The organism is Streptomyces carminius, from assembly GCF_002794255.1.
In the GTDB taxonomy this organism is placed as follows: Bacteria; Actinomycetota; Actinomycetes; order Streptomycetales; family Streptomycetaceae; genus Streptomyces; species Streptomyces carminius.
The window spans coordinates 1-48,318 of the sequence record NZ_PGGW01000033.1; the positions used below are offsets into that span (position 1 = coordinate 1).

Genomic DNA, 48,318 nt, shown 5'->3' on the forward strand with positions numbered 1-48,318 from the left:
TCCCTCGCCAATGCGGCGCGGCTGCGCCGCGCCGTTGCCGGGACTGCGTCCCGGCTGAAAGAAGGCCGGACTGCGTCCGGGGGTTCTGCGCTGCGCGCCGGGGCGCGCCTGATGTGGTGTGAGGTTTCGGGTTGTTGGGCGGGGTTCTCTGGGTGGGGGTTCGCGTCACTGATCGGCAGGCTGGAGGGGTGGGGACGGGTGTGGTTCGGAGGGTGGCGGGGCGTCGGGGGTTGTTCTTGCTGACTGGGTGTCAGCGGCTGTGGTGGGGTGTCGTTTTGGATTTTTTCCTGAGAGTGAGGGGGTAGGCGTTGGGGATCTTGTGGGAGGGGTCGTTCCTCCGAGGCGGGTTGGCGCCTCGGAGCGGAGTGTCGGTCCGCTGAGCCAGCATGGTGGAGGCACCTGTCGGTGTGCGGATGCGGTGGTGGCTGGACTGGTTGGTCAGTTCTCGTCGTCCGCGTACAGAGGGCGGGTGCGGCGGCGTTCGGACCAGTCCCACAGCCAGCCGCTGATCGCCTGGAGCGGGGTGCGGCGGGGCATTCGGTCGTCTGTGGGGTGCAGGACGCGGCGGCTCAGTGCGGTGAAGCGCTCGATGGCCTCCCCGGTGTGCTGCTGGTCATCGAGGGCGTAGCGGTACTGGTCCTCCGCGACGGCGGCCGGGTCGTCGTGGTCGGTCCAGTTCTGAAGGCGTCTGATCCAGTGATGGAGTTCCCTGGCCGCGGTCTCGGCGCTGGCGGCGACGAGACGGGGGCCCTCGACGGTGACGGCGCCGATTTTCTCCATCAGTGCGGTGTGTCCGGCGGTCAGTTCTTGGAGGTGCGAGGCGTAGTCGCCCGCGAAGTAGCGGAGCTCGACCCGGGTGTCCGGGTGGGCCTCGTCGCGGGCGCGGAGGGTGCGCATTAGGGACTCGACGGCGTCGTACCGGGCCATGAGGGCGGAGGCGCACGCGGCGTAGGCCTGGCGGCGGGACTGCTGGTCCTGGGCGTGGTGCTGGGCGTGGTGCTGGGCGTGGTGCTGGGCGTGGTGCTGGGCGTGGTGCTGGGCGTGGTGCTGGGCGTGGTGCTGGGCGTGGTGCTGGGCGTGGTGCTGGGCGTGGTGCTGGGCGTGGTGCTGGGCGTGGTGCTGGGCGTGGTGCTGGGCGTGGTGCTGGGCGTGGTGCTGGGCGCGGGCGTTGATGTTCGCGGCGCGGATCATGTCGGCCATGCCCAGCCCGGCAGCAATGGCGGTACCGGCGATGCCGGCGATCGCCACAATCACTGTGGAGTTCACGGTGGGCATTGTGGCGGGTGCGGCCGGCTGCCGTGGCGTGTTGGTCCGGAGGCATCGCGGCGGTTCCGGGGCTGCGGCAGGGTTGGCGGGTGAGCGGTGCGGTCGGGGGCGGGGGCGCTGCGGGGGTCAGGTCGTGGTGGTGGAGGGCAGGTCCCAGCCGGGCCCGTGGGGGTCGTCCAGCCATGCCCACTGGCGGTGGGGGGTGGCGGTGATGCCGAATTCCTCGCGGGCCGGGGCCGTGCCGGAGAACTGCTCGTGCAGTTCCTCTACCAGGTTCCACAGGCGGCGGGGGCCAGTCTGGCGGACGGTGCCGTCGGCGTGGATGTGGGCGGTCGATCCGTCGGGGGTCCACAGGCCCAGGGCCTTGACCGCCTTGGTGTCGTCGTTGGTCCAGGTGCACCACTGGTGGCCCGGGATGGTCAGAGACAGCGGGAACCGGAGCGTCTGGAGCGCGCCGAGGGGTGCGGTGGAGGGGGTGGGGCGGGGTGCGGTGTGGTGCAGGGCGGCGAAGTCGGGTGGGGTGGAGGGGGTGCGGCGGGGCATGAAGTATGCCTCGCCGGGGAGGAAGCGGCCCTCGGCGCGGTCGTGGTGGACGGTCAGGCGGGCGATGCCCCAGCCGATGGGGGTCACGATGATCGCTTGGTTGGTGGCCTGCTCGATCCAGGCCGGGGGGATGGAGGTCATGGCGCAGGTGGCGATGATGCGGTCGTAGGGGGCCCGGTGGGGGGCGCCGGCTGCGCCGTCGCCGGTGTGTACGGCCGGGAGGTAGCCGGCCTGGGCCAGGCGTGCGGCCGCGGTGCGGGTCAGGTCAGGGTCGACGTCCACGGTGGTCACTCGGTCGTGGCCGAGCCGGCAGGCGAGGAGGGCGGCGTTGTAGCCGGTGCCGGTGCCGATCTCCAGGACCCGGTGCCCGTCGGTGATGTCCAGGGCGTGGAGCATGTCCAGCATCAGGCTCGGCTGGCTGGAGGAGGAGGTGGGGGTGCCGTCGGTGAGCTGGGTGGTCAGTGCCCGGTCGGAGTAGAGGGTCTGCCAGTAGTCGGGGGTGTCGGCGGTGACGGTCCTCCAGCGGTGGTTGTTGTCCTGTTCGAGGAAGGAGGGCACGAACAGGTGGCGGGGCACCTGTTCGAGGGCCGGGCGCCAGGGGTCGGCGGGGTCGGTGAGCTGGTGGGCCAGGGCGGTGCGCATCCCGCGTGCGGGGTCGGTGGCGGTGGGGGCGGGGGTGGTCATGTGGTGGCTCCTTGCAGGAGGTCGGCGTGGGCCTCGGCGATGGGCAGTTTGGTGGTGGCGACGAACTGCCACTGCCCGGCGGGGTTGCATTCGAAGAACACCCAGCGGCCGGCGGGGGTGACGGCGAAGTCGAAGGCGCCGTAGTTCAGGCGGTAGTGGGCCATGAAGCGGCGCACCGCCTGGGCGACGTGGTCGGGGATGGGCACGGGTTCGTAGGTCAGGGCGTCGTAGTCGGCGCGCCAGTCGATGTGGGCGGCGTCGCTGTGGGCGTGGATGGCGACGGGGAACATCGCCTGGCCGACGACGGTCAGGCGGACTTCGTAGGCCTTGGGGATCCATTCTTGGAGCAGGTGCGCGGTGGTCTCCAGGGACTCGTCGAGCTCTGCGGGGTCCACGCGGCGGGTGGGCAGCATCAGCGGGTCCTGGCCGGGGCGGGTAAGGGGGGCGATGGCGATGGGCTTGCACACCAGCGGGCTGCCGGTCCTCTGGGCCCATCGGCGGGCGTGGGCGAGGCGGTTGGTGATCAGGGTGCGGGGCACGGTCAGCCCGGCGTTGGTGGCGGCGGTGAGCTGGGCGGGTTTGTGGGCGGCGGCCCGGTAGATGTCCGGGTGGTGCAGCCAGGTCACCGGCAGGCAGGACAGGAGCTGGGTCATGCCGACCAGGGCCTGGGCTTGTGCCCAGGCCTGGTAGTCCTCGGCGACGTCCGGGGAGATGCGGGGCGGTCCGGGCCGCCGGTAGTAGACGGCCCGGACCGCCTCCAGGCGTGCCGCGCGGGCGCCGGTGTCCAGCTCGCCGCGCCAGCCGGGTGTGCCGTCGTCGTGCTCGGCGGCGAGCGTGATGTGCTGGGGGAAGTCGGCGAGGTCGAACCGCAGTACCGGCACCTTCCGGTCGGTGAGGGCCTGGACGACCAGGTCGGCGCTGGCATCCAGTTCCTCGGCGACCACCAGGACGTGTCCGCGCGGTGCGGGCATCAGGGGGCGGGGATGCGGTCGGCGGGGAAGGCGTAGGGGTCGGAGGTCTCATCCGCCGGCCCGTTGGAGTCGTTGTTGGTGCCGGTGCTGGAGGCGGCCAGGGGGGTGTGGGCCCACAGGCGGCCGTCCGCCATCACGTTGACCTGCCGCTGGGGGTCGTAGGCGAAGTCGGCCGGGTCGATGGCGATGGTGTAGGGGGGTGCCTCTATGTCCTTCGTCAAGCGAGTCGAGGGCTTCTTGGTTCGTAGAAGGTTCCGTCGCGGAGCATGGCGAACAGGACGCTGATGCGGTGGCGGGCGAGGCGGAGGAGGGCCTGGGTGTGGGTTTTACCGCGGGCTCGGCAACGGTCGTAGTAGCCGCGGGAGGCGGGATCGTGGAGGGCCGCGAACGCGGAGAGGAACATCGCCCGTTTGAGTTGCCGGTTCCCGCCTCTGGGGCGTGTTCACCGTGGATCGAGGTTCCCGACTGGCGGGTGGTCGGGGCGAGGCCTGCGTAGGAGGCCAGGTGGGCGGCGGTGGGGAAGCTGCTGCCGTCGCCGACGGTGACCAGGAGGACTGCGGCGGTCCTGACGCCGATGCCGGGCATCGAGGTCAGGACCGGGGAAAGAGGGCGGGCCTCCAGCAGGGCCTCGATCCGGGCCTCCAGTGCCCGGCGTTGTTCGTGGACGGCGGCCAGCGACTTCGCCAGTGAGGGGACGATCACGTCCAAGGTGTTGGTGCCGGGAACCACGACGCTCTGCTCGTCGAGCGCGGCGAAGATGTCATCGACCAGCCGGACGGCCATGCGCGGTGCTCTGGGGCGGACGACCTCGACGAGCCTGCGGTGGCCGGCCTTGCGCAGAGCGGCCGGGGACCCGTAGCGCTCCAGCAACCAGGTCACTGCCGGGTGGTCCAGGCGCGGGCCCAGGACGCGTTCCAGGCTGGGGTGGAACTGGGTGAGCAGGCCGCGGATGCGGTTGGAGGTGCGGTTGGCCTCTGCGGCGAGGTCCTGGCCGAAGCCGACCAGCATGGTGAGCTCCGCGATGACCTCGTCGGCCAGATCGAGGGTGCGCAGGGCGTGGGGCATGGTGCGGGCGGCGTCCGCGATCACGGCCGCGTCCTTCGCGTCGGTCTTGGCCTCGCCAGGGTAGAGGTCGGCGATCCTGCGCATCGCGAGCCCGGGCAGGTAGGCGACCTGGCAGCCGACGTCGCGGGCGACGGTGAGCGGGAGAGCGCCGATGGAGGCGGGCTGGTCCACGACCACCAGGAGAACCATGCCGAACTTGGCCTTGAGCTTGTCGAAGACCTTCTTCCCGGCCGGGGTCAGTCCGTGGCCGTGATGCGTGTGCTTGCCGACGTCCAGGCCCAGGAAGACGCCCACCCCGTCGATGCTGATCACCGTGCCCCCCTGCGTCGATGCGTGCCGGCCTTGAGATCGGGGCCGTTCGCGCGCATCCACGTTATGCAGACCTGCCGCCCGCGAACGGCCGGGCATTGCGCCCGGCCGGGCGGTGGTCGGACCTCTGACCAGCGTCTGTGACGGCACCCCTCGGGCCCGGTGACGCCACCCCCCAGGTCATCGGTTCGACAGGGGGCAACAGTCATGCCGGGCCCGGAGGCCAGCGGCCCTCTTGCAGGACCGCGAAGAAGATAACGCGGCGAACTGCTCGGCCGGGGTCATCCGCTCCAGGGAACGCGGGCGAGGACAAGTCCGCGGATATCGGCGGCACCGGCTGCCCGGAGCCGGAGTGCGACGTGCTGAAGCTGCGATCCGCTGGTGAAGACGTCGTCGACCAGCAAGATGGTGGCACCCGTGATGTCACCGGTGTCCCCTGTCCATCTCAGGACGGCGGCGTGTGCGGCCGCGACGGCGCGTTTGTCCTCCAGGCTCCGGTTGGCGGAGCGGGGTGTCTCGGTCTCCTTGACCAGGCGGTGCGCGCCCGGAGGGCTGAGTGGGAAGGCGCGGGTGACGTCCTCGGTGTAGGCGGCGTCCATAATTGCCTCGATGTGCTGGATCGGCTGCCGCCCCCGGTGGGTGGGGTTGCCGACGACGTGGTCCACTCCGCGCATCTGTTCGGGGTGGCTGTCCATCCAGCCGACGAGGAGCCGGCCGAAGATCATCGCCCAGCCGTACGCGCCGTCGTACTTGAGCTTGTGGATCTTGTCTCGGAGGGCTCCGGAGTACATGGCCACGGCGTCGACGCGGGAGAACCCCCGCTGCGCCACGGGCATGCTGCACAGGCGGTTCGTACAGGTGCGGCCGGGCGCGACGGCCTGGGAGCAGACCGGACAGCGACTGTCGGAGACGGGCTGGAGGGTGCCTCCGGCGCAGTCGGAGCACAGGCGGGCGGTGCCGGTGACGGCGTAGGCGCAAACGGGGCAGTCGGGGAAGCCTGCAGGGTCGGGGAGACCGGTCGTCACAGGCCGGCCAGGGCGAGCTGCTGACGCTGCCGGGCGGCACGCTCGATGTCGGCGGCGCGGCCGAGGCGGTCGGTGATGTCGCTGGAGGCGGTGACCTGGATCGCCCGGTGCTCGTCCAACATCTTCTTGGCCCAGGGCTGGGTGTCGGTGAGGGATTTGATCAGGAAGACGAGCTTGCCGTGTTCGGCGGCCAGGCGGGCCTGCATCTTGGCGCCGGAGGTACTCGAGGCTTCGATGACGACGCTGCCCAGGGTCGTGCCGGAGGTGACGACGTTGCGGCGCGGGAAGGTGTACCTGGCGGGGCCGCTGGTGGGCCAGAACTGGCTCAGCAGCGCGCCGCCGGAGGCAAGGATCGCCTTCGCGAGCGGACGGTTCTCCGCCGGGTAGACGGGAGCGGCGATGCCGGTGCCCATGACGGCGAAGGTCCGGCCACCGGCGGTGAGGGTGGCCTGGTGGGCGGCGGCGTCGATGCCCCTGGCGAGACCGCTGGCGATCACGACATCGTGTTCGACGAGCTCGCGGGCCATCCGGGCGGCCCGCTTCAGGCCGTCCTCGGATGCCTGACGGGTACCGACGACGGCGATGGAACGGGCGTCGCGCTGATCGAGTTGGCCACGGTAGAAGAGAAAAGGCGGCAGGTTGCCGATCACACGCAGGTTCGCCGGGTAGTCCTCGTCGAGGACGGTGACCAGGCGCGCGCCGGCCTTGCCGGCCTCGGCCAGCTCTTTGTCGACGCGGGCGCGGGCGTCGTCCAGACCCGCGGCGAGAGCCTGCTGCAGCAGGGGGCGGTTCTTGGTCGCGGCACGGGAATCCTCGCGCAGCTGTCCGTCCAGGAGGGCGGCCAGGCCCTCGGGGCGCTGGGCGCTGCGGGCGAGCAGGCTCCAGTCGAGGGTGGCGTCGCCGGCGCGCAGCGCGCACAGGGTCAGCAGATCGTGCTGGTCAGCGGTGACGTCGAGGTCCATCGGGTGTGTCCTTCTACTCGTGGCCCCGGGATGTTCGAAGGATGAAGCGGTGCGCTTGGGCCACTTCCATCATGGCGTACGCGGACCCCGTACGGGCAGGAAGGGTCGGCCCGAGCCGGAATACCGGACGAGGGGCAAGCTCAGCCGGTGTTCTGTGCGGCGGTTGCGAAGTGGGCCATGGTGGCCGTCAGGGAATGCTCCGGGCCCGGGCCGTAGGTTCCTGGGAAGACCGCGGACACGAAGTCGGTGGCCGTGAGGTTGCTGACCGTGTACGGGTCGATCGTGATGCTCGGGTGACGGGAGGTACTGTCCCTCCAGGTGCCGAGGCGCAGCCCGTAGTTGGTATGGCGGGAGCCGTACTTGCCTACTGTCAGGGCGATGACCTGCGCTGCTCCGGCTTTGCTCAGGAGGATGCGCGCCCATTCGATGGACGTGCCCTCGGTGGTGAAGTCGTCGAAGACGATCACGGTTTTTCCCGTCAGTCTCCCCCGGTACCTGGGGTTGACCCGGACAGTGCGGGCCTGAGCGGCGATGGAGATGTCCGCCGTGCTCATCTGACCCCTGTTCCTCTTCACTCGCTCCAGGCTGGTGTCCGGGGCCTGGGTGACGCGCTCGAGGAGGTCCTCCCTGTAGTAGGAACCAACCATCACTTTGGCGCCGGTGAGGAACCCGGCGAGCTGTGCGCTGACCCGGCCCGGCGAGCTGCTGGGGTAGACGCAGAAGAGGCTGCGATGGGGCAGCGTGCCGTCGAGGTAGGCGGAGGACAGCAGGCACAGCATGAGGATGTCGCGGGCGTCCTGGTCGCCGACCGGGACAGTCTCGCCCCGGGTAAAGATGTCTTGGAGCGTGAAAGTGCCGTTGTTCCCGGGAAAACGCACGTTGGGGGGCAACAGCGAGCGGATCTTGAAGTCGCGGGCGTCGTCACGGGCGAAGGCCCACCGTGGCTCTTCCAGGAAGAAGTGCTCCAGGAGCTCTCCGACGTGCGCGGGCTCGCCGGCCGACAGGGTGATCATGCCCTTGTTGTTGCGGACATGGTTGGCCCAGCGGGCGTGGATATAGACGACACCGGCGTTGATACCGGTGCGCCAGTCCCACTCCGAGGTGCCGACGAAGACGGTCTGATTGGCGCGCAGCTCGAGGCGGTCGGCGACCTCCTTCAGCCAGGCACCGCTGCCGCGGTTCGGCGTGCCGGGGATGTCGTCGCGGGACAGGTGGAGAGCGGGCGCGGGCAGGCCGGCAGCCGCCAGGGCGGCCTCGGCGTCAACTGGGTCGGTTGTGAGCAGCACGAAGGAGATGTCGCGTTCGTCGAGCCATCGGAGGAAGTCGGCGATCCCGTCATGGGCGTGCCCGGGCGAGCGCAGGACCGCCTTGTGGTCGATCACGACCGCGTGCACCGTCCTGATGTCGTCCATCCCCGTCCCCTTGCCGCGCCCTGAGCTTGCTTCGCTCCTCTTGCCATGATCTCAGCCGTTCTGGTTGCGCACTGGGGTTTCCCGTATCCCTATCCGATCTCCTGCAGTGGGCGAAGTGCGGCAACCGCCCACGTGAGGACGGCCGGGACAGCGCCCTCGGCCGTCCAGTCGCCGTCGAACAGCGCGGCGACCAGGCGTGCGTGGGTCTCGGGGAACTGGCCGGAGCGGTGCTTGATGTGGGCCTTGGGCATGGCCAATACCGTCAAGCCGACGCGTTCGCCCCGGCCGGTCCCGTACGTGATGGACGAGCAGCAGGCCGGGCTGCTCTCCCGGCTGCAGGCCATGCGCACCCACATCCAAGGCACCTTCCCCTGTCGGCATCGCTTTGAGGAGCCCTGGGGGTGCGCTGGGGCGGTGGCGGGGCGCAAGCGGCGGTCGTGCCGGCCCCGGCGAGGCCGGGTCGACCCACAGTCGGCGGGCGGCGCGGGCCGGTGCTGTCGGTGCCAGGTGCGAAGATGGCCGGGCAGTGGGGTGGCGGTGGAGTGGGAGCGGCTCGGGCAGGAGCGGTTCGACCGGGTGGTGGAGGCGCTGGTGGACCGGCTGTACGGTGCCACCGCCACGGTGGAGGTCGTCGACGGGCGCGGCGGGGACGGCGGCATCGACATCAAGGTCACCACTCGTGACGGTCGGGTGCTGATCTTCCAGCTGAAGTACTACTGCGACGGCTTCCCCACCGCCTCCTTCAAGGGGCGGCAGAAGTCGATCCGCAAGTCGTTCGAGCGGGCGATGAAGCACACCCCGCACGAGTGGGTGCTGGTGGTGCCGAGCAAGGTGAGCCCTGGGGAGCGGGCCTTCGTCCAGAAGCTGGCGGCCAGGCGGGCGGTGAGGGTCACGGTCATGGACCGGCCCCGGCTGGACGGCGAGCTGGCCCTCCGCCCGGACCTGGTGGCGTACTTTACCCGTGACGACCAGGTGCTGGAGGCGGCCAAAATTTTCAACCAGGAGAAGGCAGTGCTGCTGGGTGGGGCACGGGATGTGGGTGAGCGGATCGCGGCGCTGGGGTCCCAGGTCGACACCCTCGATCCGCACTGGACGATGGACTTCTCCCGGCGGGGAAATGCGGTGGTGCGTACGCTGCGGGCCAAGCATCCGCGCGCCCAGGAGGCGAGCCCGGTCAGCATCCACCTGGCGGGCCGCGAAGGCGGGTTGGATGCGGCGCTGTCCTCTGCGGTGACCCGCTCGCTGGGGTTCGGCGTCGCTGAGGAGGTCGTGCTGCCGCCGGAGGCGGTGGAGTCGCTGACGATCAGCGGGCCCGACTGGCTGGCCGATCGGCTCACCAACGTCACGGTGGCCTGGCAGCCGGCCGGGCCGGCGCCGGGGGCGGGGGCGGCGGCCGAGGTGGTCTTCTTGAACGAGGAGCGGGAGGTGACGGCCTCCTACGCCGGGCGGCTGGGCGAGTTGGGGGCGGGCAGCATCGGCCGCTCGGTGGAGGTGGACCTGTGCGGGGGCCGGTTGCGGCTGCTGTTGCCCTACGAGGGGGCGGCGATGCAGATGGTCTTCTCCGGTGGTCTGGCCGGAGCCGATCCGGCCGGGGCCCTGAAGCTGCTGGGGCTGTACCGGCGGGTGCTGGCCGGAGGCGCATTCGCCGTCCGGGCCGAGGGGAGGACCGCGGTGTCCGGGTACCTGTCCCCCGGCCAGGACGCCGCCGCGGTGGCGCAGGTGGAGCAGGTGGAGCAGCTGCGGCTGTACGCGCAGGACATGGAGGTGCTCCAGCGGCACTGCGAGCAGTACTTCCCCCTGCCCGAGGAGATATCGGCAGCTGAGCGGGTCACTGTGCGCGCCGCGCGGCTGGTCATCGAGGGGCACTGCGTGGCCCTGCCCTTCGCCCGCACCCTGACCATCACCCTCAGCGGAGAAGACGGCCCTGATCTGCGGTCCCTGCTCGGCGGCGAGCCGCGGTCGATCCGCGTGGTCACCGGCGAGTACCTAGTGGCGGTGGCCGGGCGCGGCCTGGACATCGGCCCCGTGATCGTCTTCCACACCCGCGTCACCGCCGAGGACGGCCACGCTGCCCTGGCCGCGCTCGATGCCGGGTACCACGTGGTGCTCCGCCCGGCCGACGGCGAGCACTACCGCATCTGCCGCCGGGGAGGCAATGACCGGCCGCTGGCCCCGGTGCCGCTCGGCTTGGACGGCTACCCGGAGCCCCCTGACCTGAACCGGATAGCTCCTGCGTGTGTATCGGGGAAGCCTGTCATGCTCTCTTTGGGGTTCCCCGACAGCTTTCAGGCCGGGTGCGTGCTGATGTCCTCGTCGGAGTCGCTCGTATCCAGGAGCGCCACTACCTCCAGTGCTGTGGTCGACCCGGTGGACGACACCTACCAGCGCCAGATGAACCGCCAGCTCACCGTCCAAGAGTCGCGGCACAAGCCTCGCCCGCGACATCTGCCACGGCAAGCGCGGGCAGATCATGCAGGCGTACCTCGCCGGCTAGGAGAACCAGCTTGGCGCGCTCGGCCTGGTGCTGAACGCCGCGGTGCTGTGGAGCACCCTCTACCTGGACGCCGCCGTCGAACAGCTCCGAGCCCTGCCCGCCGACCAGCGCGAGCACGACGTCCTGGACGAGGACATCGCCCGGCTCTCCCCGCTCAAGCACGCCAACCTGAACGTCCTGGGCCGCTACAGCTTCCGTAGCTCCGGCCCGGCCGACGGGGCGAATCGGCCCCTGCGCGACCCGGCGGAGGCTGACCACGACGAAGATCCCGAGGACTGACCAGCCCGATTCCGCGCACCGCGCGGCCCACAGCCGGAGGGGTCCGGCTCTCGAAAAAATATTGGACTGGACGGTAAACGCCGGGGCGCGCACTCGCCACCAACTGGTAGCCGCCAAGGTGCCCCTCCCGGGATCCGCCGAGGGCGGGACGCGCTGGAAGGTACGCCGCCATGATGGACCCCGTGACCCTGATGCTGCTCGGCACCGTGCTTGCGGTGCTGAAGGTCGCCGACGCTCTCGCCCAGAGCCTGCTGCTGCGCGCCCGCGCCGAGCTGGCCCGGGCTCAGGCCGCCGCGCGAGGCCAGGACAACAAGCCCGCCGGCGGCGCGCAGTGACCAAGGAGAATTGCTGCGCCGAGTGCGGCGCCACGGCCACGATGCCGTTCGAAGCGGCCTACGAGCTGTACTACCGTCCGCTGGTTCTGGCGGCCCGTCAGCGGGCCAGGGCTTGGGGGCTGTCCGAGCAGGACGTTGACGTCGAGGCGCTCGTTCAGGACACCTTCGAGCAGGCCCTGTGTGTCTGGGACAGCATCAGGGTTCCCCGTGCCTGGCTCTACACCGTCGCCCGGCGCCGCCTCGCCCGCTGTATCTCCACAGCCGCCCTGCGGGCCGATGGGGATCCGGCGGACCACACCGAGCAGGGGACCGTCGGCTGGAGCACCATCGCTCCGTCTGCCAGCACCGAGGATCTCGTCGCTGCCCGGGAGATCGTCGAACTCATCCAGCTGATGCCACAACAGCGCCGTCAGGAAGTTGCCTATCTGCGCTACATCGAGGAGTGGGGCTTCAACGAGATCGCCGAACAGCTCGGCTGCTGCCCGGCCACCGCTCGTGTCCACGCTCTCAATGCGCGGGGCTACTTCGTCGCCACCGTTAGCTGCGGTGACAGCACCTATCCGGCGGGCCGGGACATGGGCGTCCCGTGCCACGGTTCCGGTTTCGGTTTCGGTTCCGGTTCCGGTTCCGGTTCCGGCTGGCTGGTGGCTCTGCTCGTGCTCGATTGTGTGCTCGCAGCGGGCTTTCTGGTCGGCTGGTCTTGGGTATTGGCCGTGGCTGGGGGTGTTGCCGCCGTCGCCTTGGCGGGCTGGGCATGGAGCGCCTGGCGCGCCAGGCGGTGTGGTTCCCGGCAGGGGCGCCGCCGGTTGCGCTGAATGTCCTGGTGGGGCTGCCTGCCCGGAGGAGGCAGCCCCACCAGGCCGCTCCGACGAAGGGGCCCTTTCAACATTGGGGGCGGCATCGGTCGATTCCGCCCCCGGTCGCAGATCCAATCGGCTCGGCCCGCCGACCTGCGGGAACCGGCCGCCGATCCAATCGAATCCGGTCCGTTGTTCCGCCTCCCCATTCCGCCCCCTCTAGGGTGGTCGGTGGACACCGCCGGGCTTGCCCGGCCCACCCGGGGAAGGCAAAGAGCACATGGCCGACCGGCTCTACCTGGGGCACTCCATCGACAAGCGACCGACGCCCGCCAGCGCCACGCCCTGGCCCCGCTGCTGGCCGCTGGCGCCCCCGTCTACGAGGACCCCGCCACCTCCACCCGGCAGCTCTCGCTCGACCGCGCTGGCTTCACCCGGCCGCTGAACGAGGCCGCCGTCGGCAACACCATCCACATCGCCGACGCCGCCCGGCTCTTCCGCTCCGTGGCGGACAGCCTCGCCCTGCGGCCGGTGCTGATCCGCCGCGGCCTGCACCTGCGGGTCGAGTCCGGGCTGCTGTCCGGCATCGACCTCGCCTCCGACGACCCTGGCACCAAGATGATGGTGAACGTGCTCGCCACCGTGCTGGAGTTCCAGCGCGACATGATCTAGGAGAACACCCGCGAAGGCGCCGCCGCCGAAGCCTCCGGCAAGACGCTCGGCCGCCCCGCCGCGCTGAGCGAGGACCAGGCCGCCGACGTGGTGAAGGCGTTCGGCAAGGGCGCCACCGTCAAGGCCATCGCCCGTCGGCACCAGGCCGACCCGAAGAGGATCCGCCGCGTCCTGGACGCCGCCAGCGACCGCGAGCTGCCCGAGTAAAGGGCTCGGGCCGAGGATCATGCCAGGGCAGCGTGCTCGTCAGCGGTCGGCGTCGACTGTGGGCTGGGGGTGCAGGCCGATGGCGGCCAGCATCTCGCGGCGCTGGATGTCGAGGCCCTGGCCGGGGTTCTTCAGCCAGGTGCGGTAGGCGCGGCCGTCGCCGGGCTGGGCCAGGGGCTGGCCTTGGGTGTGGCGGTGGCGGGCTTGCTGGTAGTAGCGCTGCCAGGCGAAGTCCCAGGGTGGGTTCCAGTAGGGGTCGATGCGGGCCAGTTCGGCGAGGGTGTCGGGGTGGGCTTTGCCGGTGGCGGCGCGGGTGCGCCAATTGGCCAGGGCGCGGCCGAGTTTGTAGCCGTCCTGTGCTTGGTGGCCGGAGGTGACGGCGAGGCCGCCGTGTTGGCGGGCGCATTCCTCGGCGTGGGTGAGGAAGGTGTCGCGGTCGTGGAGGCGGGGGTCCCACTGCATGCCGAGGTTGTCCAGGAGGCTGATCTGCCAGGGGTGGAGTTCGCCGCGGCGGCGGGCGGTGCGCTGGTTGGCGAGCCAGGTGTAGAGGTCGACGCGGTGGGGGTCGGTGGGCAGGGTGGCGGCCTGGGCGCGGGTGACGGCGAGGTGGCCGTGTTCGTCGTGGTAGGTCAGGGCTTGGAGGGCGCTGGTCATCCAGGTGGTGGTGGCGCCTTGGGGGTGGAGGGTGTGGAGGCTGAGGACGGCGGCGACCTGGCGGGGGGTGAGGGTGGTTCCGTCGGGTCCGACGATCTCGGGCGGGCTGGTGTCGGGGGTGGGGGTGAGGGGGGGTGGGGTGGGGGCGGTCGGGTCGAGTTCGACGGTCGGTTCGGCGGCCTGGGCGCTGGTGTCGGGGGGGCTTGTGGTGGCGTTTGCGGGGGCGGTGAGGTCGGTGGCGGGGAGGCGGTCGCTGATGCGCAGGTCGTGGGCGCGCAGGGCCAGGAGGATGTCGTACAGGGGCTGGTAGGCGCTGGTGTTGAGCAGGTCGGCGGGGTCTTCGCCGGGGGCGAGGTAGAGGGGGACGAGCAAGGTGGCCTTGTCGTCGTGGTGGGGGTGCAGGCGCAGGGCGCGGCCGAGGGCTTGGACGATGTCGGTGACGCTTGCTTTGGGGGAGGCGAAGCACAGGGCGTCGACGGTGTCGATGTCCATGCCTTCGGCCAGCAGGCGGACGTTGGACAGGACGGCCAGGTCGGCGGGGTGGCCGTTGTGGTGGGGCTGGGGGGAGCGGAAGGTCTCCAGGCTCTCGTGGCGGTCGGGGCTGTTCTGGTGGATGGTGCGGGCCCACAGGTTGGCCGGGCGCAGGGGGGCGGGGCCGGCGGGGGTGTCGGCGGTTTCGCCGTCGAGGGCTGCGGCGGTGGTGGTGAGGGTGTCGGTGAAGGCCTGGGCGTCGGCGACGGCTCTGTGGAAGGTGAGCATGCGGCGCACGGCGTGGGTGGCGCAGGTTTTGAGGACGGCGGTGGCCAGGCTGGTGAGGGCGACGGTGTCGTGGCGGGTGGCGTTGCGGGTGCGGCGCAGTTGGGTGCGCAGGGTGGGGTGGTCCACGGCGACCAGCACGATGCGGTAGTCGCGGGCGAGGCCTTCGGCGATGGCCTGGCTGAGCTGCATCGAGTACACGGTTTGCCCGAAAGTGTCCTCGTCGTCCATGGAGGCGGCGAGGTAGAGGTCGCCGTCTGCGTCGGTGAGGGTTTCGGCGTAGTGGGGGTCGGTGGTCCAGATGCGGGGGGTGGCGGTGAGGTAGAGGCGGCGGTCAGCGGGGACGGCGTGGTCGTGGTGGACGGCCGTCCAGGCCTTGTTGAGGCTGCCGGAGGTTCGGTGAGCCTCGTCGCAGATGACCAGGTCCCAGGCCGAGATCAGGCCGCGCTGGTGGGCGGTGGTGACCGCGCCGCGGATCTGGTCGCCGGCCGCCAGGGAGGCGTAGGTGGCGAAGACGGTGTAGTGGGTGCGGCCCTCCAGGGCGGCGGCGAGGCCGGTGGCGCTGGTGGTCTGGGGCACGCCGAGGTCGTCCAGGGCCTTCAGCGGGCTGCACACGGCCACCACCGCGCCCAGGTGGTCGCTGTCGGCCTGGAAGGCTGCGGCGGTCTGGGCGAGCAGGTCCAGGGTGGGTACCAGGACCAGGCAGCGGCGGGCGCGGCGGGAGCCGGCCAGGTCCTCGCGGATGCGGGCGGCGATGAGGGTTTTACCGGTGCCGCAGGGCAGCACGACGGTGGCGCGGCCGCCGTTACGCAGGGCGTGGACGCCGGCGGCGGTGGCGGTGCGCTGATGGGGGCGCAGGGTCTTGCGGCGCGGGGCCCGGGCCTGGGGCTGGGGCTGGGTCTGGGTCACGGTGCGGGGATCCTTCCCACAAGGAACGGCGGCCCGAAGGGGGCGGGGCGGCGGCGGGCGGCTACCGCTCGAAGCCGATGTGGACCAGGTCGTTGATGGTGGCGTCCATGGCGCTGTCGCGGAACTGGAAGTAGTCCTCGGCGATGGCGCGGGCGATGACGGCCAGGGCGGCGTCCTCGTCGGCGGCGTCCCGGGCCGCCAGCAGGGCGCGGGTGCCGGCGCTGGTGAGGTCGGCGTGGAGCTGGCGTTCGCGGGGGTCGTCGCTGCTGCCGGTGGGGCCAGCGAAGCCGAAGGTGGCGGTGACGTGGACGCGCAGCCCGGTGGCGGTCATCGCCTCGTCGGCCTGCCGGCGCGTGGTGCGGGGCCGGTAGCGGGCGCGGACCTGCTGCTCCAGGCGGGCGGCGAAGGCGGCGGGCGGGTGCTTGCGCAGGCCTTTGAGGTAGCGGCGCACGGTCTCGGGGTGCACGCCGAGCAGGGCGGCGGCCGCGCGGGTGCTGTGGCCCAGGCGGCGGTGGAGGTAGGCCATCTGGGCGCGGGGGGTGGAAAGGCGCGCGGGCAGGGTGTGCCGGGCCTGGGCGGCCAGGTCGGCGCGGACGGTTTCGGTGAGGGCGTTGAGGGTGTCGAGGGCAGTGGGCACGGGGGTCTACTCGCCTTCGGTGGCGGCGGCGTCGGTGCCGTCGCCCTTGATGTAGCGGCCGGGGTTGGCCTTCCGGGCGGTCAGGTCCAGGTACCAGTCCATCGGGTGGGAGGGTTCGGGCTTGACCAGCCCGGGGTTGGGGCCCAGGCGGAAGCCGCCTTTGTGGCCGGTCAGCCACTGGATGTCGGGGGTGGGTGAGGCGTACAGGACGCAGTCGACGTAGACCGCCAGCGGGTAGGCGCCGGTGGCGGCGGCGGTCGCGGTGATCTTGCGGTGGAGGTTGGTGCGGGAGCGGGCGATGACCGCGGCGCGGATGTCGGGGCGCCAGGTGGGGCGCTGCAGCGCGGGCCAGGGGGCGTGCGGGTCGCCGCGGCGCCCCAAGTCGTGGGGGCGCTCGCGGAGCTTGCCGATGGCGCCCTTGAAGGTGGCCTTGATGGCCTGCAGGACCCTCAGCTCCACCGCGTGCTGGGCACGGAATTTCGCGTCGCCCAGCCGGGCCATCGCCGCCAGGAACTCCTGCGGTTCCAGGCCGGGGGTGATACCGAGGCGGGCGTAGGTGTCCAGGTAGGCGTCGCGCAGGTGCTCGTACCAGTCCGTGAGGTAGGGGCCGTTGCCGAACGGCGGCACGGGGGGCGTCTTGGGCCGGCCCTGGGCGTCGAGGGGGGCGGACAGGTCGGCGGGGGCGATACCGAGGGCGGCGGCCTGCCGGTCGTTGGGCCGCACCCACGCCTCCATCGGTGGTGGGGCAAAGCCCCGTTCGACGGCGTAGGCGAGGGTGGGGGTGGCGTACCAGGCCGGTCCGGCCGGAGGGCGTCCGTCGGGGGTGAAGGGGCTGGGCAGGCGCGGGTCGGTCTCGATGCCGGACAGGTCGCACAGCCAGCTGCCGGGGAGCTTGGCATCGAAGCGGGCGCGGGGCAGGTGGTAGCAGCCGCCGGTGCCCACGGTCAGTTTGTTGGCGGCGGCGCCGAAGGCGCAGTTGACGTCGAAGGCGACGACGTGGGGCCAGGCGCGTTCGGCGTCGGTGGGCATCCGCCACCACTGCAGGGCCTCTTCCATCAGGGTCTGGGCGGGGTCGGTGTGGTCGCGCCCTTTGGCCAGGGGGTGTTCGCGGTTCACCTCGCACGGGGCGGGCTCGACGGGCACGTGCAGGGCGCCGGGCACCCAGGCCGAGCCGGTCTTCTGTGCTCCCGGCTCGCGCCAGGCCCGGGTGGGCGGGCGCAGTGCGACCATCAGCTCCTGGCCGGTGGCCGCGCTGGAGCTGACCGGGGTCATCACCCGCCGGCTGTAGGCGTTCAGGAACGCCACCACCTCGGCGGTGGTGGACAGCGGGCGTTTGGTGTCCTTGTCCACCGGCAGCGGCCAGCCCAGCGACGGGGACAGCGCGCCCCAGGGCAGGACGGCCAGCTGCACCGAGCGGCGCCCACGCTCCACGCGCTGGAAGACGCGCACCCAGGCGCTGAACCAGGGCCGCCCGCCGCGCTGGGGCACCTCCCAGCCGTGCGCGGCCAGGTCGGCCAGCACCGGATGGTCGGCGGGCAGCGCCCGGAAGGCGGGGTCCTCCCTGGCCGGCAGGCCCAGCCGCTCGGCGGCCTCGGGCATCAGCACCACCAGCGGGTCACCGTCGCGGCCGTGGGGCTTGAGGCGGCGGCTGCCCAGCGGCCGGTCGGCCACCCACTGCGCCAGCTCGCGGATGGTGGCGGCCGGGCACGGCATGGTCGCACCGTCGGCCAGGTGAGCGGTGCCGTGCCCGTCCAGGACTGCGAAGGGCCCCCAGGCGAAGGCGTCCTCGCTGCTGTCCTCCTGGCCGATGTCCTCCTCGCCCTGCGGGTGCGGGCCGGTGGCCTCGGCGGCTCGCGCCCCCGGCACAGCGGGCAGGGCGGGAGGCGGCTGTGACCCGGGGGCGGGCCGGCCGGTGCCCGCCGGCCACGCCCCCGGCCGCTCCCTCTCCCTCTCGGCCGGGGCGGTGGCCGGGGCAGTCCGGTCCTCAGGCGCCGCAGCAAAGTCGGGCGCGGCGGGCGGCGCCGGGACCGGCACAGGCACGGCGCCCGGGGCGGTCTCGGCAGTGGTGCGGCAAAAACCCCTCATGTGCGCCGGGCGGCCGCCGATGCGGTAGGGGGTGGGGGCCCCGCAGTCGGCGCACGGAGCGACCGGGCCGCGCGCCACCGCTACAGCGGGCGGCTCCCCCACCGCAGCCGCGGTGGCGCCGGATGCGGGAGCGGTGGGGGTCCCGGGAGGCGTGGCCGGGGCAGTGGGCGCGGCGGTGGAAGGCTCGGCCGCCGGTGCCGGGTGGGCGGGCGCGGACGACACGGGAGACGGGGCGGCGGGCTCGGCGGGGGCGTCCTTGGACGGGGCGGTGAAGCGTGCCCGGGCGAAGTCGGCGCCCAGCCGCACCGACACCAGCGGGCCCAGGTCGCGTTCGCCGACGGTGGCCTGCGCCCGGTCCCCGTCGCGGGTGACCACCATGGTGACGTCCGCGTCCAGGGCGGCGACGGTGGCCGGGTCGTCGGTGTCCACCACGGCCAGGACCGGCACCTGCAGGCGGCGGGCCAGCGCCGCCAGAGTGCGGGCCGCGCCCGGCAGCGCCTGGCCGGACAGCGGCAGGTGCGCCACCGGCTGGTGGTGGAGGCGGTCAACGACCACCAGCGCCAGGTCTTCGACGTCCGGGGCGGTCTCGGCGATCGCCTCGGCGCTCAGGTCCGATCCGTCGTCGATGTGCAGCGGGGCCCGCACCAGGCGCGCGGTCACCTCCTGCACTGCCACCTGCTGGGCGGGGGGCAGCGTCCCGGCGCGCAACCGCTGGTAGTCCACCTGTGTCTCGGCGGCCACCACCCGCGCGGCCACATCCTGGCGGGCCGGTCCGGAGGCGGCGTAGAGGACCGGCCTGCCCTGGCCAAGCGCGGTGGCGCGGGCGGCGGCAACGGCCAGCAGGCTCCCCCCGGCCCCCGGAGCGGCGGCCACGACCGCCAGACATCCGGCGGCAAGGACGCGGGCGGCCTCATCCAGGGGCGGCAGACCAAAGGACAGAGCCTCTGCCCGGGGCGCCAGCTCGCCCAGCGTCTCGCCGAGGGCGGCCAGCCGACGGCGCGCGGATGTCCCCGCCCGCGTGGGCTGCCCGCCGGCCGGACCGGCGACGGCGGGAGCGGGGACGTCGGCCATCAGCACCGCCACGGGAGCGCCGCGCCGGGTCAGCACCTGCGGGGCGCCGCAGGCGGCGGCGGTGACCAGCTCGCCGAGCTTGGCCCGGGCCGCGGTGACCGGGATCTGCGCCAGGGCGGGCACCAGCCGCCGGTGGTCCTCCCCCAGCCAGGACAGCGGCGCCAGGACCGCGCACCGGCCCGGCTCGTCCTTCCCGATCCGTGTGCCTTGGCCCTGCCCGGCTGCCGCCACCAGCGACGCCAGCTCGCCGCGTGCCTGGTGCACCCCCACAAGAGGCCACCGGTTCCGTGTATCTGACGCTCGGCCAGCCGACATACCCATCCCTTCACCGACCTCCGTAACGCAACGGTAGCAGCGATACGTAATGTTTTTCGCCTATGGACCCGTCAAGAACCTTGCTGAGCAGACCTTTTCCCATGCGGAATCTGTAATGTTTTCCGAGGCAGGCAGGCGATCAGATGCCATGAGGCGACCGAAGAGGCGAGTACCACCGGGCGCCAGGAGCCGGAAGGCGGCCGCACCGGCACGCGCGGGGCCCGGGGCGCGCAGCGTGCGGGGCCCGGGGCAGGGGCGGGCAGCCGCCCTACCGGGTCACCACCCTTTCGGCCCACTATGGCAGCCCACCACACCAGGCCGCCCGGAAAACCGGCGACGTTACCCAGCAGGAGTGGATGTGCCCTGCGGCCGGCGCGGCAAAGGGCCCGCCCAGGACGGTGCGGTGCCGTGTGCGCGTTTCCGGCAACGCCGTGAAGTCCCCCCAGCGGGCCAGAAAGACCTGACCGGCGTCGCGTTCAGACAGCGCGCCACCTGGGCGTGGGCCTGGAGTACCGGGCCGTGCTCCAGTTGCGTCTTACGCAGGGCGCCCAGGGCCTGGGTGGGACCGCGCATCGTGGTGCGCATCTCCTCGACGGCCCGATCCCAGGTGACGCGGGCGCGGGTCCGGTTGCCTCCGGGGTGCCAGCGGGTCTCGGTGTGGTGGATGAAGTTCGTTCCGGCGCCCGGACAACAGGCCGGGGCCGGGTTGTGGGCCGTGTCAGCGGCGGGTGACGGTGAAGCCGGTGTCGTTGACGGCGCGGGTCCACACCTGGCGATCGAACCACTTGACGATGTCCGGCTGCATCTCGGCGATGGTGCGCATCCGGGCCTCCCAGCCGCGGCCCGGCCAGGCCGCGGCTGCCGTCGCACCCGGTACAACCGTCCTCGCCGTGGATGTGGCCGGCCATCCAGGCGTTGACGGCCACGTTGACGATGACGCCGTACAGGTCGCCGCCGGTCTGGGCCAGGGAGTCCAGGACACCAGCGAGGATCAGGGCGAGTTCGGGGTTGTCGATCGGCGGCATCGGGGCCTGCCCCACACCTTTGTTGCTGCTGTCCTCGTAGGAGGACAGGCTCTGCGCCAGGTGGTCGGCCGTGATCTTGGCGTCGAAGTAGCGCCAGGCGGAGCGCGTCTGGATGCCGAGCCGCTCGGACACGGTGGTGATCTGCTTCTCGATGGTGTCCTCAACGGTCGCCAGCGCGAGGGTCACCCCCTGGCGGGCCAGCTCCGCGAGTGTCTGGGCAACGGCTTCCCTGAACGCCTTGGTGTTCCGCACGGCCACATCCTAGGAGCCGGGCTCGGCCCGGCGCCCGGCCGTTGCGCGGAGCGGGCGGGGAGCGGGGCCGTGCTGCGGGGTGTCGGTCTCGCCGCCCGGCGTTGAAAGCGGCGGTTGCGGTGACGTCGGAGACCTGCGGGGCAGGGCAGTGGGCACATGGAGGGCATCGTGCCAGGAGGCAGGGGCTCCTGGCACCGGTGTCTTCCCCGAGAGCCCGCCACCGGGCTCGGGGGCGGGGTCGGTGGCGGGCTGGCTGTGGGGCTACCGGGTGGGCAGGTGTCACTGTGGGACCGGGATCCGAGGACGGGACGGCCTGCGGTGCCCGGGCGGGCGCCGCAGACCGTCCTGTTGTGGCCGCCTTGGCCGTGCGCCCCGAGAGAGAAGGGGTCACGGCCTGTCGAGGGTCCGCGGCGGGCGGCATGATGTTCCGGCAGCCGCCAGGCTGGTGGGAACGAGAGGGGGGCACGCCCGCTGTGAGGGATGAGAAGAAGGGCGCGGCGTCGGCCGGGCAGGCCGCGCTCACCACGGACGGCAGGGATCTGGCCGCCGAGGTGCACTACCCGCCGCTGGACAACGGCCTGGACTATCTGGTCAGCGTGGTCGATCACCTGCGCGGTGAGGAGGTCGGCCGCCGGGAGCTGAAGTACGCCGTGGTGCACCTGCAGGCCGCTGTTGAGTGCCTGCTGAAGTACCGGCTGGAGCTGGAGCACTGGAGCTTGGTGTTCAAGAACCCCGGCGATGCCAAGCGCAGCAAGCTGGACGACGGCAGCCTGGACAGCTGCACCGTGGACCAGACGGTCACCCGCCTCGTTAACCTCGCGGGTGTCGCCATCGGTCCGAAGGAGGAGAAGAACCTCAAGGATCTAGCCAAGCTCCGCAACCAGCTCCAGCACTACGGCCGCCCGCACGACGCCAAGGTCAACCGGTACGTGATCGGGGCGAACGCCGTGAACGTGCTGGAGTTCCTGATCCACTTCGTGGACTCGGAGCTGCTGCCCCGTATCGGCCCGCCAGACGGGGATACTGCCGCTTCGCTGGCCCGGATCCGCGAAGGGCTCGACGAGATCCGCGGCTACGTCGCGGCGCGGATGCGGCGGCTGCGTCCCGATCTCGACCCTGTGAAGTCCCGTACCGTCACGTGTTGGGAGTGCGACCAGTTCGCTCTGGCCGTCGGGGCCGGGGAGGGCGGCTACTGCTTCTACTGCCACCAGCGGCGCGGGCCCGAAGACATCGCACTGGCCTACGCGTACGAGGTCCTCGGCCGCACCACGTGGTCGGCGGTTTCCGGCGGGCTGGATCCGGTGTACTGGTGCCCGCTCTGCGACGTCGAGGCCCTGGTGCGTACGGTGCTCACCGCGGCTGACCCCGAGAACCCGGTCGATCTCTGCTTCCACTGCGGCGAGACCGGCTCCGGCATGCGGGAGTGCGCCCGCTGCGGGAAGCCGTTTGCTGCGGCCGACGAGGAATCCGCCTGCGACGACTGCCTGCACGCGGTGATCGCCACTGGGTAGCCAGCGCCCTTCGCCGGAGCCGTATGTGACCGTGAGCGTCCGGTGCCCGGAGGGGCCAGCCCCGCCTTCTCCGCCCGCTACGGACGCTGCCGTAGCGGGCCATGCGGGCGGGGAAGAGGTGTGGAGCCGCAGACGGCAGAGGGTTGCCTCGAAGCGGCCTACCCGAGTGGGCTGTTGCGGAAAGATACGTATAGAACAGTGCGGAAGCCCTGATGATCGCCTTTGACACGAACGCGGTGCACCGGCTGAGTCCACACGGGCCACGAGCCGACCTCATCCGCACGCTGCGGCGGTCGGGACACCACCGGATAGCGGTGCCGTTGATGGTGATGGAGGAGCTGGTTGCCCACCACAGGCCCTTCTGCGGCGGAGAGCACTCTCGGGTCACTCCTCACCGTCCAGCCCGAACCCGACGTTAGTGGTGTGATGAACCGGAACATCGCCGAGCAGCTCATGTCGTCTCCGCCCCGGGCCAAGCTCGCTGACATTCCGGGTCAAGCGTTCCGGAGAGGGTCGCCGAGATCACCGCCTCCCAGCAGAAGTGCGACCTCGGCAGCCTATTTCACTGCGAATGCGGGTGAACAGCCGTCCTCGGGCGCCGGCGGCAAGGGCAGCATGAAGGACTGCGACTGAGCCGCCCCCTGGTCGCTTCTGCGGCCCAGAGGTCCGAGCGGAAGTGTGCTGCCCGGGGCGGTGGGTGGCGGCTCGGTTTCGATTCCACGGGAGAGATGTATGCGGTTCATCGTGCTGGGGGACGGCGAGCGGGTGCAGGACGGTCCGCGCGCCTGTCTCCTGGTGCCGCGGCGGGACGCTGGGGATGACGGCTACATGACGCTGTACCGCCTGTGGTTCCGGGACGGCGGCGGGGTGGTCGCCGAGCTGGGGTCGGTCAAGATCGGCTATGCCGATCTGCTACGGGGGGAATGGCCACTGGAGGCGGGGGAGTTTTCCCGTCTGGAGGGACTGGGGCGCCGGCTGTACTGGTTCTCGGTGGGACAGAACGATCTCTACTACGAGAACATTCGGCGACTCGGCCCCCGGTTGGGCAGGGAGATCCTGGACGGTCTGTGCGACATCGCGCTGAGCCCGGGGCGCTTCGGGCAGGCGGTGCAGTGGGACGTGACTCAGACCTCGTTGCTGCGCAGCATCGAGCCGCAGACAGTAGAGGTGCAGTTCCGGCGGATCGCCCAGGGCGGTACCCGGCTTACCGCGTACCGCTTCGACTACGTCGCCTCCTTCGCGGACACCGGGCAAGAAGACGAAGATAGGTCCGGGCGTTGGCGGCTGTCGTTCTCCGTCACCCCTCATGCGCAGCCCCCCACCAACGTGCATGTGCTGATCGGCCGCAATGGGGTGGGCAAGACCACCCTGCTCGGTGATATCGCCGCAGCGGTGGTCGGCTGGCAGGAGCAGCGGGAGGGAGCCGGGGAGATCGCCTGGCCCGGCGGGGTTGCCGGGGCGTTCACCAACCTGGTCTTTGTGACGTTCAGTGCTTTCGATCCGGCCCGCAAGCAGGACGAGGACGAGGACGGGTTGCCCGGCTGGGACGCGGACAAGGACGTCAGCGGCGGCCAGGAGACGCCGCCAGCCGAGGCCGGTCCTGCATCGGTGTCCTTCACTTACGTGGGCCTGGCCACGGTGGACGAGTTGGGGCGTCCCACGCGGGAGCGCAAGACGCGTAAGGAGTTGAGCGAGGAGTTCAGCCGAAGCGTGGAAGAGGTGGTGGCCGCCGAGCGGGTCGGCCGGTGGATCACCGCACTGGACACGCTCGGCAGCGACCCGTATTTCTGTCACTCCCCCGTCCACGCCTTCGCCCGGAGTCTGGCGACACGCGGGGCGTTCTGTGAGGAAGACCTGACCACTGTGCGGGAGATCTTCTCCGCGCTGAGTTCGGGGCATGCGATCGTGCTGCTGACGCTGACCCGGCTGGTGGAGACCGCCGCCGAGCAGTCGCTGGTGCTCATCGACGAGCCCGAGGCCCATCTGCATCCGCCGCTGCTGGCCTCCTTCGTCAAGGCGCTGTCGGATCTGCTCACCGACCGCAACGCGGTCGCGGTGCTGAGCACCCACTCCCCGGTGGTCCTGCAGGAGGTTCCGCGTTCGTGCGTGTGGAAAGTCGGCCACTGGGACCGCCGCCGGCCTGAGCGGCCCGCGATCGAAACCTATGGGGAGAACGTCGGGGTTCTCACCCACGAGGTGTTCGGGCTGGAAGTCCGGCAGTCCGGCTTCCATGCCGAGATCGAGCGGGCCGTGGGCGAGCTGGACACCTACGAGGAGGTGCTGGCCCGCTTCGGCGGGCAGCTCGGCGGAGAGGCCAAGGGCCTGGTGCGGATCCTGCTGGCGCACCGGGCCGCGCAAGGAGGGGCCTGATGTGGCCGCTGGATCCCCCGGCGATCTCTGCCCGCTTCAGCTACGAAACCTGCGTGGGCAGCACCCGGGATCCCCGCCGGCGCGGGCGGCTGCTGGACGCCGCCGACCACGTCGCCGACGCAGGTGAGCGTTTCCGGGACGCGGCCCGGGACGGCCTGCTGCACGCGTTGTGCGGCGCGGCCTTCGCCGTACCGGGCATCCCGGCTGCCGATGTGGTGGCGTGGGTGTATGAGAACGGCATGGTCGGCGCCAAAGCTGGCCGCGCCTTGTACGAGCGGCTGATGGCGGCTCCGCGGGACGAGCGGTGCCCGCTGTGCGGCCACGGCGTGGTGCGCACTCTCGACCATGTGATGCCCAAGAAGGTGTTTTCCGCGCTGTGTGTCGATCCGCTGAATTTGGTGCCGGCCTGCGCCGACTGCAACCGGGCCAAGGGGGAGGCGGTGCCCTCGAGCGCGGAGGCCACGCCGCTGCACCCCTACCTCGACCGTATCGATCACGATTCCTGGCTCGATGCGCGGGTGGTGCACGGCGATCCTCTCTGGCTGGAGTTCTTCGTCAACCCTCCGCCAACGTGGGACCGGATCCTCATAGGCCGCGCCCGGTACCACTTCGAGCTGTTCGGGCTGGGCCAGCTCTTCGCGACCCAAGCCAACCGCACTCTGAGCGGTATCCGCGGCCAGCTCACCGCCATGCTGGAGGCCGGGGGCGCGCAGGTGGTGCGCGCCTACCTAGCGGGCGAGGCCGCGACCCGTCTGGCCGACCGGCCCAACGGCTGGGAAGGCGTCACCTACCGGGCGCTGGCCGGGGACAGCCGGTTCTGCAGCGGAGCCTTCCGTGTATGAAGCCCCTCGGCTGCCGCCCCGCTCGGCCCCGGCCACGCACAGGTGGTGCATGCCGTGCCGGTCAGTCGGCGGCAGAAAGGCGATTGAGTGCCTCTGTAACAGTGAGGCTCCATCCCACGAGGCGGGGGCCGGACCAGTTGACCCCGATCAGCGGCTCGCCCGGGCAACGGAGGGAAGTTCGCTGTCCCGCCACTGTTCCAAGGGCATCGACGCCACCCACAGCCCACGGCCCCACACGCGTGCCACGCGCGCGGAAGTGGACCAGAACGGCAGGCCCCGCGTGCCGTCGGGATTCCGCGGCGCCGGGCTCCCCCGCCCGTCCCGTACGAACCAGACCGTCCGGCTGCAACGGACGTCCCGACTGTTCCTTCCCCGTCCCCGTCCCCCGTACGGCTTTCCCTTCCGACGTGCGGCCTGAGGCCGAGCGACGCGCCGAGGTCGGCGACCGCGCGATGCGCCTGGCGGCCCCGCGTTGCCGGGCACCGGCTCAACCGGGCGGCGCGGCGGCGAACCAGCCGAGTGCCGCCGCGCACGCCTCGGCGGCGTATCCGCATCCCCACGCCTGCGGCAGGAACAGGTAACCGAGCTCGCCCTCCCCGGCCTCCGCACGGACGTGCCCCGGGCGCTCCGCACCGCGCCGATCGAACGTGACCACGCCGATCATCGTCCCGTCGAGTTCGACCACGAACAGGCCCGGGCACCGCCCGTTCGAGCTCATCACGCGGTCGGGGGTCACCGAGGTAGGCGCCCACCTCCGGCGAGGCGAACACCTCGATGAGCGCCGCACGGTCCCCGGCCCCGGATGCGCGCAGCACCAGCCGCCCGGTCCTGACCGGGGCAGGCGGCCAGGCGGCGGGTCCGGGCTCAGCCATCAGCAGACCCTCCGGTAGTCCGGCCCGCCAACTCCCGGCAGACAGACCCGGACCAGGTCGCCCGAGTCGATGTCGTAGACCCGGCCGCGCAGGAACTCTTGCGCGTTCATGCCTGGCAGCATCCCAGCCACCACCAACGCCCCCGCCTCCGGCATCGAGGCGGGGCGGTGTCGGGTGGAGCAGTCCGGGCAGGGGGCCGGAGCCGGGTCAAGTCAGCATGAGAACGACGGTGTCGCCTGCTGTGGCGGCGGCGCGGAAGAACCGGGTCAGCTCCTGGTAGCGGCGCCGCAGAATGTCCAGGTCCGAGGAGACCTCAGCCTTGGATTCCGGCAGGAGATAGATATCGGCGCGGCGCATGGCCGCCAGATCGTAGTGCCGGGCAAGCTCGCCGAACGGTGTGCTGCCAAGGAAACCGGCAGCCCCGGCAACGTCCTGGGGACTCAGGTAGCGGGCGGGGCCGTAGTCCATCTCCTTCTCCAGCGAAAGCTCGGCCCCTCCGTGGATGATGTCGACCGGCATGCCGCCGTGGGCGGCAAGGAGATGGTGCAGCTTGTGCCAGGTCTTCTCGATGCTGAAGAACGGCGCCTTCTCCGGTGGCAGCGGGTCCTCATCGGCCCAGGCGTCACCAAGCTCGTCGAGGTGCTCCTGCGCCCAGGGCGGATCACCCAACGACCGCCGCAGCTCGGCCGGGGACAGGCGGACGTACTCGCAGTGGATGCCCATGAGCGCGACGCTAACCTCAGGCTCTGACAAGCCACCGACCCCATCCACCGACTTTCCCGATTCGACAACCACCGCCGGGCGGCAGGCAAGCCGGGCCAGGTCTACCCGGGTGTGGCGCGGGCCGGGGGCCTGTTCCGCCCTCCCCGTTGCGAGTCTTGCCGCGTGGCGCCCGGGGAGTCGGCCGACTGTCCGCGCGGCGGCCGGAGAGGGGTCAGTTCTGCCAGTTCACGTAGCGGGCGAAGGCCCGGTCGGGCAGGTGGGAGGCGAGCCGGTCCTGGCCGGTGCGGGACAGGCCCGTGAAGCCGCATACCGTACCGGCCAGGGTGAATATGCCGGTGAGTGTCACCAGCAGCCCTACCTCGTCGGCGCCCTGCTGCTGGTAGCCGTCCGGCGCCACGGTGCGGACCCGTACGCTGTCGCCCGCCTCGCCGCCGTGCCACACCATGCTCGCCTGCGGGTCGGTGGACCGGCCATCGTCGGAGACGAACACCCCGGAGCACACCGTGCTGTGCCCGCCCTTGCCGTTGGACTCCTGACGGCATTCCTGCGCGGTTAGCACCCCCGGTGTTCCGGCCCAGCCGGCGGCCGAGACCGTGAAGGTACCGGTGGCCGCCGCTCCGGCCAGCGTGAACGCGGCCATGCACCACCACAGGGCCCGCTTGATCCGGCCGGGCGGTGCCTGCCGTCCGCGGACCCGGCGCAGTTGGTGCTCCAGATCGGCGCGGCTGCCCGCCGGCGCCTGATATACGGCGGCCGGAGCACGGTGTCCGTCCCTGTGCGCGACCGCGGTCTTTCTGCGCCGGGCAGCCCGCCGCGCCCGCATGCTCTTGCTTCTCGTCTTCGTCATCCGCCCGCCCCGTGCCGCTCCTCGCTGCGGGAGCCTCCCGCTGATGTGGTCGGCTCTCCCCGGGCGGGCCTGATGCTTCCACGCGGCCGGACGGGCGGCACTGCCCGACCCCGGCAACATCACCAGGCCGGTGCCTGCCGGGCCGCGCGTTGAGCGCGGGACCGCACGCTGCGGGGCCCGTCGTGGCCGGCGGTGGACAGCTGCACCTCCCAGCCGATCCGGTGGCCGTCGGCTTCCACCGGGGCGTCGGTGCAGATCCCGCGGGCGGCCACTTCGGTGTCGGCATCTACCCCCGGTACGCACGAACCCTGCGCTGCTGCGGACCAACACCCATCGCTCCACCTCCCACTACATGGTATTGCGGCCGTCAGTTGAATCCACCCTGGGTGCCGTGGTCGGTGTGTACGGCCGCCCCGGCAAGGCTGCCGCGGGTCCGCTCCACGGCGGCCAGCGCCGCGATCAAGGCCGCGCGCCCCTTCGGGCAGTTGTCGGTTACGCGGTGATGTGTTAGACCCGGGCATCCTGGTGGGGCCACGGTGGTCTACAAGCCAAGGCCGTCTCGTGCCAGCAGCTTGTTCTGGATCCGCTACAGCAGGTCGGCGAAGGAAGTGGCGTCCAGCAGGATCCCGTTGTACTCCAGCGGGATCCGCTTGCCGTTGATCACAGCAGTGGGCGTGCCCTGGCCTTCGGGTTCTCCTCGTCTCCGGCGCGTTCATAGGCCTTCTGGGAGGCGGTCACGCAGGCCTGGTACTTCGTGGTCTTCACCGCGGTGTCGAACTTTGGGCCGCGCAGGCCCTCGACCTGGCTGGCGAGTTCCAGCAAGAGGGCGTCGGTGTAGCCGTCGGCGCTCTCCTCGGGCTGGTGGGTGTAGAGCGCCTCGTGGTACTCGGCGAATCTGTCCTCCCCCAGTGCGGCGCGCAGCGCGTTGACCGCCTTCTTCGAGCCGCTTCCGCCCGCCCGGTCGTCCAGGAGCGACGCCAGGGTGTACTCGGTGTTCGCTTCCCGCCGGATCGTCGCCGCCCGCAGTTCGGGGCCACCGCCGAAGACCTCGGACTCCTTGCACTTGCGGTACGGGCACTGCGGATCCTCGTACAGGTGCACCGTGAGTGCGACTCCCGGATCACCCACTGTGATCGTGGTGCCGTCTGCGCCGAGCTTCTCCGGCAAGTCCTTCACCCTCGCGTACGGAGCGTCCGTCTCAGCGGCTGATACCTCGGCAGCGCGGGCTGTACCTCGCCGGGCGCAGAAATATTTTACAGGTCGCACTGACGGGGTGATGCTGGATACAGGGGGGCAGTGAAGAAGTGATCAACATTTCAGAGATCGCGATGAAACCCAAGAATGCCTCTATCGGCGCTGCCGTAGCGGCCCTCTTTCTCGGCAGCGCCGCTGCCTGCGGAAATGCCGATAGCGGCGAGGACACCTCGTCTACGCCACCGCCAAGCACCGCGCCCCAGGAACCGCCACCACGTCAGTTGAAAGCCGGGCAGACCGTTACCGCCACGACCGAGGACGGAGCTGCTGCCATAACCCTGCTGTCCGTGGAGAACACAACTGCTATCGGCGACGCGAAGGCGGACGCCGGTCAGCAGTTCGTCATCTACACCATGCAGGTCAAGAACCTCGGCGACACAGTATGGGACACCTACTGGCTGGGAAGCCCCCGCTGGTCCGGCGCTGACGGAGAAGCCGTCAACCCTGTCTTCGTGGCCGGGCCTGAAGACCCCGACCTGATCCCGTACAGGCCGTTCTCCAGCACGCCCGAGCCGCGTCCCGGCGAGCATGTGAAGGCGACCCAGGTTCTCGGGGTTCCGAACAACCCTGGCACGTTGCAGTTCGAGGACAGCGAAGGAAACACCCAGTTCAACATCGCAATCACACGGTGACAGCACATGCTGCGAGGCGCGGGCGCGCTCACAGTCGGCTACGTGGCTGAGGTACTCGTGGAGCAGGTTGAGGCTGCCTGAGTAGCCGAGTGCACGATTCCCTTCGGACAGATACTTGGCCGGTCTGCCGGACTCGATGGTGCGCTGTCAACGTAGGTGGTCGCAGCGGGGGTGCCCAGGCAGGCGCGGTACTGGGGCGGCTAACGCAGCAGGTCGGGCTCGGGTGTGCGGTGTGCCGCTTAACGATGTTCAGGACCAAGTTCACAGTCTGCGGGCACAGTTCGGCGGGCATGGCCGTTTTCGGGCAGGTCGTGGGCGGCGTGCCAGCGCGCCAGGGCAGTGCGCTCGCGGATGAGTTCCCTGCGGCCTTCGCCCAACACCTGCTGTGGGCCACCGTCGCTTTCTCGGCGCCCGGGTCGGGCTGCGTTTGGGTGCCTCGGTGTGCTGGCAACCCTGCGCGGTAAGTGGGCGATCGGTAGCATACGGTGACTGTTGGACGTAGTCGATCGTGTTGGGGGCTTGGTGTCTAGCCGTATCCAGCCGGTGCAGCCTGACGACCCACATCGTATTGGCCCGTACCGTGTCTCGGGCCGGTTCGGGGTGGGCGGCATGGGCACGGTGTATGCGGCGCTCGATGCTTCGGGGCAGCGCATAGCGGTTAAATCTCTCCATCCCGCTCTGGCAGCCGATGAGGAGTTCCGTTCCCGTTTCCGGCGGGAGGTGCGGATCTCCATGCGGGTGAAGGGTCCCTGTCTGGTGCCGGTGCATGATGCCGACACCGACGGGCCCACTCCATGGCTTGCTACCTGCTTTGTGCCCGGCCCTACTCTCGAGCAGCATCTGGCCGCAAGCGGTGCGTTGGAGGGGGCGCGGCTGTACGCGTTGGCTGCCGGTGTCGCGGCCGCGCTGGCTGCGATTCATGAGGCCGGTGTCGTCCATCGGGATATGAAGCCGCAGAATGTCATCCTCGCCCCGGCCGGTCCCCGGGTACTGGATTTCGGTATCGCTCACGCGCTGGGCGGGACCTCGGTGACACGCACCGGTGTGCTGACGGGAACGCCCGGCTGGATCAGTCCCGAGCATTACCGCACCGGTGAGGTGAGCGCTGCGGGGGACGTCTTCGCGTGGGGTGCCCTGGTCGCCTATGCCGCGACCGGACGTCTTCCTTTCGGTACTGGAGCTCCAGATGCTGTGGCTTTCCGGGTCATCTGCGCTGAGCCAGATCTTGTGGGCGTACCGGATGCTCTGCTGCCCCTGGTGGAGCGGGCGCTGGCCAAAGAGCCCGGTGACCGGCCGTCCGCCGCCGAGCTCAGGGACCGTTGCATAGCCCTGCTTGCTGCGCAGGCCACGTCGGCTGCTGCACGTGGTCAGCAGCCGACGCTGGTTGCGGATCTGGTGAGCGCCCACTGGGACCTGTCTCTTGGGGAGGATGTGGTCTGGGGTTGCGCCGTGCCGCGTCGCGCTCGTCTCAGGGTGTCTCTTGCCATTGCTGCAGCCGCTGCCGTCGCGGGTGCCGTGGGGGGAGTTCTCGCGGCGTCCGGGGACGCGGCGGAGCAGAAACCGCAGGCGGCGCCAGCAGATAACAAGAGGAAGGCTACGACGGGTAGTAGTGCCCCGGCCGAGGTCGGCAGGCAATCGCCCAACTCGTCGGCTTCTCCTCCCTCTACCGCGGCCAGCTCCGCCGCTGAAGCACGCACACCAGCGCCAGCCCCCTCCCTGTCGCTGCGGCCCGCACCGTTCACCTACCTGCCGGACCAGTTGGACTGCACCCCGCCTCGGCAGCCCGAGGTCGAGGGAGCCTGGCAGTACTTCTCCGTAGACGATGTCCGGGCCGGGGATGCGGTGGAACTCGGGATCCGCAATAAGTACGGCAACTTCGACCCCGTACAAGCCGAGATGTCCCTACTGGCCCGCGTCTACATGCCCGATGGCACTTCCCGGCTGGCACGGACGACCATCCGCTCCGACACACCAGCCACCGTGACCTGGCCCGGAGATTTCCCCGGTACCACGGCTCACTACCCACCAGGCACATACACCGTGGTCTGGCTGACAGGCGACGACTCCGACCGCTTCATCACCTGCACAGGATTCACCGCGCAGTAACCGCCCCCCGATACCGCTGGCACACCCGCGTTCTGCCTGGCACCGGCGGGGATTCGCAGCTCTGCTGCGGAAAGTGGTCACTCCGGGTTCACCATGCCGACGGCAGCCTCGGCGCAGGGCGCGGGAGGGACGGGGCGGGGGTGGGTGAGGTCGTAGGCGCGGTGCAGGCGGTTGCGGGGAGCGACCTGTCCGGCCAGGGCTTCCAGGTGCGCCGCGTGGGCTAGGCCCGCAAGGCCGGTGCCGTCGAGTTGGAGGCGCCAGCGGTTGGCGGCGGTGTCCAGGTGGGCTTCGATCAGCGCCTCCCATAGCGTCCCAGCCGCTGCCGGAGCGGCGGCCAGGCCGGGGAGGAGGTGGGTGTAGCGGCGCAGCAGGAGCATCTCGCGGGGTTGGAGAGCGATCTCGCGGTAGGCCGGATCGGCCGCTTTGGCCGTCCAGGCCGGACATGGTGGGGCGGCGTCTGTGCGCCCCTGGTGCCAGGCCAGCGCGTTCAGGCCGTCGGGGGTGATGCGGACCGCCCGTGCTGTGGTTGGGCGGGAGGAGTTTGCGCGGAGCACTTCTTCAGCCGGGACGGTGCGGCACAGCCCTGCCCACTCCAGCGCCCGCACCGCCTCCGCCTCCGTCGTGCCGCCCACCGGCATCCACGTCTGGCGCACCGTCTCTGCGGCCTGTTCCCTCTCCGCCAGGCGCTCGAGCACCGCCCACTGCCCACCGGTGATCTTGCCGACCATCCCGCCGTGCCCCCCTTCTTCTCTGCCGGACTCCCGAAGCCGGTACCGCAAAGGCCAGGGGTGGGATCCTGCCTCACTACACGCTGCCCAGGGGGCGTTTCCGCCCGTACATCACCCGTACAGCCACCTTCTGTTTCTTGGCCGGTGCTGCCGGCGGCCGCAAGATTTTTACCGGGGCTTCTCCCGCCGTATTGCGTACGAGCCGGTCGCCGTCGGTGGGCGGGTATGCCGGTGAGGGTCTGCCGCTGCTGGCGAGCCAGGGCAGCCCTGCCTCCAGCCGACCCGGGCGGGCTTCTTTGAGTCGTCCAGGGTGTTCTGGGCGCGCCGGTCGTGCAAGCCGTGCAGGCACAGCGTCCGCCGCAACCGGTCTGCGGTGGCCTGGTGGAAGAGCCGAACACGGTGAGAATCTCTGTCTCTCGTGCGCCTGGTGGCTTTCATGCCCAGGTGCACCGGTTAGAGGCCAGGGGTTCCGGTTCATTGCGCCGGCTGCGGCTGATTACCTTTGCTTGGGCTCGTACGGACTCCAGCCGTGCAGGTAGGGGCGTAGGTCCTGCGGGGTGATGTCCGGGTCCGGTGGGAGGCCCGGATTATGTGGCAGAGGGTCGATGCTCTTGGCGTAGGCGCGCGCCCAGGCGATCCACTGCGCGACCGTCTCCGGTGTGGCGGTACCGGGCTGGTGCTCTTCCAATGCCTGGCAGTAGTCGCGGATGGCAGTGGCTTCCTGCCAGGCGTGGACTTGTGCGCGCAGGGTCTTCAGGCGGTGGGCTTCGATGAAGTCGGTGCGGGCTTGCTCCATGGCGGCCAGCCAGCGCTGGCGGGTTTCGTTCTCTGCGCGTTGTCGTGCCAGTTGTCGTTCGTGTTCGATGCGGGCGCGGTGGGCGACTTCGCGCAGGACGTCGGGGAGTTTGTCCTCCAGGCGCCAGCGTTGCCGGTCCCCCCAGCGGTAGCGGCGCCCTGGATGCGCGTATGAGTGCTCGAGGCTGAGTTCGAGTTGGTGGGAGGGGTGTGTGGTGCGCGCCGTGACGCGCTGCCAGGAGTACTTGATGCCTTCGGTGTCGGGCACCTCGTGGGAGCCTTCGGTGAAGGAGAGGGGGAAAGTGTGTTCGCCTGCGGTGATGACGAGGCTTGCTGACGAGGTGGAGGCGGGGGCGCCGGCGGTGTGGCCTTGTTGCTGCGCGGCGAGGCAGAGCGCGTGGAGGATCCGGCGGGCGCGGGACCGGCAGTTGGGGCAGACCGGTAGGGGCGTGTCGCGGGCTGCGGGGTGCAGGCGGGTGGTGAGCAGATCGGCGGGGACGGCGATGGGGGCTGTCTGCGGTGTGTCGCGTGCCGGTGTGGGACCTGGTCTCAGGGTGATGATCATGTCGCCCTTGTCACGTCCGGTGTACTGCAGATGGTGGCCGTCTGGGACCAGATGCTCTGCTCTTGCGGCGTGCAGGAGACGGCGTAGCCGGGCGCGTTCGGCTGCGGAGGGGTCGGTGATGTGGAGCGTGCCGTCGGCCTGTCGGATGGTCGTGATCAGGTGGGCGGCGTCGTTCCCGGTGGAGTCGGATGCCCTGGGGCTCGCGGCGCCGGGTGCGGCGGGGTGGGGGTTCGTGGTGTCGTTTTCGGCCAGGTACTGGCGGCCGGCGTCGGTGGCGGCGGCGGTCCAGCGGCCGTTGGCCCAGGTGGTGGTGACCAATTTCCTGTGGCGCAGTGCGTAGACGGTGACGGCCAGGTCGGAGTCGGCGGAGGTGACCTGTGGGCCGTGGCAGATGCGGCGCAGGACGTTGAGTTGGCGTTCGTTGAGCCGGGGGCGGGGCACTGGATGCGGCTCCTTGTCTCCACTCCGTTGTCGTGTCGGCAGCAGGGGGTACACCGGGTGGGGTCAGTCTCGGCCGGAGAGGGTGTGGCGGAGGGTTTCGAGTGGGATGCCGAGTTCGCGTTCGAAGCGGCTGGCTGCTGCGGTCTGTCCGGCCTGCCGGAGGCAGGTGATGGCTGCTTCCATGAGCTTGCCGATGCGTACCACCTCGGTGCGCAGTGCTTGGAGCTCATCGAGGCGCTCTGCGGTCTCGGCGCCGCACCACTGGCGCAGCAGGTCGCGGGCCGGTCGGTAGATGCGGTCGACTTCCGCGCAGGTCTCGGGGCTGATGTGCGTGCCCGGGTTTTTACCACGGCCGGGGTAGTACTGGCCGTAGGTGGCCTCGTGGTGGGCTTGCTGGTCTTTCTCGGCCATGAGGGCAACGAGTTGGTCGGCTCGGGTCTTGGCCAGGAGGCGCGTGACGGCCAGGGTGGTGGGCCACGGCGCGACGACTGCTCCTTCGGCGTCGGTGAAGGCTCGTGCGTCGGCGGAGAAGAAGGTCTCGGGTACGTCAAGAAGTTCGGCCAGGGCCGGTGCGTCGTGGATGTAGAGGATGCCGCATTCCCGGGCGTTGTAGCCGACCGTTGCCAGGTCCGTCCACCACTGCTCGTCGAAGAGGGTGCAGACGGCGAGGAACTCCGGGTCGTGGTCGTCAGGGCTGTCACGTGTCAGATCGTTCCACCGCTGCTGGTCTGCCAGCCACGCGTCCTTTTTATGCCATGGCACTCGTAGCCGGGCCGGAGGCACCCATTCCTCGCGGCCTTCTGCGTCTTCCGCTACGAAACGGACTTTGATCCGCGTCGGACGCTTCGTGCCTTTTTTGAGGACCTCAACCTCGTAGACCGGGCCGTGGTACGGCGCCGCCCGGTACGCCCACCGCTCCCCCGGTTCTCTGCGCTGTTCTTCTGTGCCGACCACGTCACCATGCTGCCCACGTTCTGGGGTGATGCGGGGCGTATTCAGGCAAAAGGGTGACGGGCCGGAAGAGCGTCTTGTGCCTGGGCGGCTTGTGGCCAGCACGGGCCTTTGCCGGCGGTCAGCGGGTGCGCGGCACCCAGAGGGCGGTCCTGCTCTGGGTGTGGCAGCGGTGGTTGGTCATGCGCTGCGCTGGAAGGTGATGGTGCCGAAGACGTCGTCGAAGAGGTGGGCTCGTCGGGTGCTGATGAGGTGGTAGGCGCCGCTGGTGGGGTGGCTGGCGTGGCAGGTGTAGTGGAGGACTTCCGCTGGGGTGAGGACGCGGAGGTCGCCCAGGACGTAGTACAGCGGTACGGGTGCGTTGGCGCCCATGAATTGCAGGCCGGCCAGGGCGCATCTGCGGGAGATCGCGTAGCGGCTGGAGGTGGTGCTGGGCATGCGGGTTTTGGCGTCCACGGTGACAAGGTCGCTGCCGCGGGCGGCGATCAGGTCGGGGAAGTAGCGAAGAGCGGAGTCGGTGTGGCGCAGGGCGTTTTGGATCTGCGCCGGGAAGGTGCCCTGCCCGCAGAGGTGGACGGTCCACCCGCGGGCTTCCAGGGCGTAGGCCACGGCCTGCTCGTGTCGGTCGCCGGTGGTTTTCCGCGCTGGCCAGTCGGCCAGTGTTGCTTCTCTCCTGCCCACACACTCTCCCGTAGTACGAAGCCTCACTATTCCGTACTACGAAGTTAGCGGATACCATGCCACCATGGCAGAGTACGTTGACCCACGTTTTCGTCCCACGCTATGGCCGGGATCGGCGGTCCCGACTCCCCCCGTCGTGCCGCTCAAGGGAGTGGAGACTGACGGAGACTGGATCACCTGGCCTCTTGAGGCATCCCGGGGGCAGTCCGCAGTGCAGCTGCCGGACGACTTCTACCTGCGCGAGCTGATGGAACTGTCCGCGGACGACCTCGAAGGCGTCGCCCGCATCTTCAGCACCTACGGGCCGCTTTTCGACCTGGACGGCCGGGAGCTCGACCAGAGCAGCTGGGACGAGGACGCCATCGCGCAAGTCCGGGCCGCCATCCAGCAGCATCCCCCTAACCAGTCACGTCCCGGTGTTCACCGCGACCTGGTCCGGCTGCACCTGCAAGAAGCCCAGGACGCCGTCGCGACATGGCTGGCCTGCCAGCGTGAAGGAGGGCTGGAACAACTCGTTGCACCGGACGTCACCGAGACCCACCTGGAGCAGCTGCGAGCCCAGGCCCCGCACCAAGAGGAGCCCTGGCCCGCCTCCCTCGAGATGCTGCGGGAGATCCTCATCCAGCTGCGCGTCCAGCAACTAGAGGGTGCGCTGCAAGCCGCACTGCGCAACTTCAGCATCGGTATCGGCACCCTGGCCGACCGGCACCCCACCGTCTACTCCGTCTGCTTCCTGCAGCTATACAACCACCTCGCCGAGGGCGCGTTCGTCCGCCAGTGCGCCAACGAGACCTGCCGCCGGTACTTCGTCCGCCAGCGCGGACGCGCCACATACGGCCAGCACCGCACCACCGGCGTCATCTACTGCTCCCGCGAATGCGCCCGCGCCCAGGCCCAGCGCGCCCTACGCCGGCGCCGCAGGCACCAGACCGCCCCCTGACCTGGGCACGGGCCCCGGCCAGAGCACCATCATGACCTGCCCGCGGACCGGCCGACTCCCCCCGTCAGAGAGGGCCGGGCGCCGGAGAACCTCCCCCGCATACCGCGGTCCGTGGTCGGGTCAGTTGCACTGAAGCTGGCACTATCCGCTGCGCAGCGACGCGGAGCCGCTCAGTGGCTGGGCAGGGCTACTCGCCAGTGCTGGGGCAGATGAGCTTGGTCAGTGCGCTTTCCCATGCGCTGGGGGAACTCGCCGGTGTGATCATGGCCTCCTCGTGCGCCGAGGGCTCGCTGGCGTCGAGGAAGGCGACGGCGTCGTCTCGTGCCATCGACAGCAGCGCGGTGCCCTCGGGGGATCGCAGGCGGATGAAGATCCGCCTGCTCCCGGCAGGGCTCGGCTCTTCAGGCCCGGGCCACACGATCACATCGCCGATACCGACGCTTTGGTACAGGCCGTCGGCCAGCAGTTCACGGGCGAAGACCCAGGTGCGTTCTTCATCGGTGCCGGCGTTGAAGACAGCCGTGATCGCGTACCTGTCCGCGGCGCGGTGGACCAGCCGGGCCGGCAGCCGTTTGCCGTCGTCGTCTTCGCTCTGGTGCAGTCGCATCCATAGCTGTGCGTGGTGCTCGGGCCCGCCGCTGCTCTGCCTGCTCCGCAGTAAAAGCCCGCCGTCCGCACCAGGGCGCGCTGGCGTCTGCGGGGAGCGAGTGGTTCTCGGCGGGGCGTGGACGGCGCCGCCTGCGGCAGCGGGGTGGTCTGCCCTGTGTGCATGCCGACCCGTGGGTGCGGCGGGCACCAGCAGTGTGCTGGGCCGGGGCTCGTAGGCGTCCATGTCCGGCAGCGGGGGCGGCTGGGCAGGGATGGCGCGGCGATGCGCCGGGGCCAGATCCACCGCCTGTTCCACGGCTACCAGCAGGTGAGGCGGAGAAAACACAGAATGCTCCTCCTTAAGGCTCACATCTGGAAGTGTCCCGGAGGCCGCGTTCACATGTCGGTGGTCAAAGTTCCCTCCCGCGCCGGGGGAACATGCCTGACAGGCCAGCTCGCTCATGATGCGGTGCGCTGCCCCGGCCGCCCGCGTGTCTGCTGTGTGCCGCGTGGGGAGATCCTGCGAGCAGGGGTGGTTCCAAAGGGCTGGTTGCACCACTTGCAGAAGGTCGGTCATGCATGCGGCGGACAGCCCGCCGTGCTCGTTTTCCACTGCGAAATCCGGCGACGCAGTGGCGCGCGGAACTTCCTGAAGGGGCTCCCAGCTCCCTTGGCGGGTGATCGACCTCACCAGGAATCGCCACCAGGCCGTGGGGAGTTCCAGCTTCTTGTGCCGTGTTTTCGCCGACCGGCAGAAGTCCAGGTCGGCCCCTCCCACCGTCGCCGTATCGGGCCGCTGCCCGCAGCCGCTGACGATGTAGGCAAAATCGCCTGCAGTCAGACCGGAATTCGAACCACGATCCGCCCGTGCCGAGGAGCACAGTACGAAGTCGCCGCCCATGGCCAGTATTGAACCCCACGTGACCGGCAGCCTGGAGAGGGCGTAGTCGGCGGTCGGCCTGGAGTGAGTCCACCGGCTGCTTGCCAGCAACAGCGCAGTGGCGGCCGGCGCAGTCTTGCCTGTACCCAGTGTGCACCGCAGGTAGGTGTGCTCCCCCCGTGGGAGCATGCCGGCCCGCAGTGCTTCCAGCGCATACTCGAGGGTGGTGCGGTGCAGCCGCGGCGGACTCAGGTACCTCAGGTACACGGGCGGCAGCCAGGACTCCAGCGAGCAGGTGTCGTACGGGGCCGCGACGTGCGTCGGCAGGCGGCTGTTGTCCTCTGCCCAGGAGATGTGCCGCAGAGACGACACGGGAGGGCGTTCTGTCCCTGTCAGGCCGATGAGCGCCTCGGTGAAGATCCCCAGCAGCAGATGACGGGCGCCCTTGCGTACGGTGTGCTTCTGGCCGGTCTCTCCGTCGCCCTCACGTGCGGCTGGGTGTTCTGGGGCTTCTTCGGTCCGGGCTTGGCTGCCGCTGTTGCCGACGGCGTCCGGCTCGGCGGCGGCGTGCAGCCGGCGCCGAGCCTCGTCGGGGATGGCTGTGCCGAGGGCGCGCACGTGGGGTGCGCCCAGGCTGGAGGCGGCCATGAGGGCCGCGAACTCGGCATCGTCAGCGGTGGTGGTGTGCATCGCCTCGTCCTTGTGGACACTCATCGTGCTCCCCCCTCCCCCAGTCGGCTCTGGTCAAAGCCGCTGGCGGAAACCTTGGTGCGGGCGCGGGCCAGGCGCCTCTCGAGTGCCTTGGGTGTCAGGTCGACCTGGTCGGCAGCCTCGGCCTGGGTGTAACCCAGGGCCATCCACACGAGCGCCTCACGCAACTGCTCATCTGGCAGCAGCGGGCGCAGTCGGCGGATGTCGTCGTAGAGGGCGGCAGTGCGGGCGGGGTCGGTGGCGCGCTGGTCGGGGATGTCGCGCCGGGCGTGGAGGAGGTCGTCACTGTCGTCGCCGCGGCGGTCCAGCTCGGCCTGCCCCAGACGGTGGGTTTTGAACCAGCGGGTGTAGACGGCAGAAAAGGCGAGGATGTTGGCGCCCACGAAGTAGGTCGTCAGGCTGGCGCCGCCGTGCGGGGTCCACTTGCCACGAACCAGGCCGTGCTCACGAAACAGGATGCTGCCTTCGATGACGGTGTCGGTAACGACCTGAGTGCGGTCCTCGTACGCCCACGTCCAGGTGGTGGGCAGCATGTCCGGCGATACGGGGCGGCCCATGCCGGCCGTGCGGTCGAATATGTGCCCGCTCGCGCTCCAGGCGCTCAGCGTGCGCCACCCGTACTCCATTAACTCCTCGATGAAGGCCTGGTAGTGGGGGCCGGTGAAACCGCGGCGGCGCAGGAACTCCACCAGGGCGGCGTCGGCCTCCCGGCGCTGGGCGCGCGCCGATGCGTCCTCCGCAGCGTGCCCGCCGGCGAGGGACTCCTCCAAGATGTGCAGGGAGCCGTTCGTCTCGGCGGTCACCTGCTTGCTGTGCGGCGTAGCGCCGCGGGGAGCACGCCCCTCACAGATCCCATCCGGCACACTTCGCTCCCTTGCCCGTCCCCCGGCGGGCCCCGAACCCACCGCTTGCTCAACAAGGTCATAGGCGGGCCGCGCGGTTCTTCCCCCTCCCACCCCCTACACAAGAAATGTGATGTGCATCACAAGGGGGATGGCGGGGGCCGGCCTTCTACACCCGCAACAGGTAGCCACCGCAGCTGCGGTGGCCGACGATCACCTCACCGGAGGACACCATGACCACGCACCCCATCCCGGAGCAGCACCACGACCCCGCCGGCGGTCAGGCCACCGGCCAGCACTGCCCCGCTGACCACCACCTCGGCCACGCCCCGCAGGCCCCGCACCACCAGCATCCGCCCGTCGGCTCACATCCCCCACGGCCCCCCGCCCCCGGCGGAGGGCAGCCCCTCCTGTGCCTGCGCAGCGCCCTCATCCTGCTGCTCGGCACCCTCACCGCCACCGGCGCCGCTGTGCTGACCTACCTCGCTCAGCACAACACCGCCACTGCCTTCCTGGCCGGCGGCGCAGCTTTCGCCGGCGCCGTCCTGTTCTTCCACACCATCATCGCCGCTTGACACCCGGCGGCCGGGCTACGAGCCAGAGCCTGTAGCCCGGCCGCCGTGCTGGGGTCTGTCAAACGTTCGGCTCTGTCTCACATTCGGTGGTAACAGGCAGTTACGGCAATGGTGGACAGGTCATCGCTCATAAACGCAGGTCCGCGCGTCGTGACAGTCGTTCCCGGTTCCGGCCGACAGGTCGGCGCCTGTCCGTGAGAAGTCGGCGCAACAACCTCGGCGCCTCCGATGTGTTGCCGTCTGTTGCGGAGCACCGAGGCCAGAGCATCGTTCGCACTCTCTGTGAGGCCGAGGCGACCAGTTCTCGCGCTCCGTCACCACCGAATGTGAGACAGAGCCGAACGTTTTACAGTCCCCCGTGCTGCTGATCCGGCTCCCTCACTTCGGGCTGAATGAACGAAGTAAGTGCCTGCGGCAGAGCGAGCCTCTTGTTGGAGCAAGGTCAGCCACACCATTCGAGGCCGTCGCCGGTCTGCTGTCCCACCAGCAGACCGCGGATCTGGCGTCGGCACGGCGGAGGTGACCCCGAAGTGCGCCGCCATCCTCGACCTGGCGTCCCCAACAGCGCCGAGCCGCTTTGTGCCGTGGCACGCGCGCCCGGCCCGGCGTGCGGGCACGGTGTGGCCCAGAGGGCGTGTGGGGTCAGGCGGGGTGGGCTTCTTCCCAGGCTTGGAGGATCGGTGCGGGGATGCGTCCGCGGTCGGGGAGGTCGTAGCCGTTGGCGCGGGCCCATGCGCGGACAGCCTGAGAGTCGATGCGCCTCCCGCCGCTGCTGGGGGGCGCTGCCGGTGCGGGGCTGGCGGGGGCGGGGGACGGGGTGAAGGAGGGGCCTGCGTCAAGGAGGCCGTCGGGGAAGACGGGGACCTGTACCTGCCTGCTGAGGGTGGCGGTGAGGAACTCGGTCAGGGTGCCGTCGAAGGTGTACCAGGTGTGGCCGCGGGCCTCGTTGACGGTGAGGCGCCAGGTGTCGGGGTCGGTCTGGGGGGTGGTGATCCAGAACAGGTGGTTGCCGTTGTCGGTCACCCCGATGGCAAACAATGTCTGGGGGTCGTGGGGGACGGGGAATGTGTCCTGGTCGCGGTCCTGGGTGAGCTGGGCGCGCAGGGTGGCCGGCATGGGGCCGGTGAGGTTGACCCACGGGGTGGGTGCGTGGGGGTGGTAGATGCGGAGGAAGTCGCAGAACGCGCCGGGCCCGTAGGTGGCAGCCAGGTGTTTGTAGTCGTCGGGCAGGCGCATGCCCAGGGCGGTCTCGACGGCCGGCCAGTCCACGGCTGGGACGTCGGCGGGTGGGGGGCAGAGCCGGGTCAGGTCGTTGAGGCCGGTCATGGCAGGAGTCCTTGGCGGTGTCGCTGCTGCTGTGCGTGGGCGGGGTTGTCCAGGGTGGTGTCCACGATCGTTTTTCCGTGCTGATCGTAGGCTTCGAGCTGGATGTACTTCGGTACGGAGTCTTTCTGGTCGTCGCTGTACTCCAGGTAGACGTTGTAGGTGACGATCTTTCCGTCTTTTTCGACCGCGTTGTGGATGGCTTGTTCGAAGTCCCGCATCTCGGGGCTGTTCGTCGGGTTCTGCGTGATGGTGAACAGGTTGTCCAGGGTGTCGCCGGAGCCGCCGAGCATCCGGGCGAGCAGGTGGCCTCGTGCCTGGTTGTAGTCGCCGCCGAGGAAGCCGGGCGGTCTGAGGGAGTTGTCGGCGTGGGTGCCCTCGTCCAGCATGTCGCGGGTGATGGTCGCGTTCATCTCGTAGGGGCGGCCGTGCTCGTCGCGGGTGAAGGTGACCCGTCCGCCCCAGGTGGGGTCGGCTTCGCAGCCGGCCAGGCCGAGGGGGTCGGCCAGGGTGAAGGGGTTGGGGACGTAGGCGTAGTGGTTGATGGCGGGTGCGAGGCCGAGCGGGTCGGGGGTGAGGTAGCGGCCGAGGTCGGGGTCGTAGTAGCGGTTGAGGTTGTAGTGGAGGCCGGTTTCGGGGTCGTAGTACTGGCCGGGGTAGCGCAGCGGGGTGTAGGCGGTGGCGTCGCGGTTCCATTGGGTGGCGCCCCAGGTGGTGCTGCGTGTGCGCCAGGCGATGTCGCCGTCGGGGTTGATGAGTTCGCTGGGGCTGCCGTCGAGGTGGGCGACGATCGCGAAGAAGCGCCGGTCAATCTCTTGCTGGGCGGCGTCGGTTTTCGTCTCGCGCTGGGCGAGCGGGTTGAGGCCGGTGTAGTCCCAGGTGAGGGTGGTGTGGTCGGTGGTTTCCTCGGCCAGGTGCGCGCCGTCCCAGCAGTAGGTGGTGGTCTGCTGGGGGTGGCCGTCGGCGTCCAGGCGCTGTTTGGCGGTGCGCCGTCCCAGGGCGTCGTAGCAGTAGCGCCAGTGGGTGCCGTGGGGGGTCTGGGTGTGGGTGAGGCGGTCTTCGGCGTCCCAGCGGAAGTGCCAGGTGAGGGTCTTGCCGGACAGGGTGGTGGTCTGGCGGCGGATCAGGCGGCCGGCGGCGTCGTAGTGGTAGCGGGTGCGCCCGGCAGCGGTGATGCGGGTGCCCTGCTGGGTGCGGGGGCCGGTGGTGTCCTGGCCGGGGGCCTGGGTGGGCAAGGTGGTGTGGGTCTGGTCGCCGGCCGCGTTGTAGGCGTAGGTCTCGCTCCAGTTGCGGGCCTGGACGGCGGTGATGCGGCCGGAGGCGTCCAGGGTGAAGGTACGGCGGCCGGTCAGGCTGTCGTCGATGGCGGTGGGGGCGCCGTCGGGGCGGTAGGTGAAGGTGCGGGTCAGCAGGTCGGTGCCGGGTACGGTCAGGGCCTGGCCGGTGAGGCGGCCGACGGCGTCCCAGGTGTGGTGGAGGGCGAGGCGGCCGTCGAGGTTCCGGGTGGTTTCGCGGCCCAGCGCGTCGCGGTCGAAGCGGAAGGTGTGCTCGCCTGCGGTGTAGGTGGCCAGGCCTTGCGGGGTGTAGGTGAGGGTGCTGGTGGCGCCGGAGGGGGTGCGGCGGTGGGTGCGGCGGCCGGCGGTGTCGTAGGCGAGGGTGAGGGTGCTGCCGTTGACGGTTTCGGCCACCACCCGTCCGGCGGCGTCGTGTGCGATGTCGATGGTGGCGTGGGCGTTGGTCAGGCGTGAGAGGTGGCCGGCCGCGTCGTGGGTGAAGGTGGAGACCGAGCCGTCGTCGTGGCGGAGTTCGGTGACGCGGCCCAGCACGTCGCGTGCGAAGGTCAGGGACTGGCCGGCGGCGTTGGTGCGGCGGGTCAGGCGGCCGGCCGGGTCGTGTTCGTAGGTCACGGTGCGGCCGTCGAAGTCGGTCTCGGCGGTGAGGCGGCCGGCCGCGTCGTAGGTGTAGTGCCAGGTCAGACCCTGGGCGTTGGTGACACCGGTCAGGCGTAGTTCGGTGTCGTGGGTGAAGCGGTACTCGCCGTCGGTGGTGCGGGTGGTGGTGGGCTGGTCGAAGTGGGTGAAGGTGTGGGTGCGGGTGCGGCCCATGCGGTCGGTGTGGCTGAGCAGGTTGCCTTCGCTGTCCCAGGTCCATTCCTCCCGGGTGCCGTCCGGCAGTTCCCGCCAGGCCGGCTTGCCCTGGATGGTCCAGCCTTGGCGCACGGTGTTGCTCAGGGCGTCGGTGGCCGAGGTGACGCGGCCGAAGGTGTCCCGGGTGCAGGTGGCGGTCGCGCCGTCGGGTGCGGTGACCGCCACCGGGAGGCCGGCCGGGTTGGGGGTGACTCTCGTGGTCTGGCCCAGGGCGTCGCGGATGGCGGTCAGGTGGCCGTGGGCGTTGACCGTGTAGTGGGTGGTCGCGCCGGCCGGGTCGGTGGAGGCCAGGAGGTTGCCGCGGTCGTCGTAGGTGTAGCGCACCTGTCGTCCGCCGCGTTCGGTGACCTCAACGGGCAGGTGCAGCTCGTTGTAGGCGGCGGTGGTGCGTACCCCGTCGGGGGCGGTCATCGCCGTGAGGTTGCCGTGGGCATCGCGCTCGAAGCGCGTGGTGTGGCCCAGGGCGTCGGTGACGGTCAGCAGCTGGTCGTGGCGGTCGAAGTCGAAGTGCGTGGTGTGGCCGAGCGGGTCGGTTTCGGCGATGACCTGTTGGAGCTGGTTGATGCGGTAGGTCGTGGTGGCGCCGGTGGAGTCGGTGAAGCGCGTGGTGCGGTGGCCGTCCGCGTCGGCGGGCTCGTAGGCGAAGGTGGAGGACAAAACGCCTGCCGGGCCGATCGTGCGGGTGACTCGTCCTTCGGTGTCGTACACGTAGCGGTAGGTGGAGTCGTTGCGGTCCCTCCAGGAGGTGACCCGGCCGGCGTCGTCGTAGGTGAGCGTCAGCGGCGGGCCGGAGGAGTTCGTCACGGCGGTCAGGTGGCCGGCCTCGTCGTAGCCGAAAGCAGCGACCTGGACGGGGCCGTCGGGGGTGCGCAGGGACAGTGCCGTGACGCGCCCGGGGCCGGCCTCGCAGGTGACCTCGATCCGGTAGCCGCCGTCGTGGAGTACCGCGGTGGGCAGCCCGCCGGCGCCGCGGGTGAGGTGGACGGTGGTGCCGTTGCGGTCTGTGATCTCGCTCAGCCAGTACAGGGTGTCCTGGTACGGGCTGCCGGTGAAGAAACGTGTCAGGCCCGAGCGGTGGTCGGTGATGGTGTAGGTCACCTCGCCCAGCGCGCTGCGCTCGGCGAAGGCCAGGGGGAGCCGGTCGCCTTCGACGGGCCAGACGGGGTCCTTGCCCTCGTCCGGGAGATGGGGGTAGGACAGGACGGCGCCGTCCTCCCGTGCCCACAGTGCTCCCTGGGCGGTCAGCTCCAGGCGTTCGTCCAGGGTGGAGGCCCAGCTGGGGCCGAACCAGCAGCCGTAGCGGTAGCTGGACAGATGGGTGCGGCGCAAGGCCAGCGGCAGTACACCGGGCAGGGCCAGATCGGTCTGGGACAGGACCATCTCGCCGCTGGCCACATCCACCGGGTCGGTCTTGCAGCGGCGCTTGGACAGCGAGACGGCCCTCTCCCGCGGCCGGTCCTGCACCTCCCGCAGGGAACGGGGGCGCTCCGGCCCGCGGCCCGGACCGGGGCCGGGCCGGGCCGCGTCGCCGGGCCCGCGGCCTGGTCCGCGGCCGCCGCGGTCGTCCCCGCTGACGGTGATTTTGTCGAAGTGGTCGCGGGTGGCGCGCTCGTTGGTCTTGTGGGAGTCGGAGATGTTGCGCACGCCCTTGGGCAGGCCGCCGCCCATGTGGTCGCCCAGGTGCTTGGTGGCCTTCTCCAAGGAGCCCATCATCTTGTCGGCGACCGTATCGATGGCCTGGGCGATGTCGTCCTTGCCGCGGGTGCGGTTGTGGTTGCTCTTCGCGCGGGTCAGTTTGCCGGTGGTGCGTCCGTTGAGCGAGACGCTCACCCCGTTGAGCTTCAGGGCGGCCCGGTCGTGCTCGTCGTGGTCGATGTCCAGCTTGCCCAGCATCCCGCCCAGGTGGGGAACGCCGTCGGCAGAAGCCAGGTTCAAGCCGCCGTCCTTGAGGCCTTCCTTGCCCGCCTCGCCGACCTGGTTCATATCCACGCCGTCCTGGATGCCCAGGCCGTTGGAGGCGAGCTGGACGACCAGGTCGGCGGCCATGTTCTCCAGCGCCGCCACCGCCGGCTCGGTCATCGCGGTCACGATCTCCTGGACGGCCAGGTCCAGCATCTCCTTGATCGCCCGCTTGACCGCGATGCGGCAGGCCTGGATCGCGCCCGCCCCGATCAGCGCGGACAGCCCCGCGGTGAAAGGGGCGGCGGCCAGGGAGATACCGGCCGAGGCTGCGCACGCGGTCAGCTCACCGACCGCGACCCATTTGCGGCCCTCGATGATGTCGGCCGCGGCGTCCATGGCGTTGGCGAAGATCCTGGCCGCCTCCGCCAGATCGGCCATGTGCGTGCCCTTGACCTTGCCCCAGTAGCCCGACAGCGCGGTCAGCGCCTCACTCTGGCCCGAGGAGATCAGCCGCTCCATCCCCTTGTGCGCGGCGTGGGCGTCCTCATCCACATCATCGGCGAAGTCCCGCAGGTCCTTGGCCATGTCGCGGTAGGCGTCCTCGTCCACGTTGGGCCAGCCCACCCCGATCAGATCAAGGATGGCATCCACACCGTCCGGCAGCACCACAGCCATGGGCCTGTTCCCCCTGTCGCCCGTCCCAGCCCCCGCGAGTCGGCCAACTACTCTTCCATACACGCCTGTTGAGCACCGACCGGTTTCCGGGCAGGTCACACGAACAGACCAGCAAGACTCCTTGCCAGGCTCTGCCGGGCCGGATACGCCCCACGGCGCCCAGCCCGCAGCAGCGGCCTGCCCCGTTACCTTCTTCGTGGCCCCGAAACGGGGCTCCTGGCCTCCGGGCCCGGCATGACTGTTGCCCCCTGTCGCTCGAATGACCTGGGGGGTGGTGTCACCGGGCCCGAGGGCACCGACTGACCGCTGATGAGAGGCCCGACCGCCATCCGGCCCGGCGCAAGGCCGGGCCACCTGGGGGTGGCAGGTCTGCGTAACGTGGATGCGCGCATACGGTGCCAGCGCCCCGAGGCCGGGACGGACACAAGCCACCCTCGGGGGGTACGGTGCTCGACACCAGCGAGATCGCGGTCTACCTGGGCCTGGACGTCGGCAAGGGCGACCACCACGGCCACGCTCTGACACCGGCGGGAAAGACCGTCTTCGACAAGCGGCTGCCCAACAGCGAACCGAAGCTGCGGGCCGTCTTCGACAAGCTCCGCGGGAAGTTTGGCACCGTCCTGGTCGTCGTCGACCAGCCCGCCTCGATCGGCGCCCTGCCGCTGACCGTGGCCCGGGACACGGGCTGCCACGTCGCCTACCTGCCAGGACTGGCAATGCGGCGGATCGCCGACCTCTACCCCGGCGAGGCCAAGACCGACGCCAAGGACGCGGCCGTGATCGCGGACGCCGCCCGCACCATGCCCCACACCCTGCGCGCCCTCGACCTCGCCGACGAGACTGCCGCCCAGCTGACCATGCTCGTGGGCTTCGACGAGGACCTCACCGGTGAGGCCACCCGCACCTCCAACCGGCTGCGCGGCCTGCTCACCCAATTCCACCCCTCCCTGGAGCGGGTCCTGGGCCCGCGCCTGGACCACCCGGCGGTCACCCACCTGCTGGAGCGCTTCGGATCCCCGCAGGCCCTGCGCAAGGCCGGCCGCCGCCAGCTGGTCAACCTGCTGCGGCCCAAGGCCCCGCGTATGGCCGAACGCCTCGTGGGCGACATCTTCGACGCCCTCGACGAACAGACCGTCGTCGTTCCCGGCACCAGCACCCTGGACGTCATCGTGCCCTCGCTCGCGAGATCCCTGGCCGCCGTCCACCAGCAACGACGGGCCCTGGAAGTCCAGATCAGCGAGCTGTTGGAGGCCCACCCTCTTTCGAAGGTCCTGACCTCGATGCCCGGAGTCGGGGTCAGGACCGCAGCCACCCTGCTGGTGACCGTGGGCGATGGCAGCAGCTTCCCCAGCGCCGCCCACCTGGCCTCCTACGCCGGCCTCGCCCCGGCCACGAAGTCCTCCGGGTCCTCCATCCACGGCGAACACGCCCCACGCACTGGAAACCGGCAGCTCAAACGCGCGATGTTCCTCTCCGCCTTCGCCGCCCTGCACGACCCGGCCTCCCGCACCTACTACGACAGATGCCGGGCCCGCGGCAAGACCCACACCCAAGCCCTCCTCCGCCTCGCCCGCCATCGCATCAGCGTGCTGTTCGCCATGCTCCGCGACGGCACCTTCTACGAACCCCGCACCTCCGAAGCAACCGCCGCATGACCAACACGGGCTTGATGAAAGACATAGAGGCACCCCC

34 protein-coding genes and 3 pseudogenes are annotated in these 48,318 nt (G+C 70.6%); 13 read left to right on the forward strand and 24 right to left on the reverse strand.

Going from position 1 to position 48,318, the window contains the following annotated elements; translation table 11 throughout:
* Positions 1-438: 438 nt before the first annotated feature.
* The 9 genes and pseudogenes from CUT44_RS33005 to CUT44_RS33455 form a co-directional block, all read right to left on the reverse strand.
* Complete coding sequence (locus CUT44_RS33005) at positions 439-1,266, reverse strand: hypothetical protein (RefSeq protein ID WP_158239580.1); 828 nt, start codon at positions 1,264-1,266, stop codon at positions 439-441.
* Positions 1,267-1,392: 126 nt separating this feature from the next.
* Complete coding sequence (locus CUT44_RS08695) at positions 1,393-2,493, reverse strand: methyltransferase domain-containing protein (protein WP_158239581.1); 1,101 nt, start codon at positions 2,491-2,493, stop codon at positions 1,393-1,395.
* On the reverse strand, positions 2,490-3,464 hold the full coding sequence (gene tgmB, locus CUT44_RS08700; RefSeq protein ID WP_100201600.1) for an ATP-grasp ribosomal peptide maturase: 975 nt from the start codon (positions 3,462-3,464) through the stop codon (positions 2,490-2,492). The genes CUT44_RS08695 and tgmB overlap by 4 nt, the downstream gene beginning before the upstream one ends.
* Entirely contained in the window at positions 3,464-3,685 is a 222-nt protein-coding gene (gene tgmA, locus CUT44_RS08705; RefSeq protein WP_100201601.1) for a putative ATP-grasp-modified RiPP, read from the reverse strand. The genes tgmB and tgmA overlap by 1 nt, the downstream gene beginning before the upstream one ends.
* A pseudogene (locus tag CUT44_RS08710) lies at positions 3,682-4,841 on the reverse strand (IS110 family RNA-guided transposase). The gene tgmA and the pseudogene CUT44_RS08710 overlap by 4 nt, the downstream one beginning before the upstream one ends.
* A gap of 278 nt (positions 4,842-5,119) precedes the next feature.
* Positions 5,120-5,674 carry a phosphoribosyltransferase family protein gene (locus CUT44_RS33890; protein ID WP_233221319.1) on the reverse strand — a complete coding sequence of 185 codons (555 nt, stop codon included), beginning with the start codon at positions 5,672-5,674 and terminating at the stop codon, positions 5,120-5,122.
* 185 nt (positions 5,675-5,859) lie between these two features.
* A complete protein-coding gene (locus tag CUT44_RS08725) occupies positions 5,860-6,825 on the reverse strand; it encodes a DNA-processing protein DprA (RefSeq protein WP_100201604.1) in 966 nt (321 codons plus the stop codon).
* A gap of 140 nt (positions 6,826-6,965) precedes the next feature.
* Complete coding sequence (locus CUT44_RS08730) at positions 6,966-8,237, reverse strand: hypothetical protein (protein ID WP_100201605.1); 1,272 nt, start codon at positions 8,235-8,237, stop codon at positions 6,966-6,968.
* An 89-nt stretch (positions 8,238-8,326) separates the two neighbouring features.
* The gene (locus tag CUT44_RS33455; RefSeq protein ID WP_233221320.1) at positions 8,327-8,488 is read right to left on the reverse strand and encodes a hypothetical protein; all 162 of its coding nucleotides are present in this window, start codon (positions 8,486-8,488) and stop codon (positions 8,327-8,329) included.
* A gap of 2,101 nt (positions 8,489-10,589) precedes the next feature.
* Between CUT44_RS33455 and CUT44_RS08740 the strand changes: the two are divergent.
* The 4 genes and pseudogenes from CUT44_RS08740 to CUT44_RS33460 form a co-directional block, all read left to right on the forward strand.
* Positions 10,590-11,010: pseudogene (locus tag CUT44_RS08740) on the forward strand (Tn3 family transposase); the annotation flags it as partial.
* Positions 11,011-11,180: 170 nt separating this feature from the next.
* Positions 11,181-11,345: a hypothetical protein gene (locus CUT44_RS33015; RefSeq protein WP_158239582.1), complete on the forward strand. Its 165-nt coding sequence runs from the start codon at positions 11,181-11,183 to the stop codon at positions 11,343-11,345.
* On the forward strand, positions 11,342-12,160 hold the full coding sequence (locus tag CUT44_RS08745; protein WP_233221321.1) for an RNA polymerase sigma factor: 819 nt from the start codon (positions 11,342-11,344) through the stop codon (positions 12,158-12,160). Before CUT44_RS33015 ends, CUT44_RS08745 begins: the two co-directional genes overlap by 4 nt.
* A 213-nt stretch (positions 12,161-12,373) precedes the next feature.
* Entirely contained in the window at positions 12,374-12,814 is a 441-nt protein-coding gene (locus CUT44_RS33460) for a recombinase family protein (protein WP_199185656.1), read from the forward strand.
* Between the two features lie 246 nt (positions 12,815-13,060).
* Here CUT44_RS33460 and CUT44_RS34470 read toward each other — a convergent pair whose 3' ends face one another.
* The 3 genes from CUT44_RS34470 to CUT44_RS08765 all read right to left on the reverse strand — a co-directional run bounded on the left by CUT44_RS34470 (position 13,061) and on the right by CUT44_RS08765 (position 19,397).
* Positions 13,061-15,340 carry a DEAD/DEAH box helicase gene (locus CUT44_RS34470; RefSeq protein ID WP_100201607.1) on the reverse strand — a complete coding sequence of 760 codons (2,280 nt, stop codon included), beginning with the start codon at positions 15,338-15,340 and terminating at the stop codon, positions 13,061-13,063.
* 61 nt (positions 15,341-15,401) lie between these two features.
* On the reverse strand, positions 15,402-15,977 hold the full coding sequence (gene tpg, locus CUT44_RS08760) for a telomere-protecting terminal protein Tpg (RefSeq protein ID WP_100201608.1): 576 nt from the start codon (positions 15,975-15,977) through the stop codon (positions 15,402-15,404).
* 6 nt (positions 15,978-15,983) lie between these two features.
* Complete coding sequence (locus CUT44_RS08765) at positions 15,984-19,397, reverse strand: type II toxin-antitoxin system prevent-host-death family antitoxin (RefSeq protein WP_158239583.1); 3,414 nt, start codon at positions 19,395-19,397, stop codon at positions 15,984-15,986.
* Between the two features lie 941 nt (positions 19,398-20,338).
* Between CUT44_RS08765 and CUT44_RS33910 the strand changes: the two genes are divergently transcribed.
* The 4 genes from CUT44_RS33910 to CUT44_RS08785 all read left to right on the forward strand — a co-directional run bounded on the left by CUT44_RS33910 (position 20,339) and on the right by CUT44_RS08785 (position 25,448).
* A complete protein-coding gene (locus CUT44_RS33910) occupies positions 20,339-20,830 on the forward strand; it encodes a hypothetical protein (protein ID WP_233221322.1) in 492 nt (163 codons plus the stop codon).
* Between the two features lie 368 nt (positions 20,831-21,198).
* Entirely contained in the window at positions 21,199-22,236 is a 1,038-nt protein-coding gene (locus CUT44_RS08775) for a hypothetical protein (RefSeq protein WP_100201610.1), read from the forward strand.
* Between the two features lie 732 nt (positions 22,237-22,968).
* Complete coding sequence (locus CUT44_RS08780; protein WP_100201611.1) at positions 22,969-24,606, forward strand: AAA family ATPase; 1,638 nt, start codon at positions 22,969-22,971, stop codon at positions 24,604-24,606.
* Positions 24,606-25,448, forward strand: a complete 843-nt coding sequence (locus CUT44_RS08785) for an HNH endonuclease signature motif containing protein (RefSeq protein ID WP_100201612.1) — start codon at positions 24,606-24,608, stop codon at positions 25,446-25,448. The genes CUT44_RS08780 and CUT44_RS08785 overlap by 1 nt, the downstream gene beginning before the upstream one ends.
* 490 nt (positions 25,449-25,938) lie before the next feature.
* Here the strand turns inward: CUT44_RS08785 and CUT44_RS08795 are convergent.
* The 4 genes and pseudogenes from CUT44_RS08795 to CUT44_RS08810 form a co-directional block, all read right to left on the reverse strand.
* Positions 25,939-26,320: pseudogene (locus tag CUT44_RS08795) on the reverse strand (GNAT family N-acetyltransferase); the annotation flags it as partial.
* 207 nt (positions 26,321-26,527) lie between these two features.
* A complete protein-coding gene (locus CUT44_RS08800; RefSeq protein WP_100201624.1) occupies positions 26,528-27,043 on the reverse strand; it encodes a YfbM family protein in 516 nt (171 codons plus the stop codon).
* Between the two features lie 211 nt (positions 27,044-27,254).
* Positions 27,255-27,890, reverse strand: a complete 636-nt coding sequence (locus CUT44_RS08805; protein ID WP_100201613.1) for a hypothetical protein — start codon at positions 27,888-27,890, stop codon at positions 27,255-27,257.
* A gap of 660 nt (positions 27,891-28,550) precedes the next feature.
* Entirely contained in the window at positions 28,551-29,057 is a 507-nt protein-coding gene (locus CUT44_RS08810; RefSeq protein ID WP_332888258.1) for a DsbA family protein, read from the reverse strand.
* 137 nt (positions 29,058-29,194) lie between these two features.
* Here CUT44_RS08810 and CUT44_RS08815 point away from each other — a divergent pair, with 137 nt between their 5' ends.
* Positions 29,195-29,776, forward strand: coding sequence for a DUF4352 domain-containing protein (locus CUT44_RS08815; protein ID WP_146252189.1), 582 nt, complete (start codon positions 29,195-29,197; stop codon positions 29,774-29,776).
* Between the two features lie 609 nt (positions 29,777-30,385).
* A complete protein-coding gene (locus CUT44_RS08820) occupies positions 30,386-31,882 on the forward strand; it encodes a serine/threonine-protein kinase (protein ID WP_233221323.1) in 1,497 nt (498 codons plus the stop codon).
* A gap of 77 nt (positions 31,883-31,959) precedes the next feature.
* On the opposite strand, the gene CUT44_RS08825 is transcribed toward CUT44_RS08820, so the two are convergent.
* The 4 genes from CUT44_RS08825 to CUT44_RS08840 form a co-directional block, all read right to left on the reverse strand.
* Complete coding sequence (locus CUT44_RS08825) at positions 31,960-32,610, reverse strand: DUF6417 family protein (RefSeq protein ID WP_100201616.1); 651 nt, start codon at positions 32,608-32,610, stop codon at positions 31,960-31,962.
* Positions 32,611-33,106: 496 nt separating this feature from the next.
* Positions 33,107-34,411, reverse strand: coding sequence for a hypothetical protein (locus CUT44_RS08830; RefSeq protein ID WP_146252190.1), 1,305 nt, complete (start codon positions 34,409-34,411; stop codon positions 33,107-33,109).
* 63 nt (positions 34,412-34,474) lie between these two features.
* On the reverse strand, positions 34,475-35,365 hold the full coding sequence (locus tag CUT44_RS08835; RefSeq protein ID WP_146252191.1) for a hypothetical protein: 891 nt from the start codon (positions 35,363-35,365) through the stop codon (positions 34,475-34,477).
* 177 nt (positions 35,366-35,542) lie between these two features.
* Positions 35,543-36,043, reverse strand: coding sequence for a hypothetical protein (locus CUT44_RS08840; protein ID WP_233221324.1), 501 nt, complete (start codon positions 36,041-36,043; stop codon positions 35,543-35,545).
* Positions 36,044-36,194: 151 nt separating this feature from the next.
* Between CUT44_RS08840 and CUT44_RS08845 the strand changes: the two genes are divergently transcribed.
* Positions 36,195-36,983 (forward strand): hypothetical protein, encoded by a 789-nt coding sequence (locus CUT44_RS08845; protein WP_100201627.1) that lies wholly within the window; start codon positions 36,195-36,197, stop codon positions 36,981-36,983.
* 187 nt (positions 36,984-37,170) lie between these two features.
* Here CUT44_RS08845 and CUT44_RS08850 read toward each other — a convergent pair whose 3' ends face one another.
* Together CUT44_RS08850 and CUT44_RS08855 are read right to left on the reverse strand one after the other, a co-directional pair.
* A complete protein-coding gene (locus tag CUT44_RS08850) occupies positions 37,171-39,165 on the reverse strand; it encodes an SsgA family sporulation/cell division regulator (RefSeq protein WP_100201619.1) in 1,995 nt (664 codons plus the stop codon).
* Positions 39,162-39,965, reverse strand: coding sequence for an ECF-type sigma factor (locus CUT44_RS08855; RefSeq protein WP_233221325.1), 804 nt, complete (start codon positions 39,963-39,965; stop codon positions 39,162-39,164). Before CUT44_RS08855 ends, CUT44_RS08850 begins: the two co-directional genes overlap by 4 nt.
* A 272-nt stretch (positions 39,966-40,237) precedes the next feature.
* Between CUT44_RS08855 and CUT44_RS08860 the strand changes: the two genes are divergently transcribed.
* A complete protein-coding gene (locus tag CUT44_RS08860) occupies positions 40,238-40,579 on the forward strand; it encodes a hypothetical protein (protein ID WP_100201620.1) in 342 nt (113 codons plus the stop codon).
* Positions 40,580-41,221: 642 nt separating this feature from the next.
* On the opposite strand, the gene CUT44_RS08865 is transcribed toward CUT44_RS08860, so the two are convergent.
* Positions 41,222-41,905 carry an Lsr2 family DNA-binding protein gene (locus tag CUT44_RS08865; RefSeq protein WP_100201621.1) on the reverse strand — a complete coding sequence of 228 codons (684 nt, stop codon included), beginning with the start codon at positions 41,903-41,905 and terminating at the stop codon, positions 41,222-41,224.
* Positions 41,902-46,626, reverse strand: a complete 4,725-nt coding sequence (locus CUT44_RS08870; RefSeq protein ID WP_100201622.1) for an RHS repeat-associated core domain-containing protein — start codon at positions 46,624-46,626, stop codon at positions 41,902-41,904. Before CUT44_RS08870 ends, CUT44_RS08865 begins: the two co-directional genes overlap by 4 nt.
* Positions 46,627-47,072: 446 nt before the next feature.
* Between CUT44_RS08870 and CUT44_RS08875 the strand changes: the two genes are divergently transcribed.
* The gene (locus CUT44_RS08875; protein ID WP_100201472.1) at positions 47,073-48,281 is read left to right on the forward strand and encodes an IS110 family RNA-guided transposase; all 1,209 of its coding nucleotides are present in this window, start codon (positions 47,073-47,075) and stop codon (positions 48,279-48,281) included.
* Positions 48,282-48,318 lie beyond the last annotated feature (37 nt).

What these genes read in the sequence shown, in the direction of transcription:
- CUT44_RS08695 (WP_158239581.1), bottom strand. Translation starts at nt 2,493, where the DNA reads ATGACCACCCCCGCCCCCACCGCCACCGACCCCGCACGCGGGATGCGC.
- tgmB (WP_100201600.1), bottom strand. Translation starts at nt 3,464, where the DNA reads ATGCCCGCACCGCGCGGACACGTCCTGGTGGTCGCCGAGGAACTGGAT.
- CUT44_RS33890 (WP_233221319.1), bottom strand. Translation starts at nt 5,674, where the DNA reads ATGCCCGTGGCGCAGCGGGGGTTCTCCCGCGTCGACGCCGTGGCCATG.
- CUT44_RS08725 (WP_100201604.1), bottom strand. Translation starts at nt 6,825, where the DNA reads ATGGACCTCGACGTCACCGCTGACCAGCACGATCTGCTGACCCTGTGC.
- CUT44_RS08730 (WP_100201605.1), bottom strand. Translation starts at nt 8,237, where the DNA reads ATGGACGACATCAGGACGGTGCACGCGGTCGTGATCGACCACAAGGCG.
- CUT44_RS33455 (WP_233221320.1), bottom strand. Translation starts at nt 8,488, where the DNA reads ATGCCCAAGGCCCACATCAAGCACCGCTCCGGCCAGTTCCCCGAGACC.
- CUT44_RS33015 (WP_158239582.1), top strand. Translation starts at nt 11,181, where the DNA reads ATGATGGACCCCGTGACCCTGATGCTGCTCGGCACCGTGCTTGCGGTG.
- CUT44_RS08780 (WP_100201611.1), top strand. Translation starts at nt 22,969, where the DNA reads ATGCGGTTCATCGTGCTGGGGGACGGCGAGCGGGTGCAGGACGGTCCG.
- CUT44_RS08785 (WP_100201612.1), top strand. Translation starts at nt 24,606, where the DNA reads ATGTGGCCGCTGGATCCCCCGGCGATCTCTGCCCGCTTCAGCTACGAA.
- CUT44_RS08800 (WP_100201624.1), bottom strand. Translation starts at nt 27,043, where the DNA reads ATGGGCATCCACTGCGAGTACGTCCGCCTGTCCCCGGCCGAGCTGCGG.
- CUT44_RS08805 (WP_100201613.1), bottom strand. Translation starts at nt 27,890, where the DNA reads ATGACGAAGACGAGAAGCAAGAGCATGCGGGCGCGGCGGGCTGCCCGG.
- CUT44_RS08820 (WP_233221323.1), top strand. Translation starts at nt 30,386, where the DNA reads ATGGGCACGGTGTATGCGGCGCTCGATGCTTCGGGGCAGCGCATAGCG.
- CUT44_RS08825 (WP_100201616.1), bottom strand. Translation starts at nt 32,610, where the DNA reads ATGGTCGGCAAGATCACCGGTGGGCAGTGGGCGGTGCTCGAGCGCCTG.
- CUT44_RS08850 (WP_100201619.1), bottom strand. Translation starts at nt 39,165, where the DNA reads ATGAGTGTCCACAAGGACGAGGCGATGCACACCACCACCGCTGACGAT.
- CUT44_RS08860 (WP_100201620.1), top strand. Translation starts at nt 40,238, where the DNA reads ATGACCACGCACCCCATCCCGGAGCAGCACCACGACCCCGCCGGCGGT.
- CUT44_RS08865 (WP_100201621.1), bottom strand. Translation starts at nt 41,905, where the DNA reads ATGACCGGCCTCAACGACCTGACCCGGCTCTGCCCCCCACCCGCCGAC.
- CUT44_RS08870 (WP_100201622.1), bottom strand. Translation starts at nt 46,626, where the DNA reads ATGGCTGTGGTGCTGCCGGACGGTGTGGATGCCATCCTTGATCTGATC.